The sequence below is a fragment of the Promicromonospora sp. NPDC057138 genome (assembly GCF_042670845.1).
Lineage (GTDB): Bacteria > Actinomycetota > Actinomycetes > Actinomycetales > Cellulomonadaceae > Promicromonospora.
This window is the reverse complement of record NZ_JBHUUX010000033.1, coordinates 1-56,071: the sequence shown is the minus strand read 5'-3', so window position 1 is coordinate 56,071 and position 56,071 is coordinate 1. Positions and strand designations below refer to the sequence as shown.

At 72.1% G+C, this 56,071-nt stretch carries 52 protein-coding genes (1 of these 52 cut by a window edge); 35 read left to right on the top strand and 17 right to left on the bottom strand.

Annotated features, from left to right (window positions below):
* Positions 1–867: the end of an autotransporter-associated beta strand repeat-containing protein gene (locus tag ACFT2C_RS17895; RefSeq protein ID WP_377208418.1), read on the top strand. 1,506 nt of this gene lie to the left of the window's left edge; 867 of the gene's 2,373 nt are visible here — the last part of the coding sequence; its start codon lies beyond the left edge, outside the window; it ends in the stop codon at positions 865–867.
* Here the strand turns inward: ACFT2C_RS17895 and ACFT2C_RS17890 are convergent.
* Both ACFT2C_RS17890 and ACFT2C_RS17885 read right to left on the bottom strand, forming a co-directional pair.
* Positions 864–1,304, bottom strand: coding sequence for a CBS domain-containing protein (locus ACFT2C_RS17890; protein WP_377208417.1), 441 nt, complete (start codon positions 1,302–1,304; stop codon positions 864–866). The two genes, ACFT2C_RS17895 and ACFT2C_RS17890, sit on opposite strands and share 4 nt — an antisense overlap.
* Before the next feature lie 168 nt (positions 1,305–1,472).
* Positions 1,473–2,453: a glycoside hydrolase family 11 protein gene (locus ACFT2C_RS17885; RefSeq protein ID WP_377208416.1), complete on the bottom strand. Its 981-nt coding sequence runs from the start codon at positions 2,451–2,453 to the stop codon at positions 1,473–1,475.
* A 295-nt stretch (positions 2,454–2,748) separates the two neighbouring features.
* Here ACFT2C_RS17885 and ilvD point away from each other — a divergent pair, with 295 nt between their 5' ends.
* The 16 genes from ilvD to ilvC all read left to right on the top strand — a co-directional run bounded on the left by ilvD (position 2,749) and on the right by ilvC (position 22,188).
* Positions 2,749–4,605 carry a dihydroxy-acid dehydratase gene (ilvD, locus tag ACFT2C_RS17880; protein ID WP_377208415.1) on the top strand — a complete coding sequence of 619 codons (1,857 nt, stop codon included), beginning with the start codon at positions 2,749–2,751 and terminating at the stop codon, positions 4,603–4,605.
* A gap of 97 nt (positions 4,606–4,702) precedes the next feature.
* Positions 4,703–6,082 carry a VOC family protein gene (locus ACFT2C_RS17875; protein WP_377208414.1) on the top strand — a complete coding sequence of 460 codons (1,380 nt, stop codon included), beginning with the start codon at positions 4,703–4,705 and terminating at the stop codon, positions 6,080–6,082.
* Positions 6,075–6,389 (top strand): 4a-hydroxytetrahydrobiopterin dehydratase, encoded by a 315-nt coding sequence (locus tag ACFT2C_RS17870; protein WP_377208413.1) that lies wholly within the window; start codon positions 6,075–6,077, stop codon positions 6,387–6,389. The genes ACFT2C_RS17875 and ACFT2C_RS17870 overlap by 8 nt, the downstream gene beginning before the upstream one ends.
* Before the next feature lie 112 nt (positions 6,390–6,501).
* Positions 6,502–7,320: an ABC transporter permease gene (locus ACFT2C_RS17865; RefSeq protein WP_377208412.1), complete on the top strand. Its 819-nt coding sequence runs from the start codon at positions 6,502–6,504 to the stop codon at positions 7,318–7,320.
* Positions 7,313–8,125 (top strand): ABC transporter permease, encoded by an 813-nt coding sequence (locus tag ACFT2C_RS17860; RefSeq protein ID WP_377208411.1) that lies wholly within the window; start codon positions 7,313–7,315, stop codon positions 8,123–8,125. The genes ACFT2C_RS17865 and ACFT2C_RS17860 overlap by 8 nt, the downstream gene beginning before the upstream one ends.
* Complete coding sequence (locus ACFT2C_RS17855; RefSeq protein WP_377208410.1) at positions 8,122–9,087, top strand: ATP-binding cassette domain-containing protein; 966 nt, start codon at positions 8,122–8,124, stop codon at positions 9,085–9,087. Before ACFT2C_RS17860 ends, ACFT2C_RS17855 begins: the two co-directional genes overlap by 4 nt.
* A 113-nt stretch (positions 9,088–9,200) precedes the next feature.
* On the top strand, positions 9,201–10,397 hold the full coding sequence (locus tag ACFT2C_RS17850; RefSeq protein ID WP_377208409.1) for a 3-oxoacyl-ACP synthase III family protein: 1,197 nt from the start codon (positions 9,201–9,203) through the stop codon (positions 10,395–10,397).
* Entirely contained in the window at positions 10,394–11,203 is an 810-nt protein-coding gene (locus ACFT2C_RS17845; RefSeq protein WP_377208408.1) for a glycosyltransferase, read from the top strand. The genes ACFT2C_RS17850 and ACFT2C_RS17845 overlap by 4 nt, the downstream gene beginning before the upstream one ends.
* Positions 11,204–11,301: 98 nt before the next feature.
* Positions 11,302–12,591, top strand: coding sequence for a cytochrome P450 (locus ACFT2C_RS17840; protein ID WP_377208407.1), 1,290 nt, complete (start codon positions 11,302–11,304; stop codon positions 12,589–12,591).
* Positions 12,588–14,363, top strand: coding sequence for an AMP-binding protein (locus ACFT2C_RS17835; RefSeq protein ID WP_377208406.1), 1,776 nt, complete (start codon positions 12,588–12,590; stop codon positions 14,361–14,363). The genes ACFT2C_RS17840 and ACFT2C_RS17835 overlap by 4 nt, the downstream gene beginning before the upstream one ends.
* A complete protein-coding gene (locus tag ACFT2C_RS17830) occupies positions 14,360–15,334 on the top strand; it encodes an NAD-dependent epimerase/dehydratase family protein (protein WP_377208405.1) in 975 nt (324 codons plus the stop codon). The genes ACFT2C_RS17835 and ACFT2C_RS17830 overlap by 4 nt, the downstream gene beginning before the upstream one ends.
* A gap of 43 nt (positions 15,335–15,377) precedes the next feature.
* On the top strand, positions 15,378–17,660 hold the full coding sequence (locus ACFT2C_RS17825) for an ATP-binding cassette domain-containing protein (RefSeq protein WP_377208404.1): 2,283 nt from the start codon (positions 15,378–15,380) through the stop codon (positions 17,658–17,660).
* Positions 17,657–18,421 carry a hypothetical protein gene (locus ACFT2C_RS17820; protein ID WP_377208403.1) on the top strand — a complete coding sequence of 255 codons (765 nt, stop codon included), beginning with the start codon at positions 17,657–17,659 and terminating at the stop codon, positions 18,419–18,421. Before ACFT2C_RS17825 ends, ACFT2C_RS17820 begins: the two co-directional genes overlap by 4 nt.
* Before the next feature lie 268 nt (positions 18,422–18,689).
* The gene (locus ACFT2C_RS17815; RefSeq protein ID WP_377208402.1) at positions 18,690–20,570 is read left to right on the top strand and encodes an acetolactate synthase large subunit; all 1,881 of its coding nucleotides are present in this window, start codon (positions 18,690–18,692) and stop codon (positions 20,568–20,570) included.
* A 16-nt stretch (positions 20,571–20,586) separates the two neighbouring features.
* Positions 20,587–21,111 carry an acetolactate synthase small subunit gene (gene ilvN / locus ACFT2C_RS17810; protein ID WP_377208401.1) on the top strand — a complete coding sequence of 175 codons (525 nt, stop codon included), beginning with the start codon at positions 20,587–20,589 and terminating at the stop codon, positions 21,109–21,111.
* Positions 21,112–21,159: 48 nt separating this feature from the next.
* Positions 21,160–22,188, top strand: a complete 1,029-nt coding sequence (gene ilvC / locus ACFT2C_RS17805) for a ketol-acid reductoisomerase (protein WP_377208400.1) — start codon at positions 21,160–21,162, stop codon at positions 22,186–22,188.
* A gap of 159 nt (positions 22,189–22,347) precedes the next feature.
* Here the strand turns inward: ilvC and ACFT2C_RS17800 are convergent, their stop codons facing one another.
* The 3 genes from ACFT2C_RS17800 to ACFT2C_RS17790 all read right to left on the bottom strand — a co-directional run bounded on the left by ACFT2C_RS17800 (position 22,348) and on the right by ACFT2C_RS17790 (position 25,571).
* Positions 22,348–23,244, bottom strand: a complete 897-nt coding sequence (locus ACFT2C_RS17800) for a glycine betaine ABC transporter substrate-binding protein (RefSeq protein WP_377208399.1) — start codon at positions 23,242–23,244, stop codon at positions 22,348–22,350.
* 160 nt (positions 23,245–23,404) lie between these two features.
* Positions 23,405–24,322, bottom strand: a complete 918-nt coding sequence (locus ACFT2C_RS17795) for an ABC transporter permease (protein WP_377208398.1) — start codon at positions 24,320–24,322, stop codon at positions 23,405–23,407.
* Positions 24,315–25,571, bottom strand: a complete 1,257-nt coding sequence (locus ACFT2C_RS17790; protein WP_377208397.1) for a glycine betaine/L-proline ABC transporter ATP-binding protein — start codon at positions 25,569–25,571, stop codon at positions 24,315–24,317. Before ACFT2C_RS17790 ends, ACFT2C_RS17795 begins: the two co-directional genes overlap by 8 nt.
* A gap of 182 nt (positions 25,572–25,753) precedes the next feature.
* Between ACFT2C_RS17790 and ACFT2C_RS17785 the strand changes: the two genes are divergently transcribed.
* Positions 25,754–26,368, top strand: coding sequence for an ASCH domain-containing protein (locus ACFT2C_RS17785; protein ID WP_377208396.1), 615 nt, complete (start codon positions 25,754–25,756; stop codon positions 26,366–26,368).
* An 80-nt stretch (positions 26,369–26,448) separates the two neighbouring features.
* On the opposite strand, the gene ACFT2C_RS17780 is transcribed toward ACFT2C_RS17785, so the two are convergent.
* Positions 26,449–27,657, bottom strand: coding sequence for a M20 family metallopeptidase (locus ACFT2C_RS17780; RefSeq protein ID WP_377208395.1), 1,209 nt, complete (start codon positions 27,655–27,657; stop codon positions 26,449–26,451).
* 184 nt (positions 27,658–27,841) lie between these two features.
* Here ACFT2C_RS17780 and ACFT2C_RS17775 point away from each other — a divergent pair, with 184 nt between their 5' ends.
* The 4 genes from ACFT2C_RS17775 to ACFT2C_RS17760 all read left to right on the top strand — a co-directional run bounded on the left by ACFT2C_RS17775 (position 27,842) and on the right by ACFT2C_RS17760 (position 31,254).
* On the top strand, positions 27,842–28,240 hold the full coding sequence (locus tag ACFT2C_RS17775) for a VOC family protein (RefSeq protein WP_377208425.1): 399 nt from the start codon (positions 27,842–27,844) through the stop codon (positions 28,238–28,240).
* A 41-nt stretch (positions 28,241–28,281) separates the two neighbouring features.
* Positions 28,282–28,827 carry a pyridoxamine 5'-phosphate oxidase family protein gene (locus ACFT2C_RS17770; RefSeq protein WP_377208394.1) on the top strand — a complete coding sequence of 182 codons (546 nt, stop codon included), beginning with the start codon at positions 28,282–28,284 and terminating at the stop codon, positions 28,825–28,827.
* Between the two features lie 80 nt (positions 28,828–28,907).
* Positions 28,908–29,966, top strand: coding sequence for a 3-isopropylmalate dehydrogenase (locus ACFT2C_RS17765; RefSeq protein ID WP_377208393.1), 1,059 nt, complete (start codon positions 28,908–28,910; stop codon positions 29,964–29,966).
* A 157-nt stretch (positions 29,967–30,123) separates the two neighbouring features.
* Positions 30,124–31,254, top strand: a complete 1,131-nt coding sequence (locus ACFT2C_RS17760; protein WP_377208392.1) for a branched-chain amino acid aminotransferase — start codon at positions 30,124–30,126, stop codon at positions 31,252–31,254.
* A gap of 52 nt (positions 31,255–31,306) precedes the next feature.
* Here ACFT2C_RS17760 and ACFT2C_RS17755 read toward each other — a convergent pair whose 3' ends face one another.
* Positions 31,307–32,041 (bottom strand): GAP family protein, encoded by a 735-nt coding sequence (locus ACFT2C_RS17755; RefSeq protein WP_377208391.1) that lies wholly within the window; start codon positions 32,039–32,041, stop codon positions 31,307–31,309.
* Between the two features lie 109 nt (positions 32,042–32,150).
* Between ACFT2C_RS17755 and ACFT2C_RS17750 the strand changes: the two genes are divergently transcribed.
* From ACFT2C_RS17750 to ACFT2C_RS17740, 3 genes are all read left to right on the top strand, one after another.
* Positions 32,151–33,542, top strand: a complete 1,392-nt coding sequence (locus ACFT2C_RS17750) for a sensor histidine kinase (RefSeq protein WP_377208390.1) — start codon at positions 32,151–32,153, stop codon at positions 33,540–33,542.
* On the top strand, positions 33,539–34,195 hold the full coding sequence (locus ACFT2C_RS17745; RefSeq protein ID WP_377208389.1) for a response regulator: 657 nt from the start codon (positions 33,539–33,541) through the stop codon (positions 34,193–34,195). Before ACFT2C_RS17750 ends, ACFT2C_RS17745 begins: the two co-directional genes overlap by 4 nt.
* Before the next feature lie 348 nt (positions 34,196–34,543).
* Entirely contained in the window at positions 34,544–36,148 is a 1,605-nt protein-coding gene (locus ACFT2C_RS17740) for a cellulase family glycosylhydrolase (RefSeq protein ID WP_377208388.1), read from the top strand.
* A gap of 89 nt (positions 36,149–36,237) precedes the next feature.
* On the opposite strand, the gene ACFT2C_RS17735 is transcribed toward ACFT2C_RS17740, so the two are convergent.
* Positions 36,238–36,816, bottom strand: a complete 579-nt coding sequence (locus tag ACFT2C_RS17735) for a hypothetical protein (RefSeq protein ID WP_377208387.1) — start codon at positions 36,814–36,816, stop codon at positions 36,238–36,240.
* A 163-nt stretch (positions 36,817–36,979) separates the two neighbouring features.
* Between ACFT2C_RS17735 and ACFT2C_RS17730 the strand changes: the two genes are divergently transcribed.
* The 3 genes from ACFT2C_RS17730 to ACFT2C_RS17720 are packed head-to-tail and all read left to right on the top strand — an operon-like array spanning position 36,980 to position 39,587.
* Positions 36,980–37,909, top strand: coding sequence for an ABC transporter ATP-binding protein (locus ACFT2C_RS17730; protein WP_377208386.1), 930 nt, complete (start codon positions 36,980–36,982; stop codon positions 37,907–37,909).
* Complete coding sequence (locus ACFT2C_RS17725; protein WP_377208385.1) at positions 37,909–38,751, top strand: ABC transporter permease; 843 nt, start codon at positions 37,909–37,911, stop codon at positions 38,749–38,751. The genes ACFT2C_RS17730 and ACFT2C_RS17725 overlap by 1 nt, the downstream gene beginning before the upstream one ends.
* A complete protein-coding gene (locus tag ACFT2C_RS17720) occupies positions 38,748–39,587 on the top strand; it encodes an ABC transporter permease (RefSeq protein WP_377208384.1) in 840 nt (279 codons plus the stop codon). The genes ACFT2C_RS17725 and ACFT2C_RS17720 overlap by 4 nt, the downstream gene beginning before the upstream one ends.
* A 33-nt stretch (positions 39,588–39,620) precedes the next feature.
* Here the strand turns inward: ACFT2C_RS17720 and ACFT2C_RS17715 are convergent, their stop codons facing one another.
* Positions 39,621–40,106, bottom strand: a complete 486-nt coding sequence (locus tag ACFT2C_RS17715) for a MarR family winged helix-turn-helix transcriptional regulator (RefSeq protein WP_377208383.1) — start codon at positions 40,104–40,106, stop codon at positions 39,621–39,623.
* A gap of 260 nt (positions 40,107–40,366) precedes the next feature.
* Here ACFT2C_RS17715 and ACFT2C_RS17710 point away from each other — a divergent pair, with 260 nt between their 5' ends.
* From ACFT2C_RS17710 to ACFT2C_RS17690, 5 genes are read left to right on the top strand one after another with little or no spacing between them, the layout of a single operon-like run.
* Positions 40,367–41,557, top strand: a complete 1,191-nt coding sequence (locus ACFT2C_RS17710; protein ID WP_377208424.1) for an ABC transporter substrate-binding protein — start codon at positions 40,367–40,369, stop codon at positions 41,555–41,557.
* Positions 41,558–41,583: 26 nt separating this feature from the next.
* Positions 41,584–42,357 carry an ABC transporter ATP-binding protein gene (locus tag ACFT2C_RS17705; RefSeq protein WP_377208382.1) on the top strand — a complete coding sequence of 258 codons (774 nt, stop codon included), beginning with the start codon at positions 41,584–41,586 and terminating at the stop codon, positions 42,355–42,357.
* Positions 42,341–43,051, top strand: coding sequence for an ABC transporter ATP-binding protein (locus ACFT2C_RS17700; RefSeq protein ID WP_377208381.1), 711 nt, complete (start codon positions 42,341–42,343; stop codon positions 43,049–43,051). The genes ACFT2C_RS17705 and ACFT2C_RS17700 overlap by 17 nt, the downstream gene beginning before the upstream one ends.
* On the top strand, positions 43,048–43,902 hold the full coding sequence (locus ACFT2C_RS17695; protein WP_377208380.1) for a branched-chain amino acid ABC transporter permease: 855 nt from the start codon (positions 43,048–43,050) through the stop codon (positions 43,900–43,902). The genes ACFT2C_RS17700 and ACFT2C_RS17695 overlap by 4 nt, the downstream gene beginning before the upstream one ends.
* Positions 43,902–44,909, top strand: coding sequence for a branched-chain amino acid ABC transporter permease (locus tag ACFT2C_RS17690; protein WP_377208379.1), 1,008 nt, complete (start codon positions 43,902–43,904; stop codon positions 44,907–44,909). Before ACFT2C_RS17695 ends, ACFT2C_RS17690 begins: the two co-directional genes overlap by 1 nt.
* On the opposite strand, the gene ACFT2C_RS17685 is transcribed toward ACFT2C_RS17690, so the two are convergent.
* The 8 genes from ACFT2C_RS17685 to ACFT2C_RS17650 form a co-directional block, all read right to left on the bottom strand.
* A complete protein-coding gene (locus tag ACFT2C_RS17685) occupies positions 44,848–46,272 on the bottom strand; it encodes an alkaline phosphatase family protein (RefSeq protein ID WP_377208378.1) in 1,425 nt (474 codons plus the stop codon). The genes ACFT2C_RS17690 and ACFT2C_RS17685 overlap by 62 nt on opposite strands.
* Entirely contained in the window at positions 46,269–47,513 is a 1,245-nt protein-coding gene (gene eboE, locus ACFT2C_RS17680) for a metabolite traffic protein EboE (RefSeq protein WP_377208377.1), read from the bottom strand. The genes ACFT2C_RS17685 and eboE overlap by 4 nt, the downstream gene beginning before the upstream one ends.
* An 11-nt stretch (positions 47,514–47,524) precedes the next feature.
* On the bottom strand, positions 47,525–48,403 hold the full coding sequence (locus ACFT2C_RS17675) for a TatD family hydrolase (protein ID WP_377208376.1): 879 nt from the start codon (positions 48,401–48,403) through the stop codon (positions 47,525–47,527).
* Positions 48,404–48,405: 2 nt separating this feature from the next.
* Positions 48,406–49,110: an EboA domain-containing protein gene (locus tag ACFT2C_RS17670; protein WP_377208375.1), complete on the bottom strand. Its 705-nt coding sequence runs from the start codon at positions 49,108–49,110 to the stop codon at positions 48,406–48,408.
* Positions 49,107–49,994: a sugar phosphate isomerase/epimerase family protein gene (locus ACFT2C_RS17665; protein ID WP_377208374.1), complete on the bottom strand. Its 888-nt coding sequence runs from the start codon at positions 49,992–49,994 to the stop codon at positions 49,107–49,109. The genes ACFT2C_RS17670 and ACFT2C_RS17665 overlap by 4 nt, the downstream gene beginning before the upstream one ends.
* The gene (locus tag ACFT2C_RS17660) at positions 49,991–50,863 is read right to left on the bottom strand and encodes an SCO3242 family prenyltransferase (protein ID WP_377208423.1); all 873 of its coding nucleotides are present in this window, start codon (positions 50,861–50,863) and stop codon (positions 49,991–49,993) included. The genes ACFT2C_RS17665 and ACFT2C_RS17660 overlap by 4 nt, the downstream gene beginning before the upstream one ends.
* A 170-nt stretch (positions 50,864–51,033) precedes the next feature.
* Positions 51,034–52,263, bottom strand: coding sequence for an inositol-3-phosphate synthase (locus ACFT2C_RS17655; RefSeq protein ID WP_377208373.1), 1,230 nt, complete (start codon positions 52,261–52,263; stop codon positions 51,034–51,036).
* Positions 52,264–52,460: 197 nt separating this feature from the next.
* A complete protein-coding gene (locus ACFT2C_RS17650) occupies positions 52,461–53,465 on the bottom strand; it encodes an aldo/keto reductase (RefSeq protein WP_377208372.1) in 1,005 nt (334 codons plus the stop codon).
* Between the two features lie 83 nt (positions 53,466–53,548).
* Between ACFT2C_RS17650 and ACFT2C_RS17645 the strand changes: the two genes are divergently transcribed.
* Positions 53,549–54,118 (top strand): TetR/AcrR family transcriptional regulator, encoded by a 570-nt coding sequence (locus ACFT2C_RS17645; protein WP_377208371.1) that lies wholly within the window; start codon positions 53,549–53,551, stop codon positions 54,116–54,118.
* Between the two features lie 247 nt (positions 54,119–54,365).
* Complete coding sequence (gene cimA / locus ACFT2C_RS17640) at positions 54,366–55,997, top strand: citramalate synthase (RefSeq protein WP_377208370.1); 1,632 nt, start codon at positions 54,366–54,368, stop codon at positions 55,995–55,997.
* Positions 55,998–56,071 lie beyond the last annotated feature (74 nt).

Below are 56,071 nucleotides of genomic sequence, written 5' to 3'. Positions count from 1 at the left end.
AAGCCTGGCGCGACGCTCGACCTGACCGCCGCGGGCGACCAGACCGTGCAGGACCTGAGCGGCGTCGGCCGCAGCATGCTCCGCCTCGGCGCAGGCACGGTGACCGTCGCGGGCAGCGAGGACACCACGTACGCCGGCGGCGTCGAGGGTGCCGGCGGCCTCGTGAAGTCCGGGGCAGGGACGCTCACCTACTCCGGCAAGAGCACCGCCAAGGGTCCCTGGGCCGTGACCCAGGGGACGCTCTCGCTCGCCCGCGCCGAGCTCGGCGGGAACCTCGTCGTCGACACCTCGCTCGGAGTCACCGGGACGACCGCCGTGGGCGGCGACCTGACGCTCCGGAGAAAGTCCACCCTCCAGGTGGGCACGGACGCCGAGCTGAAGGTCACCGGCGATGTCGCCCTGGACGGCGCCACGCTCAAGATCCGCCGCAAGGACGGCGCCCCGCTCCCGCGCGAGGTCCCGGTCATCACCGCCGGCGGCGAGATCAGCGGAACGTTCAAGGGCCTCGACGAGGGGGCCCGGCTCGACGTCGGCGGCAAGGCTTACGAGATCAGCTATGCCGACGGCCGGGTGATGCTCTCCGTCCCCGCGGCCGCCGTCGTCCCGAGCTCGGGCGCGGCGCCTGAAGCAAGTATCGGAATGTCCGTTCCGCGGAGCAGCGCCTCGCCGGTCGTCGTGGCCGCTCTCGTCTCGGTCGCGGTGCTCGGCCTCGGCGCGCTGGTCTTCTTCCTCCGCCGGCGGCGCGGCATCGCGGCACCACGGCATGTCCGACGCCGCATCGCGGGGCCGGTCGACGGCACCGCAGTGCCGGTCGAGGGTGGCCCGGCCCCAGCGGCTGGCTCCGCGGCCGGGCCACCGGGGACCTAGACCGCAGTCCCGCCCGTGATGTAAGCCGTCAGCTGGTCGCGCTCGGCCTGCACCTCGGCGATCCGGTGCTTGACCACGTCCCCGATGCTCACGATCCCGGTCAGCCGTGCGTCGACGAGCACGGGCACGTGCCGCACCCGGTGCTCCGTCATGATGGGCATCAGCTCGTCGAGCGTGGCGTCGGGCCCGCAGGTGTGCACGGCGGCGGTCATGATCGCCTCCACCGTGCCGTCCAGGATGCCGTCGCCGTCCGAGTGCAGCCGCCGGACGACGTCGCGCTCGCTGACTATGCCGTCGACACCGACGCCGTCCTCGGACACCACGACGGCTCCGATGCCGTGCTGGGCGAGAAGGGCGAGCAGGTCACGCACGCTCCGGTCCCGGGAGATGGTGACCACTGAACCGCCCTTGCGCCGCAATGCCTCTGTTACCCGCATTCGAGCACCCCCTCGCGTGGACGCCGGAAACCGCGTCATTGCGGGTTCCTGGTACGACCGTACGGCACACGGCAGGGTTGAGGTAGTGGTCCGGTCGCCCCGGGGCGGGGGGAGGGACGGGATGCGCCGCCGCTGACGCATCCCGCCCCGGTCAACGGGGCACGCGCGTCATGAGCACGTGGCCGTCGGCAGCGTGCTGCTGCCGTTCTTGTACACGGTGATGCCGAAGTTGTTGCCGGACCCGTTCGGTGTCGCGGTCAGCGTCCCGGTACTGCCGGTGACGTTGGCGTTCCAGCTGTTCTGCAGCGACTGGCCGCCGGACAGGCTGATCCTGGTGGTCCAGCTGTTGGCCCCGCTGACCGAGAAGTTCACGTTGAACCGGTCGCTCCACTCCTGCCCCCTGGTCACGCTGACGGTGCAGGACGTGCCGCCGCCGGTCGCGCCGATGGTGATGTTCGAGCTGCCGCTGCTCTGGTACCCCTCGGTGGCCAGGATCTGGTAGTCGTGGTTGCCCAGGTTCATGCCGTGCGCGGCCCAGGCGTCGAAGTGGTTGCCGGCGGAGATGGTGCCGCCGGTGCGCTTCTGCTGGCGGACGCTCCAGTACTGCGGGAACGTCCGGATACCCTCGATCGAGGGCTGGTTGTAGCGCATGGTCTTGTAGATGTCGTAGGTGCCGCCGTCGCTGGTGACGGTGCCTTGATACTCGCCGGTGGGCCGGTAGGTGCCCCAGTTGTCGACCACGTAGTACTCGACGAGCGGGCTCCTGGTCCAGCCGTACAGCGTGAGATAGGCGTTCCCGGAGGGATTGAACGTGCCCGAGTAGGTCACGTTGCGCCGGGCGCCGGTGGCCCAGCCCTTGCCGGCGACGAAGTTGCCGGTGTTGCTCCACTGGGTGGAGTAGTTGCCGCCCGACCCGAGGTTCATGGAGACGGTCCCCGGGGCGTCGGTCCAGAACGAGTAGAAGTACCCGTCGTGGGTGCCGGTCTCGTTGCGGTCCACCGCCGCCGCGGGGACGGCGGCGGCCACCAATCCGGCCGCGAGCAGGGTCACGGTGGCGCCGATGCTCGCGAGCATCTGGAGCAGGCGGCCGCGGCGCGGCGGGCCTGATCGCGCAGCAAACGATTTCGCAGTGGTAAACGTTTTCGCCATGTCGCACCTCGTTGTACGTAGCAGTGAGCGGATACGTGCGTCGACGCCTGCGGGACCCGAACAGCGGCGTCCAGGTGACCGGGCATCCTTGCAGGCAGGGCCGATAGTTTCGACGTCGGCGGCCCGCCGGTAGCAAGTGTGCACACGCCGCATGGCCGGGTCAAGGGTGACGGGGTCACCCTGTGGACGCCGGTGTCCGCATGCGCGGACCGGAGGTAGCGTGCGGAGGCCGCCTGCCCCGCACAGTGCGCGGACACCCAGCGCGGCCACCCAGCATCGAAGGAGCTGAACCGTCATGAGTCGTCCCCTGCGCTCCCGGACGTCCACCCACGGCCGCAACATGGCCGGAGCCCGCGCGCTCTGGCGTGCCACGGGCATGGGTTCCGAGGACTTCGGGAAGCCGATCATCGCGATCGCGAACTCGTACACGCAGTTCGTGCCGGGGCACGTACACCTCAAGGACATGGGCGACCTCGTGGCCTCGGCGATCCGGGAGGCCGGCGGCGTCGCCAAGGAGTTCAACACGATCGCCGTCGACGACGGCATCGCGATGGGCCACGCCGGGATGCTCTACTCCCTGCCGAGCCGCGACCTGATCGCGGACTCCGTGGAGTACATGGTGCAGGCGCACACGGCGGACGCCCTCGTCTGCATCTCGAACTGCGACAAGATCACGCCCGGCATGCTCAACGCCGCGCTGCGGCTGAACATCCCGGTGATCTTCGTGTCGGGCGGGCCGATGGAGGCCGGCAAGGCCGTGGTCGCCGACGGCGTCGCCAAGACGCCGCTGAACCTGATCAACGCGATCAACTACTCCGCCGACGAAGGTGTGGACGACGCGGCCCTCGGCCTGGTCGAGGAGAACGCGTGCCCCACGTGCGGGTCCTGCTCCGGCATGTTCACCGCGAACTCGATGAACTGCCTCACGGAGGCCCTGGGCCTGTCGCTGCCGGGCAACGGCTCGACGCTCGCGACGCACGCCGCCCGCAAGGAGCTGTTCCTGGAGGCCGGCCGCACCATCGTCGACCTGGCCCGTCGCTACTACGACGACGAGGACGACACCGCCGCGCCGCGCGGGATCGCCACCAAGGCGGCGTTCGCGAACGCGATGACGCTCGACGTCGCCATGGGCGGGTCCACCAACACCGTGCTGCACATCCTCGCGGCGGCCCAGGAGGCCGAGGTCGACTTCACGCTCTCCGACATCGAGGGCATCAGCCGCCGGGTGCCGTGCCTGTCGAAGGTCGCGCCGAACCACCCGGACTACCACATGGAGGACGTCCACCGGGCGGGCGGCATCCCCGCGCTGCTGGGCGAGCTCGACCGGGGCGGCCTGCTGGACCACGACGTCACCTCGGTGCACACGCCCACCCTGCGCGCGTGGCTCGACGACTGGGACATCCGCGGTGGCAAGGCCACCGAGCGGGCGCTCGGCCTGTTCCACGCGGCGCCCGGCGGGGTGCGCACCACCCAGGCGTTCTCCACGAACAACCAGTGGGAGTCGCTCGACACGGACGGCGCGGGCGGCTGCATCCGCGACGTCGAGCACGCCTACACCGTCGAGGGCGGGCTCGCCGTGCTGCGCGGCAACCTCGCCGAGGACGGCGCCGTCTTCAAGACGGCGGGCGTCGACCCCGACGTGTTCCACTTCGTCGGCAAGGCGCTCGTCTGCGAGTCGCAGGACGAGGCCGTCGAGAAGATCCTGACCAAGCAGGTCGAGCCGGGCCACGTCGTGGTCGTGCGCTACGAGGGTCCCGCCGGCGGGCCGGGCATGCAGGAGATGCTCTACCCGACGTCGTACATCAAGGGGCGCGGGCTCGGGAAGGTGGTCGCCCTGATCACGGACGGCCGGTTCTCCGGCGGCTCCAGCGGCATCTCCGTGGGGCACGTCTCCCCGGAGGCGGCCGCGGGCGGCGCGATCGGCCTGGTCGAGGACGGCGACGAGATCGAGATCGACGTCGACACCCGCATGATCCGGATCAACGTGCCGGACGAGGTGCTCGCCGAGCGGCGCGCGAAGATGGAGTCCTCGGAGCGACCGTGGGAGCCGGTGGCCCGCGACCGGTACGTGTCGCCGGCGCTGCGCGCGTATGCCGCCCTCGCGACCAGCGCCGACAGGGGCGCGGTCCGCGACGTCTCGAAGCTGGGCTGAGATCGTCCCGCGGGGTGGTGGTTCCACCCCGCGGGCGTGTCAGTGGGTCGTGGCAGGGTGGTTCCCGTGACGTGATCGAGACGGATCGGGAGACGACATGGCCGGCGACGGCGGGATGACCGGGAAGCAGTTCCAGGAGCGGGAGGGCACCGAGGACTGGCGGGTGCTCGGGTGGGGCGTGAGCGCGTGGTTCTCCGCGCCGTCGCACGCCGCAGGGGCCGTGCTCGTCCGGCGGGTCGTCGAGTCCGGTGCCGGTCTCGGGATCGTGCCCGACGTCGACCTGCGGGACTCGGGCGTGCACGTCCGGATCCACGTGGCGGAGCTCGGGAGCCTCACCGACCGGGACGTCGCCCTGGCCGCCCAGGTCTCCGGGGTCGCGCGGGAGCTCGGGCTCGTCGCAGACCCGACAGCGGTGCAGCACGTCAACCTGACGCTGGACGCGCTCGACGCGTCGGCGGTGATGTCCTTCTGGGCGACAGCGCTGGGGTACGACGTCGACGGCGAGGACGTGATCGACCCGCGGCGGCTGCACCCCGGCATCTGGTTCCAGGACATGGATGCGCCCCGGCCGCTGCGCAACCGCATCCACCTCGACGCGGGGACGCCCTACGACCTGGCCGCTGCGCGGGTAGCGGCGGTCGTGGGTGACGGCGGGACGATCGTCCGTTCGGGCATGTGGCGGACGCTCGCCGACCCCGAGGGCAACGAGGTCGACGTCTTCCCGCTCACGCCCGGCGACGACCTGAGCGGTCTTGCCGGGGCCGAGGACTGGCGGGCCATGCTCTCTGCGATGGTGCGGTACCGGGTCAGGCCCGGGACCGAGGAGCCGTCGGGGTCGGACGCTGCGCTGGCGCTCGCCGAGGCGGCGGCGCGGGTCGCCGACGAGGCCGGGGTCGCCCTGCTGATCTCGCTGAGGCCGGACGCGGTGACGATCTCGACGGGCAAGGACCGGTGGACGGTGCCCGCGTACACGCCGGTGTTCCCCCAGGTCCAGGCGGCGGCGCGGGAGCTAGGGCTGATCGCGGACCCGGCCGGGGTGCTCGACCTCCAGATCGCGATCGACGCCGTCGACCTGCCAGCGGTACGGAACTTCTGGGCTGCGACGCTGGGGTACCGGCCGCTCACCGACGTCGTGCCCGGCGGGGCGCCGTACGACCTGTACGACCCGCGCGGGCTGAACCCGCCGATCATGTTGCAGCCGGCAGACCCGTCGGAGACCGAGCGGCTGGCCCAGCGCAACCGGATCCACGTGGACGTGTACGTCCCGGACGACCAGGCCGCGGCGAGGATCGCGGCGGCCGTCGCTGCGGGCGGGCGCATCGTGTACGACGCGGAAGCGCCGGAGTGGTGGACCCTCGCCGACCCGGAGGGCAACGAGGTCGACGTCGCCGTGGTCCCGGGGCGGGAGGAGATCTGGCTCGCGGCGCAGGGCACCGGACGGCAGGATGCCGAGAAGGAGGAGGCAACTCATGACTGACGCGATCACCGCTGCCGAGTTCACCGCGGACGGGGGCACACGCCACTGGCGGGTGCAGGGCGATTCCGCCGTCGCGCGGTTCACCACCGGCTCGTTCGCCACGGGCCTGAGGCTGATCACGCGTATCGGCGCACTCGCTGAGTCCGCCAACCATCACCCGGACGTCGACCTGCGCTACGGAACGGTGACCGTGCGGACCTCGTCGCACGACATCGGCGGGCTGTCCCGGCGGGACCTCGCGCTCGCGCGGGAGATCTCGGCAGCGGCTCGCGAGCTCAGCATCGAGGCGGACCAGGGCGAGCTCTGACGGGCGGTCGCAGCCTGAGGCCGGGTGCTTCGAACGGCCTAGCAGACAGCAGGTCGGGCGGCGTGAAAAAGATCGCGCGCTCCGGACCGGAGTCGGGTAGTGTCTCGCGTTTGTGCGCTCGCTCCCGCCCCCCGCTCGGAACCCCTACTGGCGGTTCCTGGTAGCGGGTATCCGCGGGCAGTCTGCCTACCCCCTGGCGACGCTGGCGGGCCTGGTGGCGAACGCGACGTTCGGCCTGCTCAAGGGCGGGATCATGGGCGCTGCGGTCGAGAGCTCCGGCGGCGAGCTGGCCGGGTACTCGGCGGCCACCATGGCGGCGTTCGTCTGGCTGGGGCAGGGGATGCTCGGCTCGGTGAACTTCTGGGGCGGCAGCGACCTGCAGGCCCGGATCAAGTCGGGCGACGTCGCCGTCGACTTCCTGCGGCCGGTCGGTGTGCAGGCGGCGCACGTCCTGACCGACGTCGGCAAGGGGCTGTTCGCCCTGCTGCCGCGCGGGCTGCCGAGCGTCGTCATCGGGGTGCTGGTGTCGAGCATGGCCCTGCCGCCCGACGCCGCCGCCTACACGCTGGGGCTGGTCAGCCTGCTGATCGGCATCACGGTCTCGCACGCCACCGTGTACGTGGTGGCGACCGCAGGGTTCTGGCTCGTGGAGACACGCGGCGTCAGCGTGTTCTACATGGCCGCCTCCGGCTTCTTCGCCGGCCTCTACACGCCGATCTACCTGTTCCCGGACTGGCTGCTGACCCTCGCGTTGCTGACGCCCTTCCCGTCGATGATGCAGTTCCCGATCGACCTGCTCTCCGGGCAGGTCACCGGGCCGGGCGCGTGGCAGCACCTCGGGGTGCAGCTGGTGTGGCTGGCGGTGGTGCTCGGCGTCGGGCACCTGACCACGCGGGCCGGGCGCCGCAGGCTGGAGGTGCAGGGTGGCTGACATACGGCGCTCGCTGCGCGCCTACCGGGCGGTTCTCGGCAGCCGCGGGCGCTCGCAGGCGAGCCACCGGGTCAGCTTCCGCATGGACCTGGCCGGCGCGGTGCTCGTGGGGATGATCGAGTTCACCGAGATCTGGGTGCTGTACACCGCCACCGACCAGATCGGCGGGTTCACGCTCGCGCAGATCATGCTCGTGTTCGGCCTGTCCGACCTCGCCTTCTCGCTGGCCGACCTCGTGGCAGGCCACTGCGACAACCTTCCGCAGTACGTCCGAGCGGGCACCCTCGATGTGTTCTTCCTGCGGCCGCAGCCGGTGCTGGCGCAGCTCGTCACGAGCGACCTCAGCCTGCGGCGGATCGGGCGCTGCCTGGTGGGCGCGACGGCGCTGGGCGCGGGGCTGGTGCTCAACGACCTCGACTGGAGCGCCGGCACGCTCGGGCTGCTCGTCCTGGCTCTGGTCTGCGGGTTCGTCATCTTCACCGCGCAGTTCGTCACTGCTGCCGGACTGCAGTTCTTCCTGATCAACGGCTCCGAGATGACCAACGCGTTCGTCTACGGCGGCCGGTACGCGGCAACCCAGCCTGCAAACGTGTGGCCGCGTGGCCTGCTGGTCGTCTTCGGCGCCGTCTTTCCGGTCGCCTTCGCCGCCTACCTGCCGGTGTCCACCCTGCTCGGCGCGCCCGGCCCCGCCGGCCTGCCGGCCTGGCTGGGCTGGTGCGCACCGATTGCGGCACTGTGGGCTGTCGCCTGCGCGGGGCTGTGCTGGCGCTGGGGCCTTCGTCACTACCGAGGAGCGGGCGGATGAACGTCATCGAGACCGAGGGCCTGACCCGGGTGTTCACGGGCCGGCCGAACCGGAAGGACAGGTTCCGGCGGCCCCGGCACGTCGCCGTGGACGACCTGAGCCTGACGATCGAGGCCGGCGAGTCGGTGGGCTACATCGGCGCGAACGGCGCCGGGAAGTCGACCACCATCAAGATGCTGGTCGGCATCCTGGTGCCCACGAGCGGCGCGGTGACCACGGTGGGGCTGCACCCGTTGAAGCAGCGTCGCGCGCTCGCGCGCCGGGTCGGCGTGGTCTTCGGGCAGCGTTCGCAGCTCTGGTGGGACCTGCCAGTGCGGGAGTCGTTCTCGATCCTCTCCGCGATCCACTCCCTGTCCGCAGCCGACGAGCGCTCCCGCACCGCCGAGCTCGTCGACATGCTCGAGATGGGCGAGTTCCTGGGCACGCCCGTGCGGCAGCTTTCCCTGGGGCAGCGCATGCGGGCCGAGGTGGCGGCCGCGCTGCTGCACCGGCCGGAGCTGGTGATCCTCGACGAGCCGACGATCGGCCTGGACGTGCTGTCCAAGCAGCGCCTGCGTGAGTTCCTCGTGGCACAGCGCCGCGAGCACGGTACGACGCTGCTGCTCACCACCCACGACATGGGCGACGTCGAGCGGCTCTGCGACCGGATCCTCGTCGTCGACCACGGCCGGCTCGCGTTCGACGGCACTCTGGACGGGCTGGCCCGCACGGTGGGCGCGCGGCGCGAGCTCGTGGTGGACCTCGCTACCGCGAGCGGTGACCTGGTCGACCTCGACGGCGCCGAGCACGTCCGGAGCGAGTCGGGCGGCCTGCGGCAGCGCCTCGCGTTCGACCCGGAGCGGACGACGGCGGCGCGGGTGCTCGCCGCCGTCTCCGAGCGGGCGGAGGTGCTGGACCTGTCGATCACCGAGCCCGACATCGAGGACGTGGTGCGCGAGATCTACCGCGCCGCCCGGCGTTGACCCTCCCGTTGCCCGGGTGGTCGGCAGAATGTCAGGTGATCGGTAGTCCGAGGTGCCGATGATCTGACATTCTGCCGACCATCCGGCTCCCACTGACCGCTACCCTGTGCCGAGTGCTTCCCGAACCAGCCGCCGTGCTGAACGCGGTCACCGCCCGATCCACCGAGCCGTCCCAGCAGCCCCGGCAGTCCCGGCACCCCGTCGCCCGCATCGCTCAGGTCGCCGTTCACCTGCCCGAGCGCACGCGAGACGTGGCCGACGCCGAGCGCGAGCTGCACCGCAGGAACCCGAAGGTCGCGCCCCGCCTCCCGATGGTGGCGCGCCTGACGGGCGTGCGCCGCGTCCACGTGGCCGACGACGACCAGCAGGCCTCCGACCTCGCCGTCGCCGCCTCGCGCATCGTCCTGGACCGCGCGGGGCTGGGCCCCGAGGACGTCGACCTGCTGATCTTTGCCTCTGCGACCCAGGACATGATCGAGCCCGCGACCAGCCACATCACCGCCGCCAAGCTCGGCGTCCGCGCGCCGGTGATGGACGTCAAGAACGCCTGCAACTCCGTGCTCAACGGCATCGAGGTGGCCGAGGCGCTCATCGGCACCGGCCGGTACCGCCGGGTGCTCGTCGCGTGCGGCGAGATGCCCACGCGCGGGGTCCGGTGGGACGTGCCGGACCGCCGCACCTACGCGATGTCCGCGGCGGGCTACACGATGTCCGACGCCGGGGCCGCGGTGCTCGTCGAGGCGACGGGCGCCGGAGCGGGCGCGGGAGTGGTCGTCGGGGCGGGACCCGGGTCGGGGTACGGCGACGGCTTCGAGGACGACCTCGCCGCCGAGCTCGCGGTGCTCGTCGAGCCCAGCCGGCCGTCGGGCATCCTCGGCTCGGCTTTCGCCGCCGAGTCGCGGCACTGGGACGTCGGCATGCTCCCGGGCGGCGGCACGGTCAACCCGCGAGACCCCGAACGGAGCTACTTCGAGATCGACGGCTCGCGGCTGCGGGAGGCGTTCGACGCGTTCGGGTCCGGCCCCGTGGACGAGGCCCTGGACGCCGCGGGCGTGACCATGGACGACGTCGCGCTCGTCGCGGTGCACCAGGTGGCGGTGACGTACCTCGCGGACGTGCACCGGACGCTCGGCGTGCCGGCCGACCGCACCATCGTGACCGTGGCCGACCACGGCAACATCGCCTCGGCGACGCTGCCGCTGCAGCTCGCCACCGCGCTGGAGTCCGGCCGGCTGCAGCGGGGCGACGTCGTGCTCCTTCTCGGGCTGGCCGGCGGGATCAGCATGGGGGCGATGGTGGTCCGGTGGTGAGCGACGCTTTCGGTATGCCGGAGGGCGCGGGAGAAGCAGCAGAGCGCCCGCGCCTCGCCGTCGTCGTGCCCGCGCTGAACGAGGCGCACGAGCACGGGATCCTGCGCACGCTCGAGGCGCTGCACGCGCAGGAGGACGACGACTTCGACCTGGTGGTCGTGGACAACGGGTCCACCGACGGCACGCCCGACATCGTCCGCAAGGCGATAGCGGACTGGGGGCGGCTGCGCTGGCGAGTCGTCGAGGAGGCCCAGAAGGGGACCGGCGCCGCCGCCGACACGGGTATGCGAGCCGCCATCGGGCTCGGTGCCGACCTGCTGGCCCGGACCGATGCCGACTGCCTGCCACCGCCGACCTGGACCCGCGCGGTGCGGGAGGCGTTCGCGTCGGGCGACGAGCTGGTCGCGGGGCGGCTCGTGCCGCGCACCGACGACCTGCCGGTGTCGCGGTTCCAGCAGGGCGTGCTGTCGTTCGCGCTGTGGGCGTCGAGCACGTTCGGCAAGGTCCGCCCCGGCAACCAGGACGACGGCTACCTCGGGCCGTACGTGATGACGCCCGGCTGCAACATGGCGATCACCGCGTCCCTGTACGAGCGCGCGGGCGGGTTCCCGCGGACCCGGATCGAGGACCTGCACGAGGACCGCGCCCTGGTCAACGCTGTGCGGCGGCTGACGACGCGGTACGCCGAGCATCCCGAGGTGTGGGTGCGCGCGTCGACGCGCCGCGTGCACGCCTGGGGCCTGGTGCGCACGCTCGGCTGGTACGCGGACCACCGCTACCGGCCCGAGGTCGTGGACATCCGATGAGGCGGAGCCTGTCCGCGCGCCGCGCGACGGCCGTCGCGGCGCCGCCGCCCGCCGGGCGCCGGTCGACCACAGCAGCTTCTGCCAGGACGAGGCTGGCCTTGGCAGCAACTGCTGTGGTCAACCGCCGGCCCGTGGCGGCCGACGCACCGGGCGACGGCGCATCGGCCGAGGTGGTCTGGGAGGAGCACGTGCAGCGGGCCGCGCATCCGCTGGCCTACCCGGCGCTCCGGTCCGCGCGCGACCGGCCGGTGGTGCGCGTGCCACGCATCGGTGTGGTGGTGAGCGACGCCGCGATCGCGCGCGAGGTGCTGCTCGACCAGGACCACTTCTCGAAGGTGGGCCCGGGGGCGCCGTCGGACCTGTGGACGCCGGTGCTCGGGCCGTCCGTCCTGCTGAACATGGAGGGCGCCGAGCACGCGGCGCTGCGGCGCGCGCTCGGGCCGCTGTTCTCGCCCCGGGCGGTGCGCGAGCTCGTGACGGCGGACGGCGCGGGTGGCGCTGGCGGGTCCGACGGCGCGGGCGTGCTTCCGGACCTCACGCGGCGGCTCGCCGCGGGGGAGACCGTCGACCTCGCGGCGGCCGTCACCGCGCAGGCCGGGGCGGTGATCTGCGGGATGGTCGGACTGCCGCCGACGGACGACGCCGTGCGCTCGTCCATGGCTGCTGCCCAGACGATCACGGGGATGGTGCGGCTGCACCGGCACGGGCTCACCCGGTCCCAGGTGGCGCAGGCGCGGGCCGTGCTGGAGCGGCTGACCGCGCCCGCGCGCGCCGCGTACCGGGCTGGCGATGCGGCGACGGTGCCCGGGCGGATGCGCGACCTGGGGCTGTCGGAGCGCGAGGCGATGGGGGCGGTGGGGGCGTTCGTGCTCACCGGGACCGAGACCATCCAGTCGTTCGTGCCCCGGCTCGTCGCGATCGCGCACGACACCGGATGGACCGCGCGCCTGCTGGCGGACGACCCGCAGCTACGGCGCCGGGCCGTCGAGGAGGGGCTGCGCGTCACCGTGCCGACGCCGGCGATGCTGCGCTCGGTCCGCGCCGACGCTTCGGTGGGCGGCCTGCCGGTCGCCGCGGGCGACCGCGTGGTGATCGCCACCGTGAACTGCTGCCGGGCATCCGGCGGCTTCGACCCCGAGCGGCCGGTCGACCCCGCCGTGCGGCACCTCTGGTTCGGCGCGGGCCCGCACTTCTGCCTCGGCATGCCGCTGGCGATCGCGCAGGTGGACGCGGTCCTGGACGCGCTGGCGGCCGCCGCGTCGGACGGCCAGGTCCCGGTCGTGGGGCGGCGCCGCGCCGCGCGTGGCGTGCTGGTCCCGGGATACCGCTCGCTGGAGCTGAACCTGCGGGCCGCCGGCCAGGACCCGACCTCGGAGACGGTGGCATGACGCACTTCCTGGACGACCTGCTGGCCGTCGCAAGGGACGCGCCCGACGTCGTCGCGCTGCGCTGGTTCGGCGACAGAAGGTTCGGGGACGGCCGGTTCCGCGGCTCGTTCGGTCGCGGCCCGTTCGATCGCCGGGACGGGACGCGCGTGCGCGAGGAGGTGACGTTCGGCGACCTGGCCGACCGGATCGAGCGGACGGCGGCGGGCCTGGTCGCGCAGGGTCTGGCGCCGGGGGACCGCGTGCTGTTCAGCATCCGGCCCCGACCGGAGGGCGTGCTCCTGTGTCTCGCGGTCCTGCGCGCGGGTGGCGCCGTCGTCTTCGTGGATCCGGGCTCGACGCCGGAGCTGTTCGCCGCGCGGATCGCGGCGGCGAAGCCCCGCTGGGCCGCGACGGAGGCGTTGCTGTACGCGGCGTCGTCCGGCCCGCTGCGGGGGATCGCCCGGTCGCGCGGGCTGCTCCTCCCGGACTACGGGCGGCTGCCCGTGCGGCACCTGTACACCGGTCCGTGGCTCCCGGGCGTGCCGCGGGGCGCCCGGCGGGTGGCGGGCCTGGCGGCGCGGGGTGCGGCGTCCGCTCCTGGCACGGGTCCGGCTCGGGGCCTGGCTTCCTCGTCGGGGAGAGCGTCGGACGACGCCGACCGGGAGGCGCTCGTCGTCTTCACGTCGGGGACGACGTCGGACCCCAAGGCAGTGGTGCACACGGCCCGCACGCTCGGCGGGATGCTGGGCCTGTTCGCCCAGGTCGGCGACCTGAAGCCCGGTCAGCGGGCGCACACAGACCAGATGTTCCTCGGGCTCCCGGCGATCCTCGCCGGCGGCACGTGGGAGATCCCGGCGCGGTCGCCCAAGGACGCGCCGGAGGCGTTCGCGCGCGGCGTCGCGGGGGCCGACTCGTCGTTCCTGGTCCCGGCCGACGTGACGGCGCTGCTCGACGTCCTGGAGGCCCGGGGCGGCGCGGATCCTGCGGCGGGCCCGGCCGTGCTGGCCGTCGGCGCCGCGCCCGTCACGGTCGCGCTGCTCGAACGGGGCAGCCGCGTCCTGCCGGATACGCGGTGGCTCGCCGTCTACGGCGCGACGGAGATCCTGCCGGCCGCGGTGACGGACGCGGAGGAGAAGATCGCCGCGGCGGCGTCCGGCGACCTGGTCGGACGTCCGCTCGACGGCATCGGCGTGCGGATCGACGCGGACGCCGTCGACGCGGACGCCGTCGACGCGGACGACGCCGCGGCGGGCCTGCCGCCGTCGGACGGCGAACCGCGGGTGGGCGAACTCGTGCTGACCGGGCCGTCCCTGATGACGGGGTACCTGTCGGACCTCGACGCAGGGCTTGCGCGCGCGACCGAGCATCGCACGGGCGACCTCGCCTACCAGGACGCCGACGGGCGGATCGTGCTGGTCGGCCGCAACCGCGACATGATCATCCGCGGCACGGTGAACATCTATCCGGGCCTGTTCGAGCCCCGCCTGCGGGAGCTGCCCGGCGTGGCGGACGCCGTCCTGGTGGGCGTTCCCGTGCCCGACGGCGACGAGCGGGTGGTCCTCGTGGTGACCGCGGAGGGCGGGCCCGGGGGGTCCGGCGCGCCGGAGATCCGGGCCGGTACGGACCTGGCCCGGTCGGTGGCGGACCAGGTCGCGGGGGTGCTGGACCACGGCGCGCTGCCCGATCTGGTGGTCGAGGCGTCGCACCTGCCGGTCGCGGGCCGCTCCCGGAAGCCTGACCGTCGCCTGCTGGTCAACCTGGTGTCACCCCTGACGGGTACAGTGCGCGCATGAGGGTGGCTGTGACCGGTTCGTCAGGTTTTGTCGGGGGTGCTGTGGTCCGCGACCTCGCGGCGCACGGCCACGAGATCGTGGCGTTCTCGCGCCGCGTACCTCGTCTGCCCAACGAGATCCTGCACCAGGTCTCGCACCAGTTCTGGGACCTGCGGGACGGGCCGCTGGCCAAGGAGGACCGGCCCCAGGACATCGACGCCGTCGTGCACTGCGGGGCGGCCGTGGGCGACGGCGGCAACCACGCCCGCGCGTGGGTGGTCAACGTCGAGGGCACGCGCGCCGTGCGCGAGACGTTCCCGGAGGCGCGGTTTGTGCACGTGTCCTCGGGCAGCGTGTACGACCCCCGCACGCCGAGCGTCGCCGTGACCGAGGCGGAGGCGCCCGCGCTTGGATACGTCAACGCGTACGGCTCCACCAAGGCGGCCGCCGAGCGCTACCTGGCGGCCGACGCCGCGCACGAGGACCGCGGGCCCGTCGTGGTGCTGCGGCCGCACGCCGTGTACGGACCCGGCGACACCACCCTGCTGCCGCGCCTCGAGGCCGCGGCTGTCGGCACCTGGTTGCCGATCCCGGGCGGCGGGAACGTGCGCCAGCACCTCACGCACATCGAGACGCTGGCCCGCGCGGTGCGGGCGGCCCTGGACGCCGACGTCGAGCCGGAGATCGCTGCCGGCCGGCCGCTCGTGGCCAACGTCGCCGACGCCCGGCCCGTGGACCTGAACGAGACCCTCGAGCTGCTGATGTTCGCCAGGTTCCGGCCGGTGCAGGTGGTGGGGATCCCGATCCGGCTGGCGAACGCGCTGGCCTGGGCCGGGGAGCGGCTGTCCCGGTGGACCGGCCGGGAGCCGCGCCTGTCGCGGTACGCGATCAGCCACCTCGCGATGGAGCGCACCTACGACCTCACGGTCCTGCGCGAGCGCCTCGGCGTCGACCCGGCCCCGACGTCGCTGCACGGCGCGATGAGCTGGTAGCCGTCGAAACAGGGGGCTGTCTGGAATGCCCTACCCTGTGCGGGTGATCCCGGAGAGCGACGTCGCGATCGAGACGCTCGGGCTGCGCAAGGCGTACCGCTCGGTGCGCGGGCGCGCCGTGGCCGTCGACGGGCTGGACCTGCGGGTGCCGGCCGGCGGCGTGCACGCGCTCCTCGGGCTCGCGGGCTCGGGCAAGACCACCACGCTGCGTCTGCTCACCGGCCTCGCTCGCGCGGACGGGGGCGCAATGAAGATCTTCGGCACCCACGTCCCGGACGGCCTGCCCGACCTCGCCGGCCGCATCGGCGCCGTCGTCGGCGAACCCGGGTTCCAGGCCAGGCTGAGCGGCCGCCGCAACCTGGCCCTCCTCGCGAGCGCGGCAGGCGTGCCGCGTGCCCGCGTCGACGAGGTGCTCACGCGCGTGGTCCTCGCCGACCGTGCGAAGGCCGCCTACGGCACCTACTCGGCCGACGAGGAGCGCCGGCTGGCGCTCGCGGCCGCCCTGCTACGCGATCCCGACCTGCTCGTCGTCGACGACCCGAGCGCAGGGCTCGACGCCGTCGGCGCCCGCGAGATCCGCCACGCGCTGCGTCGTCTCGCGGACCAGGGCAAGACCGTCCTGGTCGCGACCGGCGTCCTCACCGAGGCGCAGCAGATCGCGGACACGGTAACGGTGCTCGACGGCGGCCGTGTCCTCGTGCAGGGCACCGTCGCCGATCTCCTGGGCGACGCCAAGGTCAGCGTCCGGGTGGGTATCGACGAGCCGGGCAAGGCGGCCGCGACCCTGCGCGCGGCGGGTTTCAAGGTCCGGGCCGACGGCGACGCGCTGCACGTCGACGACGTCGCCGAGCCCGCCGACATCGGGCGGGCGCTCGCCAAGCAGAAGCTCTTCGCGAGCGAGCTGGTGCCGCAGCGGGAGGATCTCGCGGCCGTCGTCGGGCGGCTGCGCCCGGTCGTCGCGCCGACCCCGGAGCCGCCCAGCCGCGCCGAGGAACGGGCCGCTCGCAAGGCGGCCGAACGGAAGGCCGCGGACCGGAAGAAGGCCGCCGACCAGCGCAAGGCCGACAAGGAAGCGGCCGCGAAGCAGGCCGCGGCCGAGGAAAAGGCGGCCGAGGACGCCGCGGCGAAGCAGGCGGCGACCGACGCCCGGGCCGCTGCGAAGGCGGCGGCCCTCGCCGAGCGGGCCGCCGCGAAGGAAGCCCGGAGGTCGACGGGGAAGCCCGCCGTGAGCGGCATCGCGTCGGCCGGGGAGCGGGCCGCCGCGGCTGCCGTGCCGGGGCCGGCCCCGAAGCCCGCCGCGAAGCCCGCTCCGAGCGCGGTCTCGAAGCCTGCCCCCAAGCTGGTGCCGAACCCGGCCGGCAGTGCGGCGTCGCCGAAGGTAACTCCGAAGGCTCTGCCGAAGTCGGCCCCGAAACCGGCGACCGCGGGGAAGGCCGCGGCCGCCGCGGAGACCGATCCTCCGCCGAAGCAGTCGAAGCTCGCGCAGCGGCGGGCCGCGTTCGACGCCAAGGTCGCGGAGAAGCAGGAGGCCGCCGAGGCGCGGCTCGCCGAGCGGAAGGCGGCCGCTGACGCGAAGGCGGCGGCGAAACAGGCGGCTGCGGATGCCAAGGCGGCGGCGAAACAGGCGGCCGCGGATGCCAAGGCGGCCGCGATGCAGGCCAAGGTCGATGCCAGGCAGGCCAGGATCGACGACAAGCAAGCCAAGGTCGACGACAAGGCCGCGCAGAAGCAGGCGGCGATCGACGCGAAGGAGTCGGCGGCCGCGGAGAGGGCGGCCACGAAGGCTGCCGCCGAGCAGGCGAAGGCGGAGGCAAGACAGGCCGCGATCGACGACAGGGCCGCCAAGAAACAGGGGGCCGCCGACGCGCGTGCCGCCAGGCTGTCGGCCCAGAAGGAGGGCGCCAAGGCGCTCCTGAGCCGGCGCGCAGCGGAGACTTCGGGCGGGCAGGTCGAGCCGGGCGGTCGCGACCAGGGCACGACGACGAAGGCGGCACCGGCCGGAGACTCGAAGCCGGCAGCCGACAAAGCCTCGTCGAGGTCGGGCGACGGCGAACCGGAGGAGGTCGAGCTGGACGACCTCGAGCCGGACGAATCCGAGCTGGACGAGCTTGAGTCGGCCGGCGAAGAGCTGGACGATCTTGAACCGGACGACCTCGAACCGGACGAGTGGGAGTCCGAGGACTTGGACCCGGGCACTCCAGATCCGGGCACTCCGAAGCCGGGCCCCCAGGACCAGGCCCGGCGCCAGGGTCAGGGACGACAGAACCCGGGGCAGCAGCGGCCGGGCCAGGGCCGGGGCAAGAAGCGCTCCAAGGGGAGACGATGATGGGTCTGCTGTGGGCCGAGCTGCGCCGGTTCGGCGTGCGGCCGGCGATCCGGTGGATCGCGGTGGCGATGCTGGCGCACGTGGCGCTGGCGGTCGTGCTGACGGCGTTCGCGCCGGAGGTGTCGACGCTCGCGGCGATGCTCGAACAGGGGCAGATCTCGTTCTATGCAATGACGTCGGTGTTCCTCGCCTACGTGGCGGGCGTGCTGCTGGTGACGGGGGAGGCGGCGTCGGGCGGGACGCGGGCGCTGCTGACCGTCGAACCGCGCCGCGGCCGCGTGTACTGGAGCAAGCTGGCGGCCGCCGGGCTAGCGGTGGTGCCGGGGATCGCGGCGGCCTACACGCTGCTGGCGTCCGGCATGTACTGGGTGCACGCGCGCGCCGACGTGCTCGGCGGTCCGCCGTCGGACCTGGTGTACGCGATGACGTGGGGCGGCGTCCGGGTGCTCGCCCTGGCGGTGTGCGCGGCGGTCGGCGGAGCAGCGCTCGGCGTGCTGGTGCGGCGCTGGTGGGTGGCGGTCGCGCTCGCGGTGGCGTGGTTCCTGTTCGAGGAGCAGGTGGCGGCGAGCGCGCCGTCCAGTGTTCGGGACTGGTTCCCGTTCACGAGCGCGGACGCATGGGTCCGGGGTACGCGGACGGTCTTGTCCGGCGACGGGCTCCTGGCAGTCCCGCTGGTGCACAGCGCGCTCCTGCTGCTGGGCCTCACGGTGGTGCTGACCGTGCTCGGCTCGGTAGTGTTCCGGCACCGGGATGTGCGCTGAGGCTCGGAATCCCGGGGCTGGACCGCCGTCGCGTCTCGGATCGTGGGACCTTCGGCCCGCTGGGTGACATCGCCGAAAATTCGGCGTAACGTGCGTGACGTGCAGACGATCATTCTCGTAGTACTTCCTGAGCGCGCGGCCTAAGCCCAGCACAGGCATCGTCCGCGCGCTCACCCTGGCAGTCCTTCTCACCAAGGACCCGGGGTTTTTTTGTTGTCACGAACGCTCGCTTTCGCCCCAAGACGGGGCGCGACGGCAGGAGATCCGTATGACCGGCACACCGACACCCGCACAGATCGCCGCGCGCGCCGAGGCGCGTGACCAGGTGCGCACCGAGCTTCGGTCCCGCGGGGTAGGTGGTAAGGCCGAGCCCGAGGCGGCCGCGCCTCGCGTCGGGCCGGAAGAAGTCACGGGCGCGCAGTCCATCGTCCGCTCGCTCGAGGAGGTCGGTGTCGACACCGTCTTCGGCATCCCGGGCGGGGCGATCCTGCCCCTCTACGACCCGCTCATGGACTCCGCCAAGCTCCGCCACATCCTGGTGCGGCACGAGCAGGGCGGCGGGCACGCGGCGTCGGGCTATGCCCACGCGACCGGCAGGGTCGGGGTGACCATGGCGACGTCGGGCCCGGGCGCGACGAACCTGGTGACGCCGATAGCGGACGCGCACATGGACTCGATCCCGCTCGTGGCGATCACCGGTCAGGTGGCCTCGTCCGCGATCGGCACGGACGCGTTCCAGGAGGCCGACATCGTCGGCATCACGCTGCCGATCACCAAGCACAACTTCCTGGTCACGGACCCGGCCGAGATCCCGCGCACCATCGCGGAGGCGTTCCACATCGCCTCCACGGGGCGGCCCGGTCCGGTGCTCGTGGACATCTCGAAGTCGGCCATGCAGTCGCGCACCACGTTCTCGTGGCCGCAGGAGCTGAACCTGCCCGGCTACCACCCGGTGACGAAGCCGCACTCGAAGCAGATCCGCGAGGCGGCGAAGCTGCTGGCCACCGCCCGGCGGCCGGTGCTGTACGTGGGCGGCGGCGTCATCCGGTCGGGCGCGGCGGACCTGCTGCGCAAGCTCGTCGACCTGTCCGGCGCGCCCGTCGTGACCACGCTGATGGCCCGCGGCGCTGTGCCGGACAGCCACCCGCAGCACCTCGGCATGCCCGGCATGCACGGCACGGTGCCCGCGGTGGCGGCGCTGCAGAAGGCGGACCTGGTCTTCGCGCTCGGCGCCCGGTTCGACGACCGCGTGACGGGCAAGCTCTCGAGCTTCGCCCCGCTGGCGGCGATCATCCACGCGGACATCGACCCGGCGGAGATCGGCAAGAACCGCGAGGCGGACGTCCCGATCGTGGGCGACCTCCGCGAGGTCATCGGCGACCTGCTGCCCGAGCTGGCCAGGGAGCACGAGGAGCACGGCAAGCCGGACATCGAGGGCTGGTGGCGCCAGCTCGACGAGTGGCGCCACACCTACCCCCGCGGCTACACCCAGCCGGAGGACGGCCACCTCGCGCCGCAGCACGTGATCCAGCGCATCGGCGAGCTGACCGGGCCGGACGGGATCTACGTCGGGGGCGTGGGGCAGCACCAGATGTGGGCCGCGCAGTTCATCAGCTACGAGCGCCCGAACACCTGGATCAACTCCGGCGGCCTCGGCACCATGGGCTACTCCGTGCCCGCCGCGATGGGCGCGAAGGTGGGCATGCCCGACCGGACCGTGTGGGCGATCGACGGCGACGGCTGCTTCCAGATGACCAACCAGGAGCTCGCCACCTGCACGATCAACGACATCCCCATCAAGGTGGCGGTGATCAACAACAGCTCGCTGGGCATGGTGCGGCAGTGGCAGACGCTCTTCTACGAGTCGCGCTACTCCAACACCGACCTGCATACCGGGCACGGCACGATGCGGGTGCCCGACTTCGTGAAGCTCGCCGACGCGTACGGCTGCGAGGGCATCCGCGTGGAGCACGCCTCCGAGGTCGACGCCGCGATCAAGCGGGCCAACGAGATCGACGACCGGCCCGTCGTCGTGGACTTCACCGTCTCGCGGGACGCGATGGTGTGGCCCATGGTCGCCGCCGGCGTGAGCAACGACGACATCCAGTACGCACGCGGCATCTCGCCGGCGTGGGACCGAGAAGACTGAGCGAGGACTGAATCCCATGTCGAGGCACACCCTGTCCGTGCTCGTGGAGAACAAGCCCGGCGTGCTCACGCGCGTCGCCGGTCTGTTCGCCCGTCGCGCGTTCAACATCCACTCCCTGGCGGTCGGCCCCACGGAGCACGAGGAGATCTCGCGCATCACCGTGGTGGTCGACGTCGAGGAGCACCCCCTGGAACAGGTCACGAAGCAGCTCAACAAGCTCATCCACGTGATCAAGATCGTCGAGCTCGAACCCGAGTCGTCAGTGCACCGCGAGCTCCTGCTCGTCAAGGTGCGGGCCGACGCCGCCACCCGTACCGGGGTGCTGGAAGTCGTCGAGATGTTCCGGGCGCGCGTCGTCGACGTCGTGCCGGAGGCCGTGGTCATCGAGGCCACGGGACCCGCCGCGAAGCTCGACGCTCTTCTCTCAGCGCTGGAACCGTACGGCGTCCGTGAGATCGTGAAGTCCGGGACACTGGCCATCGGCCGGGGGGCCCGGTCCATCACCGACCGCGCGTTCGAGCGTGCGGTGCGGTCCGCGTGACCTGAAGAATTGTGTTCACCCGAGATATCAACTCAAGGAGCAAGAACCGTGGCTGAGCTGTTCTACGACGACGACGCCGACCTGTCGGTCATCCAGCAGAAGAAGGTTGCTGTGATCGGCTACGGCAGCCAGGGCCACGCGCACGCCCTGAACCTGCGCGACTCCGGCGTGCAGGTCACCGTGGGCCTGCGCGAGGGCTCGGCGTCCCGCCAGAAGGCCGAGAACGAGGGCTTCACCATCGCCACCGTGCCCGACGCCGTCCGGGATGCCGACGTCGTCGTCATCCTCGCGCCCGACCAGGTGCAGCGGCACCTGTACGCCGAGGACATCGCGCCGAACCTCAAGGAGGGCGCGGCGCTGGTCTTCGGGCACGGCTTCAACATCCGCTACGGGTACATCAAGCCCGAGGCCGGGCACGACGTCCTCATGGTCGCCCCCAAGGGCCCGGGGCACATCGTGCGCCGCGAGTTCGCCGACGGCCGCGGCGTGCCCGTGATCGTCGCGGTGGAGCAGGACGCGTCCGGCACCGCCTGGGACCTCGCCCTCTCGTACGCCAAGGGCATCGGCGGCCTGCGTGCCGCCGGTATCAAGACGACGTTCACCGAGGAGACCGAGACCGACCTGTTCGGTGAGCAGGCCGTGCTGTGCGGCGGCGCCTCGCAGCTCGTCCAGTACGGCTTCGAGACGCTGACCGAGGCCGGCTACCAGCCGGAGGTCGCGTACTTCGAGGTGCTGCACGAGCTCAAGCTGATCGTCGACCTGATGATCGAGGGCGGCATCGCCAAGCAGCGCTGGTCCGTCTCCGACACGGCCGAGTACGGCGACTACGTCTCCGGCCCGCGGGTCATCGACCCGCACGTGAAGGAGAACATGAAGGCCGTGCTGGCCGACATCCAGAACGGCGCCTTCGCGGCGCGGTTCATCGCCGACCAGGACGCCGGCGCCCCCGAGTTCAAGGAGCTGCGCGCCAAGGGCGAGCAGCACCCGATCGAGGCCACGGGCCGCGACCTGCGCAAGATGTTCGCGTGGATCAAGCCGTCCGACTCGGACTACGTCGAGGGCTCCGCGGCCCGCTGACGCGACAGAGCAGCGCCCCACTCCCCGGACGGGGGTGGGGCGCTGTTCTGTCTGCGAGACCGATGTGGTCGGCAATCCGTCAGGCAATCGGCAGTCCGTCAGGTAGTCGGCATTCCGGGGTACCGATCATGTGACGGATTGCCGACCACTCGGGCTGGGTCAGCCCTTCAGCGTGTCCACCCAGTCCTGGTTGTCCGCCAGCCAGGCCTCGACGCCGGCGGCCGGGTCGTCCGGGTTCTGGTTGACGACCTGGTCCTCCAGGGTGCCGTACTGCTCGTCGTCCAGCTTGGCGTTCGCCATCATCTCGGCGACCTCGGGAAACTCCTCGCTGAACCCTGCGGTCGCGAGCTCGTGCAGCCCCTCCGGCTCACCGAGCGCACCCTTGGGGTCCTCGAGGTCGCGGACGGGGAACGCGTTGTTCGCCCAGAAGGGGCGCCACAGCGTGACGACGATGTCCTCCTTCGCGTCGACGGCCTCCTCCAGGGCGTTCAGCATGGCCGGCGTCGAGGAGGTCTGGAGCTCCCAGCCGTCCGCGTCCAGGCCGTACTCCGGGATGACCTGCTCCTGGACGGCCTTGGTGAGGCCGGCGCCCGCCTCGATGCCGACGATCTTGCCGTCGTAGTCGGCAGACTTGCCGACGAGGTCCTCGATCGACTTCAGGTCCGAGTCCTCCGGGACGGCCATGGTCAGCTTGGCGTCGTCGTAGTAGGCGCCGAGGTCCTCGATGTCGTCGCCGTACTCGTCCATGTAGGACTTGTGCGTGACCTCGGGCCACGCGGACGGGTACACGTCGATGTCGCCCTCGGCGAGCCCGGTGTACAGCGGCGCGGCGTCGTTGATCTCCTCGATCTCCACCGTGTAGCCGTCCTCCTCGAGGATGTTCTTCCACAGGTAGGCGGTGCTCAGGCCGTCGGTCCACGAGGGGATGATGCCCAGCGTGATGGTCTCGCCGCCGCTGTCGCCGCCCTCCTCGCTCGAGCCGCAGGCCGTGAGGCCGAGGGTCAGGGTGAGAACCGCCGTGGCGGCTCCGATCCGCTTGCCGGTCGTGCCGATCATCTTTCAGGCCTTTCGTTTCGTATATGCGTAGTCGCGTATGTGAATCGTTGGGTGGGGAGTCGTTGGGTAACGAGTCGTGCGGGTAGGGAGTCGTGCGGGTAGTGAACCGTTCGGTTGGGGTGCCGTTCGGTGGGGGAGACGTTCAGCTGGCGGACGGCGCTCAGGCCGCGGTCCTGGCCGGCGTCCGGACGAACCGGCTGCGCAGCTCGCGGAGCCGGCCGTGCCCCGGACGGCGGGAGCCGATCGACGCCGTCAGCCGGTCCAGGAAGATCGCCAGGATCACCACGGAGATGCCGGCGTCGAACCCGAGCGCGAGGTCGAGCGTCGAGATGGCGCTGACCACCTCGTTGCCGAGGCCGCCGCCGCCGACCAGGCCGGCGATCACGGCCATCGACAGCGCGAGCATGATCACCTGGTTGACTCCGGCCATCAGGGTCGGCAGGGCCAGGGGCAGCTGGATGTCCTTGAGGATCTGCCGCGGGCCGGCGCCGAAGGCCTGCCCGGCCTCGACCACCTCGCTGTCGACCTGGCGGATACCGAGCTCGGTGAGCCGGACGGCGGGGGGAAGCGCGAAGATCACGGTGGCGACCATGGCGCCGGCCACGCCGATGCCGAACAGGATGACCACCGGCACCAGCCAGACGAAGCCGGGCATGGTCTGCATGAAGTCCATGACCGGCTTGAGGATGCGGCTGACGGCGGGTGAACGAGCCGCCCAGATGCCCAGCGGGATCCCGATCAGCAACGCGAACAGCGTTGCCACCACCACGAGGGCCAGGGTCTCCATGGCGGGGTCCCACATGTCCATGCCGATGATCACGACCATGCCCACCAGCGACCCGACCGCGAGCTTCCAGTCGCGCACGAGCCAGGCGAGCAGGGCGAAGGCGATCGCGAGGACGAGCGGCTCCGGGCCCTGGAGGAGCCCGGAGAACCCGTCGATGACGCCGTTGATGAAGTCGCCGATGGCGTCGAAGACGGCGTCGAAGGTGTCCTTGAACCAGTCGAACCCCGTCTCGAAGAGCTCGCCGACCGGAAGCGGGGGCACGATCGTCAGGGGAGTGGCGCCCTCAATCACGGACGGCCTCCTTCAGCATGTCGAAATCGGGCGTCGGCGCGGCCTCGGCCTCGCGGGAGGTCGCGGCCTCGGGCTCGGCGTAGGCCGCGAGCGCCGAGAGCAGCGTGATGCGCGGGACGACGCCGCTGAGCCGGCCGGCGTCGTCCACCACCGCGATGGCGGGGGTCTCGGCGGCCGGGCCGAACAGGTCGGCGAGCGCGGTGTCGGGGGTGACCCGGGCGAAGTCGGGTACCGGCTTCATGAGGTTGGTGATGTCCTTGTGGTCGAGGTGCCTGCCGACCTCGTCCTCGGTGACGTAGCCCTTGAGGGTGCGATCGCGTCCGGTGACGAACATCGCCGGGAGCTGGTGCTCGCGCATCAGCTTGTGCGCGGCGCGCGGCCCTTGCTCGGAGCCGAGGACGGCGGCGGGGGGCTCCATGACGGAGGAGGCCGTCAGGACCCGGGTGCGGTCGACGTCGGCGACGAACTGGGCGACGTAGTCGTTGGCGGGGTCGGTGAGGATCTCCTCGGCCGTCCCGACCTGGACTATCCGCCCGTTGCGCATCATGGCGATCCGGTCGCCGATCCGCATGGCCTCGTTGAGGTCGTGGGTGATGAACAGGATCGTCTTGCCGAGCTTCTGCTGCAGCTCGATGAGCTGGTCCTGCATGTCGCGCCGGATCAGCGGGTCGAGGGCGCTGAACGCCTCGTCCATCAGCAGGATGTCGGTGTCGGCGGCGAGCGCGCGGGCGAGGCCGACGCGCTGCTGCATGCCGCCGGACAGCTCGCTGGGCAGGTGCTCGTCCCAGCCGGTCAGGCCGCACAGCTCCAGCGCGTCGTGGGCGCGGCTGCGCCGTTCCTCCTTGCCGACGCCCTGGGTCTCCAGCCCGTAGGCCGCGTTGTCGATGACGGAGCGGTGCGGGAACAGCGCGAAGTGCTGGAACACCATGCTGATCCGCTCGCGGCGCAGCCGGCGCAGGTCCTTGCCGGTCGCGGCGGTGATGTTCTCGCCGTAGAGCTCCACATGCCCGGCGGTCGGTGGGTGGAGCCCGTTGATCATGCGGATCAGCGTCGACTTGCCGGACCCGGACAGGCCCATGACGACGAAGATCTCGCCCTCCTCGACGGTGAACGACGCGTCGATGACCGCCGGCGTCAGCCCCTCTCGCTTCAGCTCGTCGGCGTCGGCGCCGGCCTCGAGGCGCCTGACGCCCTCGCGGCCCTTGCGGCCGAACACCTTGTACAGATGATGTGCCTCGATGGCTGGCACAGAGTCCCCTTGCCTTGGCAGAAAATTGTCGAAAACACGTCGATAAGACGCGAACCGTCGTCCACCCGACCACGATCAGTCACGAATATGCAAACCCGGTAAGCGTCCGTTACCTGATCGTTTAGCGCTTGTAACGTGTCCCGGCCCTCGTCCGGCGTCGGTGGTTAGGGCAGGATGTCCCCGTGACTCACGACGTGAACCCGCAGGCCGCGGACGACGACAGGCCGACCGACGCCGAGTCCGGGGTCGAGCCGTTCGACCCCGCGACGTTCGACCCTGAGGCGGTGCCCGTCGAGGACGCGGAGCTGGCCGCCGAGGTCCTCGACTTCTGGGGTGCCGCGCGCCAGTACGCGGGCATGGCGAAGGCGAGCATCGTCGTCGGCCAGACCGTGAGCGAGACCGTGCCGCCGCAGGCGTGGTCGTTCGGCGACGAGCCGGAGCTCGCGGAGAAGCTGCTCGGCGCGGTCCTGGCGGGCGACAAGACGGCGACGACGTCGGCCCTGTGGGACTACGACGACGAGGGCGCGCCCCTTCCGGTGGTCGGCGAGCTGTCGATCCTGCTCGACGGCGAGGGCCACCCGCGGGCTCTGATCCGCACGACGAGTGTCGAGACGACGACGTTCGAGGAGGTCGAGGAGGACTTCGCGGCGGCGGAGGGCGAGGGCGACGGCACGCTCGAGTCGTGGCGCGCGGACCACGAGGCGTACTTCCGCCGGAACCTCGGCGAGGGCCGCGAGTTCACGCAGGACATGCCGGTCGTGTGCGAGCGGTTCGAGCTGCTCTACCCGAAGTCCTGACTGGTCCGGCCTGCCGGCCTGCCGGCCTGGCCGGGCCGGGCTGGGCCGGCTGAGGCCGCGGTGCCGGCCCGTCGTGTCGCTCAGCGCGCCGCGAACTCCGCCTGTGCGCGCTCGACGATCGTGGTGTCCCGGAACGCCGCGAGCGCCACGGCCGCGAGCATCGCGGCACCGTCCGTGATCGCGGCCGCCGCGTGCGGCCCGGCGGCCGCGGCGGCGAACTCGCGCGTGTGCGGGGTCAGCTCCGGTTCGAGCTCGATCATCGGGTGGATCGCCGGCACGACCTGGCTGACGTTGCCCATGTCGGTCGACCCGCCGGCCGGCGCGCCGGTCTGCGGCTCGCGGCCGAGCGCCCGGTAGGCGTCCGCGGCGAGGCCGACGAGTGTCGGGTTCTGCACGAGCGAGAAGTACGGTGGCGTGTTCTCGACCGCGCGGACCGACGCACCGGTCGCGACGGCGGCGCCCTCGAAGCAGGCGCGGACCCGCGGCACGACGTTCTCGAGCAGGTGGTCCCGGTTCTGGGCGCGGATGAAGGCGCGGAGCGAGGCGTGCTCCGGGATGATGTTCGGCGCCTGTCCGCCGTCGACGATGATCGCGTGCACGCGGACGTCGTCGGTCAGCTGCTGGCGCAGCAGGCCGATCGCCGTGAGCGACAGCGTCGCGGCGTCGAGCGCGTTGATGCCGAGCTCAGGGCTCGCGGCGGCGTGGCTCGCCCGGCCGTCGAAGTCGACGTCGAGCGCGATCCGGGACAGGCTCGATCCGTCGATCGCGTTCCTGCCCGAGGGGTGCACCATGATCGCGAGGTCGACGCCGTCGAGCACGCCGGCCTCGATCATCGGGACTTTGCCCGCCGCGCCCTCCTCGCCGGGACTGCCGATGACGACGAGGTTCGCCGCGACGGGCGTCTGCTCGAGCGCGTCCTTGACGAGCAGGCCGGCGCCGAGCCCGGCGGCCGCGATGATGTTGTGGCCGCAGGCGTGGCCGATCCCCTCGAGCGCGTCGTACTCGCAGAACACGGCGATCGTCGGCGCCCCGTCGGCGTCCGGCGTCGACCAGCGTGCGACGAACGCAGTGTCGAGTCCGGCGTAGCCGCGGGTCACGGCGAAGCCGGCCTGGTCGAGCTCGGCCGTGAGCCGGGCGGCCGCGTGCACCTCGGTGAACCGGATCTCGGGGTGCGCGTGGAGGTCTGCGGCGACGTCGACGAGCGTGGCCCGGCGGGCGTCGAGGAGCGGGCGCAGCTCCTCGACGATCGCGGCGACCGGCGTGGTGGCCAGGGGCTCGGTGGTGGTCACGGGGATCCTTCCGGTCCGACGGGCACGAGGCGACTGCCCGCCGAGTCTGCTGACTCGGGATTTCGGATCTGTTTCCTGAGGCGATCAACTGCGCTTCAAGCGCGGGGCGAACAGGGAAGTCATCGGGAGTGTCAGTGGCTCGTCCTACCGTGTGTGCATCAGGACCCAAGGAGAGGTGAAGGCGATGGCGCTGCGCTGGTACTCGACGGTGGTGGAGTCCACCGACCACAAGAAGCTGGCCCGCTGGTGGGCCGAGGCACTGGGCTGGGAGGTCATCTTCGAGCTGGACTCGGAGTCGGTCGTGGCGCCGCCGTGGGCGCTCGACCTCTCGGAGAAGCTCGACTTCCACCAGGTGCCGCCGGGCATGGTGTTCGTCCTGGTCGAGCACGAGAAGACCGGCAAGAACCGGCTGCACTGGGACTTCGCGCCGCACACGAGCGACGACCGGGACGCCGAGATCGCCCGGCTGGTGGAGCTGGGCGCGAGGGTGATCGACGTCGGGCAGCCGGACGACGCGTCCTGGACCGTCCTGGCGGACCCGGACGGCAACGAGTTCTGCGTGCTCTCGGCCAGGGAGCAGTAGCGCTGTCGATGAGTTTCCGGCCTGACGGCGGTCGGTTCACCATGAGCACACAGGTGAAGACCAAGAATCTCGGCGACCTCTACGATCTCCCGCCGCTGCAGTGGGAACCCGTGGCCGCGGCGCTCGCCGACGTCGGGGACCAGGCGCCGGGCGGCCGGGGCCCGGACCGCCACTCGCACTGGCTCACGACGGTCAACGCCGACGGCAGCCCGCACACCACCGGCGTCGGGGCGTTCTGGGACGACGGCCGTTTCTACATCGTGTCCGGCCGAGGTGCCCGCAAGGGGCGGAACATGGAGCGCGAGCCGCGGTGCACCGTCGCGGTAGCGGCGGACGACTACGACATCGTGGTGGACGGGACGGCCGAGCTGGTGACCGACCCTGCCACGGTCGCGCACATTGCCGAGGTCGCGGCCGCAGGCGGCTGGCCCGCGCGTGTGGACGAGTCCGGCACGGCGCTGACCGCGCCGTACAGCGCGCCGTCGGCGGGTCCGCCCCCGTGGCACGTGTACCGCGTGACGCCGACGAAGGCCAACGCTCTGTTCGTGCGGGACCCCGGCGGGGCGACGTCGTGGACTTTCGACTGAGCCACTCGCGGTCAATATCTCGACGTCCATCACGTGAGACCCGCGTCTCAGGCAACCGGTCGCGCGCGTAGGCTCCGGACATGGCACAGGTGGGTACGACAGGCGGCATCGACCTCGCAGTGGTCGCAGGTGACGGCATAGGGACCGAGGTCGTGGAGCAAGGCCTCGCGGTGCTGGAGGCGGCGCTGGCGCCGTCGGGCACCAAGCTCTCCACCACCGAGTTCGACCTCGGTGCGCGCCGCTGGCACGCGACCGGCGAGACCCTCACCGACGAGGACCTCGAGAAGATCAAGGGCCACGACGCGATCCTGCTGGGCGCCATCGGCGACCCATCGGTTCCGAGCGGCGTGCTGGAGCGCGGCCTGCTGCTCAAGCTGCGCTTCGCGCTGGACCACTACGTGAACCTGCGCCCGACCAAGCTGTACGAGGGCGTCTCGAGCCCGCTGGCCAACCCGGGCGAGATCGACTTCGTCGTCGTCCGCGAGGGCACCGAGGGCCCCTACGTCGGCAACGGCGGCGCGCTGCGCGTCGGCACGCCCCACGAGATCGCCACCGAGGTCAGCGTCAACACCGCGTTCGGCGTCGAGCGCGTGGTCCGGGACGCGTTCACCCGGGCGAACGCCCGCACGCGCAAGCACCTCACGCTGGTGCACAAGCACAACGTGCTGGTGCACGCCGGTCACCTGTGGCGCCGCACCGTCGAAAAGGTGAACGCCGAGTTCCCCGATGTCACCACCGACTACGCGCACGTCGACGCCGCGACCATCTACCTCACGACCAACCCGAGCCGGTTCGACGTGATCGTCACCGACAACCTCTTCGGTGACATCCTCACCGACCAGGCCGCGGCGATCACGGGCGGCATCGGGCTGGCGGCGTCGGCCAACATCAATCCGGACCGCACCACGCCGTCGATGTTCGAGCCGGTGCACGGCTCGGCGCCCGACATCGCGGGCCAGGGCAAGGCCGACCCCACGGCGACCATCCTCTCGGTCGCCCTCCTGCTGGACCACCTGGGCTTCGCGGCCGAGTCCGCGCGGGTCCAGGATGCCGTTGCGGCGGACCTCGCGGCCCGCGGCGACGCTGTACGCACCACCGACCAGGTAGGCCGCGACATCGCGGCCCGCGTGACCGAGTAACCCGCTGCACGACGGCGGCGCCCGGGTCACGCAGACCGCACCCGGGCGCCGCCGTCGTACGTCGAAGGCCGTCCGGGCACGCGCCCGGCTCGGAATGCTCCTCCTGCCGTGCCGGGCGTGGAAGACTGACAACAGCATTCCGGTGAAAGGCATCGACATGACAACAACGACGGACCCCATCCTCCCGACCCGGCTCGAAAACCTCGTCGCGCTCTTCGACGTGCGGCCCACGGACGTGCCGACGCCGGACGAGGTGCGCGTCGACGCGCTCCGCGCGCCGAAGTTCGGGACGGTGTTCACGGATCACATGGCGCGGATCTCCTGGACCAGCGCCGACGGCTGGCGGGACCGGCGGATCGAGAAGTACGGTCCGCTGCAGCTCGACCCCGCGACGGCCGTGCTGCACTACGCGCAGGAGATCTTCGAGGGCCTCAAGGCCTACAAGCACGCCGACGGCTCCATCTGGACGTTCCGCCCGGACCAGAACGCGGCGCGCTTCGCCCGGTCGGCGCACCGCCTCGCGCTGCCCGCGCTCAGCGTGGACGACTTCATCGGGTCGCTGGCCGCCCTGGTCCGCACGGACATCGACTGGGTGCCCGACGGCGAGGACTCGTCCCTGTACCTGCGGCCCTTCATGTACGCGTCGGAGGTGTTCCTCGGCGTGCGCCCCGCGCTCGAGGCCGAGTACCTGGTGATCGCCTCGCCGGTCGGGCCGTACTTCCCGGGCGGCGTCCAGCCGGTGTCGATCTACGTGTCCGAGCAGTACCACCGGGCAGGGCCGCCCGGAGGCACCGGCGACGCGAAGTTCGGCGGCAACTACGCCGCGAGCCTCCTCCCGCAGCTCCAGGCGCAGCAGGAAGGCTTCGACCAGGTCTGCTTCCTCGACGCGGCCACCAGCACCTACCTCGAGGAGCTCGGCGGCATGAACGTGTTCCTCGTGCAGGACGACGGGACCCTCCACACGCCCGAGCTCGGCTCGATCCTGGAGGGGATCACCCGCGCCTCCGTCCTCCAGCTCGCCGCGGACCGCGGGTACGAGGTGGTGGAGCGGCGGATCCCGCTCGCGGAGGTCGCGGCAGGGCTCAAGTCCGGCAAGGTCAAGGAGTTCTTCGCGTGCGGCACGGCCGCCGTCGTGACGCCGGTCGGGCGCCTCGCCGGGGCGACGTTCAACCACGAGGTCAACGGCGGGGAGCCGGGCGAGCTGACGCTGGCGATCCGCCAGGAGCTCACCGACATCCAGTACGGCCGCGCCGAGGACCGCCACAACTGGATGCGCCGCCTGGCCTGAGTTCCGCGCGGTAGAGCGCCTGTCCGGACAGGCGCTCTACTTCGCGGACCCGTCAGGGCCAGAGGCGGGATATGGCGTCGCGGGCGACCAGGAAGCCCACGATGCCCACCACCCAGGCGGTGGTGCTCGCGGCGTTCCGGGTGAGCCAGCCGTCCAGCCGGCCCAGCGGACGCTCCACGAGCCGCGCCGCGAGCACCCGGGCGGCGGTCAGCCCGAGCGCGGGCGCGACCATGACCACGCAGTACCCCAGGATCCAGAGGCCCGACGCCGGCCAGCCCGGACCTTGCGTCCCGATCAGGCCGAGCGCCGCGAGGTAGGGGAGCATCGTCGCGACCTCGACCAGCCCGGCCCCGACCGCGAGCCCGGCCAGCGCCGCACCGCTTCCCGACTCGCTGCCGAGCACCCGCTCGCGCCAGCGGCTCACCCGGCCCGTCCGCGCCGGCCGGTCGGGCTTTCGGCCGCCGGCGGGCTCCAGCTTGAAGCTCCACGCGAACAGCCCGACGCCCAGGAGGAGCTGCGCGATCAGGAACGGGCGGGTGCCGGACAGGGCAGTGAGCGTGTCGCTCAGCGCGCCCGCCCCGAGCAGGATCGACAGCCCGACCAGCGCGTAGAACCCGGCGATGGACCCGAGGTACAGCAGCATCCGCCCCACGCGGACCCGACCCGGCGCCATCAGCAGCCACACCGGGATGAGCAGGGTGCCGAAGCTCGTCGAGTCGATGAGCGCGAGCACGGCCAGGGCACCGACCAGCGCGGCGCCCGTGAGCTCGGCGGAGAGGAAGTCCATGCGGCACAGCCTGGCGCGGGCCCCGCGCGGACACATCGGCCGAAGTGCCGAGAGCCGCATACATCCTTCGGATGATCCGCCGCACGCCTCCCCGTGCTGAGATGGTGGCATGTTCCGCCTGCCCGGCCCGATCGCGCCCGTCGCCAGGATGGTCATGGCCGAGGACCGGCGCGGAGACGTCATCACGGCGGCAGGCCTCCTGGTCATAGCGCTGACGCTCGACGCACTGGGCCTGGTCCGGACCTCCTGGAGCGGGCCTGGGAACGTGCCGTCCTGGTGGTTCGCCGTCCTGGCCGTCGTCGGCTGCACCGCGCTGGTCTGGCGCCGGAGCCACCCGCTCGGCGCGCTGGGAGTGGCCACCGCCGCGTTCGCGGCCGACGTCGCGCTCGGTGGCAGCGTCGGCCTCTTCGTGATCCTGTGGGAGGCGCTCTACGCCGTCCACCTGCACGGTCGCCCGGCGGCGCGGCGCGTCACCGCCGTCGGCGTCGCAGTCGTCTCGCTCGCCTTCATGATCGTGGTCGGCCAGGAGACGAACGACGTCAGGGCGGCGGTGCTCGCCGGGATCCAGGCGGTCACGCTGCTGGTCATGCCGATGTGGTGGGGCGCCAACGTGCGCCAGGGCCGCGAGCTGACCGCCGCCGCGCACGAGCGGGGGCGGCTCGAGCGCGATCGCAGCACCGCGCTCCTCCGGCTCGCCGAGGCCGCGCGGCACGACGCCGTCCGCACCGAGCGCACCGCCGTCGCCCGCGACCTGCACGACGTCGTCGCCTCGCACCTCTCCGCGATCACCATCACCTCGGGCGCCGCGCTCGCCGGCCCGTCCGAGCCCGAGCGCGACCGCGCGGCGCTGCGCAGCATCCGCGCGGAGAGCCTCGCCTCGCTGCGGGACATGCAGGCGATGATCCGGGTGCTGCGCGCCGAGACGGGTCAGGACGGTCCAGGGGCGGACGGCGGGGCCGGGGCCGCGGAGGGCACGGGCTCGGTCCGGGCGTCGGGCGCCTCCGACCTCCTGGCCGCGCCGCGGGTGGCGCAGCTCGCACCCGTGCTGGAGCAGGTGCGGCTCGGCGGGCTGGACCTCACGGTGACCGATCCCGACGGCGTGCTGACCGGTGGTGCCGTCCTGCCCGCGGCGGTGGACCACTCGGTGTACCGGGTGGTGCGGGAGTCGCTGACGAACGTGCTCAAGCACGGCGGCGCCCGCGCGGAGCTTCGTGTCGCCGCGGGTGACCGGCTGGAGATCGAGGTGCACGACACCGGCCTGCGCCCCGGCGACACGCTTCGCGACCCGGCCGACGTCGGCGTCGGGACCGGCCTCGGGCTGGTCTCCATGCAGGAGCGCGTCGAGTCCATCGGCGGGACCTTCGAGGCGGGGCCGGGCGGGAGGCCCGACGGCGCGGGGTGGCGGGTCCGGGCCGTCCTGCCCCTGCCTGATCGCGAGCCCGCCGAGCCCGCCGAGCTGTCGCCCGACGCGCCAACCCCCGCGCCGGGACTTCGCGCATGATCCGCGTCCTGCTCGCCGACGACCACGCGGCGATCCGCGCGGGCCTGCGGATGCTGCTCGCGACGGCCGGCGACATCGAGGTGGTCGGCGAGGCCGGCGACGGCGCGGTGGCGGTGGCGAACGCGCGGGCGCTGCGCCCCGACGTCGTGCTCATGGACGTCCGGATGCCGGGGACCGACGGCGTGACCGCGACCCGGCAGATCGTCGAGGAGGGGTTGTCCGAGGTTCTGGTGCTCACGACCTTCGACCTGGACGAGTACGTGTTCGGCGCGCTGCGGGCGGGAGCCGCGGGCTTTCTCCTGAAGACGGCGGAGGCGACGGCGCTGGTGGACGCCGTGCGGCACGTCGCGGCGGGCGACGGCGTGGTCGCGCCGGAGGTCACGCGCCGCCTCATCGCGGAGCTGTCCGCGCCGCGCGAGGGGAACGGCGTCCGCCATCGCGGCCCGGCGAAGGAGCTGCCCGCGGACCTGACGCCGCGCGAGCGCGACGTGCTGGCGGGCCTCGGGAGCGGACTGTCGAACGCGGAGCTGGCCGGCGAGCTGATGATCAGCGAGGCCACCGCCAAGACCCATGTGTCCAGGGTGCTCGCCAAGCTCGGCGTCACCTCGCGTGTCCAGGCGGCGATCGCCGCGCGGGATGCGGGTCTCGCGTAGGCACTCAGGGGGTGCGGGCTGTCGTGCGGCTCCGGGTGCACGCGAGGCGAACCAAACCTTGACGCCATCGCGTCCCGCCCCCAGCATTGGGGCGTTCCCGCAGGTACCTCCCCCAGAAGGGCCTTCTTGTCCATGCAGAGAACTGCGCGCAGCCTGGCTGGCATAGCCGCCGGCTTCGCACTCATTCTCACCTCGGTCGCACCAGCGGCCGGGACCGAGACGACCAACAGTCCACAGCCTGAAAGCATCGCCAGGCAAGGGGCTCGTGCCCCAGCGAAGGCACCTGCCACTGCGGAAGTACGTGCCGCGACGGACGGGCAGGCCGCGCCGCTGCAGGTCAACAACACGGTGGGGGCGGAGCCCCAGGCAACGATCACGGACATCGCTGCCGCCATGCAGCCCGGCTGGAACCTGGGCAACGCCCTCGACTCGACCGGTAGCGACGAGACGTCGTGGGGCAACCCGCGCATCACCGAGGAGTTCCTGAACCAGATTCGTGCTCAGGGGTTCAACAGCATCCGCATCCCCGTGACGTGGAGCCAGCACCAGGGCGGCGCTCCGGACCACACGATCGACCCGGCCTACCTCGACCGGGTCCAGGAGGTGGTGGACTGGGCACTCGATGACGGTTTCTACGTGATGATCAACGTCCACCACGACTCCTGGCAGTGGGTGAACGCGATGCCCACCGACCATGACGCCGTGCTCGACCGCTACAGCGACACGTGGACGCAGATCGCCGAGCGATTCAAGAACGAGAGCCCCCGGCTCACGTTCGAGAGCGTCAACGAGCCGCAGTTCGCGGGCAGCTCGGGCGAGGCCCAGGAGCTCGAGCTGCTGGCCGAGCTCAACAGGGTGTTCCACGAGATCGTGCGTGGTTCGGGCGGCGTGAACGCGACGCGGCCGCTGGTGCTGCCGACGCTGCACACGGGGTCCGATCCGGCCCTGCTCGACGCCCTGGCCGCGGAGATCGCCGCCCTGGACGACCCGAACCTCATCGCCACCGTGCACAACTACGGGCCCTGGCACTTCAGCGTGAACATCGCCGGTTACACCCGGTTCAACGCCGAGTCGCGGCAGAGCCTGATCGACCAGCTCGACCTGGTGAGCTCCGCGTTCACCGCACGTGGCGTGCCGGTGATCATCGGGGAGTACGGTCTGCTCGGGTTCGACAACAACATCGGGACCATCGAGCAGGGCGAGAAGCTGAAGTACTTCGAGTACTTCGGCTATGCCGCCCGGCAGCGCGGCTTCACGACGATGCTCTGGGACAACGGGCAGCACTTCGACCGCACCGCGAACAGGTGGCGAGACCGGGCACTGTTCGCCCAGATCTCGTCGAGCTGGACGCAGCGGTCGGGGACGGCGACGTCGGACCTGGTGTTCGTGCCCGCCTCGGGCGGCATCTCCGCCCGGCGTCTCAGCCTCAACCCGAACGGGACCAGCTTCCAGGCCCTCCTGCACGACGGCGCGAAGCTGAAGGCGGGGACCGACTACATCCGGGTGGGCAACAAGCTCACGCTGTCGGCCGCGCTGCTGAAGCGGCTCGCGGGCGATCGGAAGCCGGGTCCGGCCGCCAAGCTCGTGGTCCGGTACTCGAGTGGTGTGCCGTGGACGCTGCGGATCATCAACCAGGCGACGTCTGTGCTCCGGGCCGCCTCGGGCACGACGGCGTCGTTCAAGATCCCGACGTCGTTCAACGGCGACCAGCTCGCGACCATGGAGGCGACGTACGCGGACGGTTCCAACGCGGGGCCGGCGAGCTGGACGTCGTACAAGCAGTTCGACGTGACGTTCAGCCCGGACTACGCGGCACGGACCATCACCCTCACCCCGGACTTCTTCGCCGAGGTGAACGACGGCAGGGTCGACCTGACGTTCCACTTCTGGAGCGGCGACACGGTCACCTACACCCTGACCAAGACGGGAACCACGGTAACCGGCATCCCCTGACCCGCGTGATCCTCACTTGTTGTGGGCGCGATCGTTGCGGCTAAGACGGGCGTCTAGTCGCAACGATCCCGCTCACAACACAGTGAGGATCAGGGCGTGCGCTGCACGACCGTTCGGCTCAGCGTGCCGGTCAGGAGCGAGTAGGTCGCGGAGCCGATGACTATCCAGACGAGCGCGGCGAGGATGGCCGGCACGAGCTCGAAGTCGCCGGCGAACGGCAGGGCGGCGAGGATCGCGGTGGCGAGACCGACCACCCAGCCGAAGAACGTCCTCGGGCGCGGCGTGCTCAGCACGAGAACATAGAGCAGGACGGCGGCCACCAGGGCGAAGAGCGCTCCCGCGACGACCCAGGCCATCATGTCGGATCCGGTGCTGAGCAGGTCGGCCTGAGAGCTGATCTCGAGGTGCAAGACCTCCTCGAGGATGAAGTCCGCGGCGAGCCCGATGAGGCCGGCCACGAGCATCGTCGCCAGCGCCCCGGCCCAGAAGCGGCCCACCTCGAGTCCGAGGCGCGGGTCCTCCGTTCCGGCCGTGACGGGCTGGACCGTCTCGTCGGGTGTCTGCCCCACCGGCCGGGTCGGCGTCCCCGGTGCCTGCGCCGGCGGCGGATAGGCCGGAGGAGGCTGTTCCCCGTAGTCGGGGTCGTAGGGGCGGTTCGGGTCACTCATCGCGGTACCTCCCGGTTGTCAGCCCTATGTCCACTCCAGCACATATCGGCCGACGTCGCACGGCACGGAGCCGAAGGGCCGGCGTCACACGACCGGGAGCTTCCCCGCCGTGTCGCTCGCCGCCCCGCTCGCCGTGTCGGTGGCCCGTCCTAGGGTGTGAGGCATGGCCGAAGAGATCCTCCTCAGCGCGCGCGGTCTGACCAAGAGGTTCGGCGACCTCACCGCGGTCGACGGCGTCGACTTCGCCGTGCACAAGGGGGAGTCGTTCGGATTCCTGGGACCCAACGGGGCCGGCAAGTCGTCGACCATGCGCATGGTCGGGGCAGTGTCGCCGGTGACGAGCGGCGAGCTGCGGATCTTCGGTCAGGACCCGGCCACCCACGGGCCGCAGATCCGCGCCCGGCTCGGCGTCGTTCCCCAGCAGGACCAGCTGGACCAGGAGCTCACGGTCGAGGAGAACATGTGGGTGTACGGCAGGTACTTCGGCCTGTCGCGCGCCCAGGTGCGCGAGCGTGCGGTCGAGCTCCTGGAGTTCGCACAGCTGACGGAGCGCGCCAAGGATCGGGTGGAGCCGCTGTCGGGCGGCATGAAACGTCGCCTGACGATCGCCCGGGCGCTGATCAGCACCCCGGAGATGCTGCTGCTCGACGAGCCGACCACCGGCCTCGACCCGCAGGCTCGCCACCTGCTCTGGGACCGGCTGTTCCGGCTCAAGCGGCAGGGCGTCACCCTGATCCTGACCACGCACTACATGGACGAGGCGGAGCAGCTGTGCGACCGGCTCGTCGTCATGGACCACGGGCGCATCGTCGCCGAGGGGTCGCCGCAGGCGCTGATCCGGCGGCACTCCACGCGCGAGGTGCTCGAGCTGCGGTTCGACGCCGACGACCACGCCGAGTTCGGCGCCAAGATCGCGGGCATCGGCGAGCGCATCGAGGTGCTGCCGGACCGCCTGCTGGTCTACGCGGAGGACGGCGACGCGGCGGCGGCCGGCGTCCACGAACGCGGTGTCCAGCCCTTGTCGTCGCTGGTGCGCCGTTCCACCCTGGAAGACGTGTTCCTGCACCTGACCGGCCGGACGCTGGTGGACTGATGACCAGCGGGCTGATGAGCACCGACACGTTCACCGCACGCGGCGAGCACGGCCCGCGCCCGCCGCTGGCGGCGCGGGAGCGGATCGGCGCCGTGACGGGGTACCTGCTGCTCGTCTACCGGCGGACGCTGCGCGGCACCATCATCAGCACGTTCGTGTCGCCGCTGTTCTTCCTGCTGGCCATGGGTATCGGCCTCGGCTCGCTGATCGACGAGCGCACCGGCGGCCTCGGCGGCGTGCCCTACCTGCAGTTCGTGGCGCCGGCGATCGTGGTCATGCAGACCATGTGGCTCGCCATGTTCGAGGCGACCTATCCGGTGATGGACTACATCAAGTGGAGCAGGCTCTACGACTCCATGCTCGCCACTCCGCTGCGCGTACGGGACATCCTGGTCGGGCACCTCGGCTCGATCGCCGGCCGGCTGGTCGTCTCCACCGCCGTGTTCATGCTGGTCGCGTCCCTGTTCAACGGGTTCACCACGTGGGGCGCGCTGTGGTGCCTCCCGATCGCCGTGCTCACCGGCCTCGCCTTCACGGTCCCCATCTTCGCTTTCACCGCGACCCAGGAGACCGAGGACGGGTTCACCATCCTGTTCCGCCTCATCGCGACCCCGCTCATGCTGTTCAGCGGCACCTTCTTCCCGATCGACCAGCTCCCGGCCTGGATGCAGCCGCTCGCCTGGGTGACCCCCCTGTGGCACGGCGTCGAGTCCGCGCGCATGGTCGCCCTGGGCGCCGTCGACCCGCCCTGGCTGGCACTGCACGTGGGTGTGCTCCTGGTGTTCGTCCTGGTCGGCTGGGTGCTGTGCGAGCGAGCCCTGACCAGGAGGCTGGTCAAGTGAGCACGACGACAGCGCCGGTCGACCGACGCGGCCTCGCCTCCCGCATCGCCCGGGCCGTGCCCATCCCCGCCGGCGCCGGGATGGCGCGCATGCTCGTGGAGCGCAACATCCGCGCCTACCGGCACCTGTGGATAGCGCTGGTCACAGGCTTCGCCGAGCCCGTGTTCTACCTGTTCTCCATGGGGATCGGCATCGGCAGCCTGGTCCGGACCGTGACCACCGACTCCGGCGCCGTGGTGCCGTACGCGGCGTTCGTGGCGCCCGCCCTGCTCGCGGCGTCCGCCATGAACGGGGCAGTCTTCGACTCCACGTTCAACGTGTTCTTCAAGCTCAAGTACGCCAAGCTGTACGACGCCGTGCTGGCGACCCCGCTCGGGCCACGAGACATCGCGGTGGGCGAGATCTGCTGGTCGCTCATCCGCGGCGCCATCTACTCCGGCCTGTTCCTGGTCGTCGCGGCGCTCGCGGGCGCCGTCACGTCGTGGTGGGCGCTGCTCGCCCTGCCTGCAGCCGTGCTCATCGGGTTCGCGTTCGCGGCGATCGGCATGTTCGCCACCACGTTCATGCGGTCCTGGGTCGACTTCGACTACGTGACCCTCGCGATCCAGCCCATGTTCCTGTTCAGCGCCACGTTCTTTCCCCTGGCGACGTACCCGCCGGCGCTCCAGTGGCTGGTGCAGGCCACCCCGCTGTACCACGGCGTGGCGCTCGAACGAGCGCTCATGCTGGGCCAGGTCGACGCGGGGATCTGGGTCCACGTGGCGTACCTCGTGGGGCTCGGCCTGGTGGGCGCGGTCGCGGCGTCGGCCCGCCTGGAGAAGCTCCTGCTGTCCTGAGCCGGGACGCGTCCGAACCTCAGGCCACCCCGCTCAGCGGTGTGGCTGCCCGGCCAGCGAGTGCCGGCACCGGGACAGGTACGTGCGGAGGATCTCCGTCTGGCCCAGGTCGAAGCCCTCGAGCATCCGGGCCTCGACGTCGGCCACGTCGTCGTGGAGGTCGTCCAGGACCTGTTGGCCCTCGCGGCTCAGCGCGAGGAGGTACTGCTTGCGGTTGCCCGGGTCCCGCTCTCGGGTGACGAGCCCGCGGCCGAGCAGGTAGGTCACCATCTCGGCCATCGTCTGGGCCCGGACGAACGAGTTCCTGGCCAGCTCCGCCGAGGTCATCCCGGGATGCCGTTCCAGCACGGTGAGGGCGGTGTACTGCAGCGCGGTCAGGTCGGCGGTCGCGACGACGTCGTCGAGCGCCTGTCGCACGGCGAGCTCGACCTGCTTGATGATGTACAGCAGGGTCACGTCCCGGTCATGGGCCGGCACCGCCTCCGAACCGGTCATGAGCGCCCCGCCCCACCTCTCCATCGCCCGATCATCGTTGCCACCTTTTCATCAGGCTCCCTGACGACAGGCCAGTCTGTGGTGGTGGCTGTCGCAGTGTCAAACGGGCGGCGTCGAAGAATCTGCCGAACCGAGGCCTGGGCGGAGTATTGCCCGTTTCGAGCGCAGATCCGGCAGATTCTACGGACCCTTGACGAGCCGTGTGACCCCGGCCATACTCCATCATCAGGATCCCTGATAACAGGGAACCTGATAACTCGGCCGTCTCAATGAAGAGAGTGACCATGTTCAAGTCCCGGCTTGCTGTTGTCGCCGTGGTCGGAGTGCTCAGCCTGTCGGCGTGCAGCTCCTCCGGCGGCACCTCCACAGAGGGCTCCGGCCCGATCAAGATCGGCGTAGTCATCCCGCTGACCGGCTTCCTGTCGCCACTGGGCGCGGGAGACAAGGCGGCCATCGAGCAGGAGGTCGACGCGATCAACGAGGCAGGAGGTGTCCTCGGCCGCGACCTGGAGGTCACCATCAAGGACGACAAGTCCGATGTCCCGCAGTCGGTCACGGAGTACAACCAGCTGGCCGCGGATCCCAGCTACAGCGCCATCCTGTCCTCGTCGTTCGTGTCGGCGTCGACAGCCGTGGGGCCGAGCGCGGAGTCCAGCAAGCTCCCGACGCTGGCGCTGGGACCGGTCAGTGCGTTCGCGGACGGCAGCAACCCCTACGCCTTCACGGGTGTCGCCATTCCCGAGGTCTACGCCCAGGCGATGGTCGACTACATGGCCGACCAGGGCTACGAGACGCTGGCGATCGGCTACACCGGTGACGACCTCTACGGCGAGACCGGCAACGAGGCGACCGTCGCCGCGGCGAAGGAGGCCGGCATCGACGTCGTCGTCGACGAGGCCTACGACCAGACCGGGACGGACTTCAGCCCTCTCGTCTCCAAGGTGAAGGCTGCCGCTCCCGACGGGTTCCTGGTCTGGGGCGCCGGTCCGGCGCCGGTGATCATCACCAAGCAGATGGAAGGCAGTGGCATCCCGCTGCTGATGACCGGGGCCCAGGCGTCGCAGCTGTACGCCGAGCCCGCCGGCGCCGCGGCCGAGGGCGTCACGATGACCAGCAGCATCGCAGTGCCGGGACGTGAGCTCCCCGCCGGCCCGCTCAAGGACCTCGTCGACGGCTTCGCCGACCCGTGGGTCGAGGCCAACGGCTCCTACCCGCCCCAGTTCGCCTTCGACGGCGCCACCGGCGTCCAGCTGCTCGTCGCCGCCATCGAGAAGGCGGGATCGGCGGACCGGGAGAAGGTGCGCGACGCCCTGGAGGGCCTCGACGAGCTCACGCCCACCGGCCGGTTCACGTTCTCGTCCGACGACCACGCCGGCCTGGACACCGACGCGGTCGCGATCGTCACGATCACCGATGGCGACTTCAAGACCACGGAGTACTCGCTGGCACGGTTCGAGACCGATCTGCCGAAGTGACCGCAGGCAAGACGACCGGAGAGACCATGCTCACGATCGACCGGGTGTCGCGCCGCTTCGGTGGCGTCTACGCCAACCAGGACGTCACGCTGACCGTGGCGGAGGGCGAGCTGCGCGGCATCATCGGCCCCAACGGAGCCGGCAAGTCGACACTGTTCAACCTCATCGCCGGCCACATCCGGGCGGAGAGCGGCACGATCAGCCTCGCCGGACGGCGGATCGATCGGCTGCCTGCGCACGCGCGGGCACGCCGGGGTGTCGGGATCGTGTTCCAGGGCGCTCGGGTCTTCCCCGGGATGAGCCTGCTGGCCAACGTGATGGTCGGCGCGCACGCGCACACCCGGGCCGGCGTCGTCGCGGCGGCGCTGCGCCCGCCGTCACAGCGGCGGGAGGAGCGGGCGATCCGGGCCCAGGCCGAGGAATGCCTGAGCCGGGTGGGGCTCCTCGACTGGGCCTCGCGCCCGGCCGAGGGGCTCCCGCTCGGCCAGCAGCGCCGGCTCCAGGTCGCCCGCGCGCTCGCGGGGCTGCCGCGGGTGCTCCTCCTCGACGAGCCCGCATCGGGGCTGCGCGCCGCAGAGCGGCAGGAGCTCGCCGAGCTGATCGGTGAGCTGCGCCGCGACGGCACCACGATCCTGCTGGTCGAGCACGACGTCGGCCTGGTCACCTCGCTCGCCGAGCGCATCACTGTGCTGGACCTCGGGCGGGTGATCGCCGACGGCACACCCTCCGAGGTCACCTCCGACCCGGCGGTGATCAAGGCCTATCTCGGAACAGGAGCCACGCATGCTGCGAATCGATGACCTCGTGGTCCGCTACGGGTCCGCGGTCGCCGTCGACGGCGTCTCGTTCGAGGTCGGTGCGGGTGAGATGGTTGCCCTCGTCGGTCCCAACGGCGCCGGGAAGTCGACCCTCATCAACGCGATCAGTGGGCTGGTCCCGCCGCACTCCGGCACCGTGGCCTGCGAAGGCCGGATCGCCCAGGTGCCCGAGGGCCGGCAGATGTTCGCCGACATGAGCGTCGAGGACAACCTGCTGCTCGGCGGCTGGTCGATCCGCAACCGGGACCTGGGCGAGGTGTACGACCTGCTGCCGGACCTCGCCGGCATGCGCAAGCGCAAGGCGGGGCGGCTCTCCGGCGGCCAGCAGCAGATGGTGGCCGTCGGGCGCGCCCTGATGGCCCGTCCGGACCTCCTGGCGATCGACGAGCTGTCACTGGGGCTGGCGCCCCTCGTGGTGGCCGAGCTGGCCGAGCATCTCCGCTTCCTCAATCGCGAGCGCGGCACTGCCGTCCTCCTGGTCGAGCAGGAGGTCACTCTCGCCTTCGGCGTCTGCCCGCGTGCCCTGGTGCTGGAGGCCGGCCGGATCATCGCGACCGGACCGTCGGCTGAGCTGGCGCAGAGCGAGACAGTACGCAAGGCCTACTTCGGCGACCTCGGCGTCGCTGAAGCGATGACGGGTCCGACCGCCCAGACAACAACGGAGGTGTCCACGTGACCGAGCTCGTCGCCTACCTGATCTCGGGGATCGCCCTGGGCTCCTCGTTTGCTCTGATCGGCAGCGGCTTCGTCGTGGTGCACCGGGTCACACGCGTGGTCAGCTTCGCCCAGGGGTCGGTCGCCATCGTCGGCGGCATGGCGTCCGCCACCCTGCTGGACGGACTGCTGCCGCACGGCCTGGGCGAGATCGTTTCCGTCGTGTTGTGCGGGGGGCTGGGGCTCGTCATCGGTCTGCTGGCGATCGGACGTCGCGGCACTCCGCCCCTGATCTCGCTGATCGTGACGCTCGGAGCGTCCATGCTGATCTCCGCGGCGATCATCTGGCTGTGGGGTCAGGACCCTGTCGCCCCGCCGGGCCTCGGCGGTTCGGTGACAATTCTCGGCGCCGAGGTGGAACGTCAGCGACTGCTCGTGGTTGCTGCGACCGGGGTGGCGTTCACGGCTCTGGCCCTGTTCTTCTCGCGCTCCTACCTCGGCAAGGGGCTGACGGCCAGCGCGTCGAACCCCTTCGCGGCGAGGATGGTCGGCATCGACGTCCGCAAGATGGGCTTGCTCGCGTTCGGCCTGGCCGGGATCCTCGGTGGCCTCGCCGGCGTCCTCATCGCTCCGAGCAACCCGCTCTCGTTCTACTCGGACCTGCCGCTGGTCCTCAGCGGCTTCGCGGCCGCCGTCTTCGGCGGCCTGACCAGCCCCCTGCGCACCTTGCTCGGCGGCCTGTGTCTCGGCGTCGCCGGCCAGCTGACCGCCGGCTACCTGAACGGGTCATACCAAACCGAGATGGCGCTCCTCCTCATGCTGGTCATCATGATCATCCGGAGCCGCGCCTTCGTGCAGGAGGAGGTCAAGTGATGAACCGTGTCAACCTCAGGAGCGTCGTGGTGGTCGTCGCGGCGGTCGCCGGGTGCGTCGCGCCGTTCGTGATGGGCGACCTCACCTTCCTGATGCGCATGCTTCTCGCGGCCATCGTCGTGACGGGGCTGTCCCTCCTGATGGGGTACGCCGGCCAGGCCTCCCTGGGCCAGGGCGCGTTTGTCGCGGCCGGCGCAGTCACGGTCGCGGTCGGGACCACGCGCCTGGGGCTGCCGCCGCTGGTCGCGCTCGTCGCGGCACCCCTCGTCGCCGGCGCCTTCGCCGCCCTGGTCGGCGTGCCACTGCTGCGGCTGAGGGGCCACTACCTGGCGTTCGGGACGTTGGCCCTGTTGCTCATGGTGCAGACCGCGATGAGCACCTTCGACATCCTCGGCGGCGCGTTCGGCATCAGCGGCATCCCCGCGTTCGGGGTCGGCGGGTTCGTGTTCGCGGACCAGCGCCCCTACGTGCTGCTCACCCTCGGGCTGCTGGCGCTGGTCCTGTTCGTCACCCACCGCATCGTGGACAGCCGGTTCGGTCGTGGTATCCGCGCACTCGCGGGCAGCGAGACCGCGGCGGAGTCGGCGGGCGTTCCGGTCATGCGCGACAAGCTCGTCATCTTCGCGCTGTCGGCGATGTACGCCGGCCTGGCCGGCGGGCTCTCGGCGTTCTTCACGCCCTACGTGAGCCCGGACTCGTTCCCGGCGCTCGAGTCGTTCACCTACGTGATCATGGCCGTGGTGGGAGGCCTGGGGACCCTGTGGGGAGGGGTCGTCGGTGCCGTGCTCGTCTCGACCCTCCTCCAGGTCCTCAACCTGGTGAGCAGCCAGCCCCAGCTGCCGCCAACACTGGGGCCGATCCTGCAGTATGCGACCTACGGCGGACTGCTGGTCGTCGCCCTCCTGTTCATGCCCCGAGGTATCGTCCCCGCTGTGGAGAGCGCGGTCAGCCGTGCCGGGTCGCGGCGGCATAGGGCACGCCCTGCAGGTCCAGCACCAGCCCCTTGACCGCGGTCGCCGGCACCTGGCCGGCGTCGTCCTCGACCCAGCGCGCGACGGACGACGGCACCCGGTCGTCCGAGCACAGCACGAGCGGCGTGTCCGCCGACGAGTCGGGCAGGCGGCCGTGCGTGCCGCGCACGTACGACGCGTCGAGCGGGGTCGTGCTCATCGCGTACCGCAGGCCGAGCTTCTTGCGCACCAGGTTCAGGCCCGCCTTCGCCTTGGCCAGCGGGTCGGCCGGGTCGAAGAACAGCTCTGCGGGGTCGTAGCCGGGCTTGCGGTGGATGTCGACGCCGCGCGCGAACTCGGGCGCCCGGTCGTCGTCCAGCCAGTAGTAGTAGGTGAACCACGCGCGCGGCTCGGCGACGACGACCAGCTCGCCCGCCCGCTCGTGGTCCAGCCCGTACCTGGCCTGCGCCTCGCGGTCCAGCACCTCGTCGACGCCGGGCACTCCGCGCAGCAGGCCCGCGACCCGGGTCACATCCGACGGGTCGGCGACGTAGACATGCGCCACCTGGTGGTCGGCGACGGCGAAGGCGCGCGACGTCCACGGGTCGAGCTGTTCGCGGCCGTCCTGCGTGTAGACCTCCAGGAAGCCCTCGCGCCGAAGGATCCGGTTGATGTCCACCGGCTGGTTCGCGGGCCCGATGCCGTACTCCGAGACCGCGACGACGGTGACGCCCGCCGCCTCGGCGTCGTCGAGCAGCGGCGTCAGGGCGACGTCGAGGTCGGCCGCCGCTCGGTCGGCCTCGGGCGAGGTCGGCCCGAAGCGCTGCAGGTCGTAGTCGAGGTGCGGCACGTACGCCGTCGTGAGCTGGGACTTCCGCGTGCGCAGCAGGTGCCGGGTCACGTCGACGATCCACCGCGTCGAGGCGATGGACGCCGTCGGGCCCCAGTACGTGAACAGCGGGAAGTCGCCGAACCGGCCGGTCAGCTCGTCATGCATCGACTCCGGCCGGACGTAGGCGTCGGCCGACTTGCGCCCGTCGGCGTGGTAGATCGGGCGCGGCGTGACCGTGACGTCGGTGGTCATGCCCATCGCGTACCACCAGCACACGTTGTCGGCGGTGTACATCGCGTCGTGCCGGCGTGCGGTCTCCCACAGCTTCTCGCCCGCGACGAGCCGGTTGTGCTGGCGCCAGAGGTACACGTCGCCCAGCTCGCGGAAGTACCAGCCGTTGCCGACGATCCCGTGCTCGGCAGGCATCAGCCCGGTCAGCATCGTCGACTGCACGCTGCACGTCACGGCGGGCAGCACGGTCGCGAGCTCGGACTGCCAGCCCGACCCCGCGAGCCGCCGCAGGCGCGGCATGTGGGCCAGGGCGCGGGCAGTGAGCCCGACGACGTCGAGCAGCAGGACGGGCTTCATGCGTCGATTCCTTCCATGGCGGGGGAGACGGCGGTGGTGGCGGTTGTGCTTGCGATGGCAGGTGCAGAAAGGTGCTGTCGGGCCCAGCGGAGCTCCGCGGCAATCCCTGTCACGAGCTCGTCGGCGCCGTCCGGCAGCACGTCGGGCGGCAGCACCGACCACGTGTACGTCTCGACGTCGAGGTGCGCCTCGGCGCCGTGCGGTGCGGCCAGGACCGCGGCGACGGCGTCGCGCAGCACCTCGGTCGTCGCCGCGAGCGGCGGCGCCGGCTCGTGGTGCAGCGGCACGTGGAAGTGCACGCGCCACGGCCCGTCGCCCGGCAGGGCCGGTCGGCGGTCCGCGTCGCCGAGCGCCGCGGGCAGGTCGTCGGAGGCCAGCACGTCGCCCGACGCCGCCAGCTCGCGCACCTGGTGCAGGTAGCGCTGCTCCACGAACCGCCCGACGGCGTCCCGCGCGCCCGGCGCCGCCGGGTCGGCGACCTCCAGGGCGGCGGATGCCTGCACCTTGACCACGCGCAGGCCCGCGTCGGTGATCCGGCGGACGGCGCCCGCCGGGTCGGCGAACGACACCGCCAGGTGGCACGTGTCCAGGCAGACGCCGACGTACTCGGGATCGATGCGCCGGTCCTCGGGCCACTCGGGGCCGGTGCGCGCGGCGAGCCACGAGACCACGTCCTCCACCGTGTCGAGCACGCAGCCCGGCTCGGGCTCGACGGCGACGCGCACGGTCTTGCCGGTGCGCCGCGCCAGCTCGCGCAGCTCGGCGGACAGCGTGGCGAAGGCCTTGGTCGCCTCGTCGTCGTCGGCGCGCGTCCAGGGCGCGCGCCACGCCAGGGGTAGGGTCGAGATCGACCCGGGGACGCCGTCGGGCAGCAGGTCGGCCAGGACCCGCGCGCACGCGAGCACGTAGTCGAGGCGGGCGCGCTCGGCCCAGGTGGGGGAGTAGACGGCGAGCTTGACCACCTCGCGGTGGAACCCGCCGTACGGAAAGGCGTTCAGGGTGTGCACCTGGAGCCGGTGCTCCGCGAGCGCCGCGCGCAGCCGGGCGCGGTCGGCGGCGGACCGGTCCAGGCGGTGCGCGAGCTCGGCGGGCAGCCACAGCCCGACGCCGAGGGTGTCGAGGCCCGCGGCCTCCCGCACGGGGCCGGAGTAGCGGGCGAGCTGGTCGATGACGCCGTCGAGGTCCTCGGCGGGGTGCACGTTGGTGCAGTAGGAGAGCAGCATGCCCGGTCCCGTTGCCATCTCAGGTCCCCTCAGGCCCGGGCGCCGCGCAGTACGGACGAGCCCTCGAACTCGACGCCGGGGGTGGGTGGCGCGCCCTCGGTGAACCCGGGGACGGGATCGAGCACGAGGTTGCCCGACTGCCCGTAGAACGCGACGGGGCTGCGCCACAGCACCTGGTCGACGTCGTCCGCGGAGAAGCCGGCCGCGAGCATGGCGTGCCCGGTGCGTGCGGTCTTGAGCGGGTCGGAGCGGCCCCAGTCCGCGGCGGAGTTCACGATCATCCGCTCGGTCCCGTACTGCTTCAGCAGGGCGACCATGCGGTCCTCGTCCATCTTGGTGTCGGGGTAGATGGAGAACCCGGCCCACGCCCCGGCGTCGCGCACGAGGGCGACATTGGTCTCGTTGAGGTGGTCCACGAGCACCCGTTCCGGCGCCAGCCCGGACTCGCGCACGACGTCGAGGGTGCGGCGGGTCCCCGCGAGCTTGTCGCGGTGCGGGGTGTGCACCAGGACGGGGAGCTCGGCCTCGCGCGCCATCTGGAGCTGGGCGGCGAACACCTCGTCCTCCTCGGGTGTCATCGAGTCGTAGCCGACCTCGCCCACGGCGGCGACGCCGTCCTTGAGCAGGTAGCGGGGGATCTCTGCGAGCACCTCGCGGCAGCGCGGGTCGTTCGCCTCCTTGGGGTTGAGCGCGATGGTCGCGTGGTGCCGGACGCCGAACTGCGCCGCCCGGAACCGCTCCCAGCCGAGCAGGGAGTCGAAGTAGTCGGTGAACGAGCCCACGCTGGTGCGGGGCTGGCCCAGCCAGAACGCTGGCTCGACGACGGCGCGCACCCCAGCGGCGTACATGGCCTCGTAGTCGTCGGTGGTGCGGCTCGTCATGTGGATGTGCGGGTCGAGGATGCGCATCGTCACTCCTTCGTGCTGCTGAGCCGGGTGTTCCTGGGGTGGCCGCCGGTGGGCGGGGTGTTCGTGGGCCGGGTGGTGGTGAGCCGGTCGAGGTCGGCGGGCACGGGGCGTCCCGCCGCCCGGCGCTCGGCCGCGAAGTCGCGGGCCATGCGGTCGAGCTCGTCGTCGACGCGGGCCTCGAGGCCGCTCACGGCGTCGAGGCTCACGCCCTGGAAGACGAGCTTGAGGACCGCGTGCCGCCACGTGTGCTGGTCCAGGTGCTGGGACCCGAACGGGCCGACGGCGGCCGCGACGAGGCTCGGGTCGTTGGTGCGCAGGGCGTCGGCGGCGAGGTCGAGGCCGGCGGCGACGAGCTCGGTTGCCTCAGCACCGTCGAGGTTCCCGCGCTCCTCCAGCGCGTCCAGGCCCCACAGGACGCCGCGCCGCTCGGCCCCGTCACCCTTTCGGTACAGGGTGACCAGCCGCTCGGTGCAGTCCGGGCCGGTGCCCACGGCGTCGGCCAGCGCGACGACGAGGGCCGCCCGAGCGGCGTCGTCGACCGTGCCGTGGACGACGCCGGCCGGATCGACGTCGGGACGTCGCGGCCCGCGCCCGACCCGGCGGGCGGCCAGCGCGAACGCGCGGGTGACAGTGTCCGGGTCGCGGGCGATCTCCGCGCGCGCCTCGGTGAGCCAGCCCGTCGCGGGGGAGGCGTCAGCAGCGTTCATGACCCAGTCCTTTCGCGGGTGGGCGCGCCGCCGGCCGCCGCCCACGCCCGCAGCAGGGCGGCGCGGCTGTCGAGGGCCAGCCGGGGCGCGTCGTGGGAGTGACGGGGCAGCTCGACGGCGGCGACGCCCCTGTAGCCGATGTCGGCGAGCGTGGCGAGCACCAGCGGCAGGTCGAGGTCGCCCTCGCCGAACGGCCGGTGCTCGTGGTGCGTGCGGGGCATGTCGTCGAGCTGCACGTTGCTCAGGTACGGCGCGGCGGCCCGCAGCGCGCCCTCGACGCCGTCGGGCTCGACGACGAGGCAGTGCCCGACGTCGACGGTGATGCCCAGCTCGGGCGGCGCGCCCACCTCGGAGTGGAGCCGCAGGGCGTCGTCGACGGTCTCGACGAGCATGCCCGGCTCGGGCTCCAGCGCGAGCCGCACCCCTCGCTCCCCGGCGTGCTCGACCAACGCCGTGACGCGGTCGCGGAGCCTGGCCCAGCCGTCGGCGGGCGTGGCGTCGGCGGGCAGGATCCCGGAGAAGAACGAGACGCAGCGGGCGTCGAGGTCGGCGGCGATCTCGACGGCGCGTTCGAGGTAGCGCATCCGCAGCGTGGCGTCCCGGTCGACGAGCGTGGGCCGGTGCTTGTGCAGCGGGTCGAGCAGGTACCGCGTGCCCGTCTCCACGACCACCGCGGCGCCCGCGCCCCCGCGCATTCGCAGGAGGTGGGCGCGCAGCGCGGTGACGTCGTCGCGGGCGAGCGGAGCGAACGGGTCGAGGTGCGGGAACCCGAGCGTGACCGCCACGGCGTCGTACCCGACGTCGTCGAGCACGTCGAGCGCCGCGTGCAGGGAATGGTCGCCGAACCCGTTGGTGCCGTAGCCCAACAGGAACGGGGGCCTCATGTGATGCTCACCCCCGCGCGCCCGCGGGCGCGGCCCAGCAGCCGCAGCCCGTATCCGACGGCGGCGACGCCGGCCAGGAGCGCCGTCGTGCCCAGGCTCCCGGAGCGGGCCGCCCACGTGGCCTGCAGCGGGACCATCGCCTGGATCCCGGACCGGGTGGCGCTGCGGGCGTTGGCCGCCGTCGGCCGGGCCGCCGCGCGGACCTGCGCCGGCAGGCAGGCAGCCGCGTAGGCGCCGGCCGCCGCGACGGTGGTCCAGCGAGCGGACGGCGCCGTGGCCGCCGCCACCACGGCGCCCGCCACGGTCCCGGCGGCGACTCCCGCGGCGACCGGCGTCGTGGTGCCGTGCACCTCGCCGCGGGAGAGCACGGTCACGCCGAGCGTGTGGGCGGCGAGGCCCGCGGCAGCCGGGAGCGCGGGCCGCAGACGGCCGGGCGTGGCGCCGAGCAGCACGTCCAGCCCGCGGCACGCGGCCATGACGAACGGTCCTGACGGGTGGTCCTTGGCCGCCAGGTCGTAGGTCCAGACGCAGGCCGCGAGCGGGACGGCGACGCCGAGCGCCCGCCATCCGCCCGCGAGGCCCGCCGCCGCGACGCCGCCCGCGGTCAGCGCGGTGCCGACCGCGAGCGCGCCGCGCGGCGTCACCCGGCCCGACGGGATGGGCCGCTCGGGCCGCTCGGTGGCGTCGACGAACTGGTCGGCGTAGTCGTTCAGTGCCATGCCGCCGAGGTAGAGGCAGGCCGACGCGACGGGGAGCAGGGCGTGGCGCGCGCGGAGGGGCGTCGGCGTGCTGGCCCGGGCGGCGGCCAGGCCGGCGAGGGAGTCGCCGATCACGGACAGGGCGGCGGGCGCCCGCACCAGCTCGGCCAGATCCCTGAGGCTGGCCCGGCCAGAAGGCGGGCGTCGACCACAGCAGTTGCTGCCAGGACCGGCGTCCGCCTGGCAGGAGCTGCTGTGCTCAACGCCCGGACAGTCGGCGGCAGCCGGGTCGGGGAGCGGGGGGTCGAAGTTGGGGCGGAAGCGGGGGTTCGGCCGGGACGTCATGCGCTGACCTGGGCCGAGGTGCGGCGGACCCAGTCCTCGAGGGCGGCGGCCTGCGCGGCGGCGTCGTGCACGTCGGAGTCCCACGGGTCCTTGAAGAAGAAGCCCAGCTCCGGGACCGGTCCGGCGACCCCGGCGGCGTGTGCGAGCGCGAGCAGCCGGGCCAGGTCGAGGACGAGCGGCGCGGCGAGCATCGAGTCGTGGGCGCTCCAGGTGGTCTGCAGCGTGATCCGGGAGCCGAGGAATCCCTCGACGTGCACGTGGTCCCAGGCGACCTTGATGTCGCCGAGGTCCGGCACGTTGTCGATGTGCAGCGGCGTCGTGTCGCTCCCCGTCAGCGCTGTCAGTCCTCGGGCCTTCGAGGCGAGCTTGCTGCGCACGGCGTCGGGGTCGGCGAGGGTGGCGCCGTCACCACCGCCCAGGAGGTTGGTGCCCGACCACGACAGCACCTTCAGCCCGCGCGCGGCGAACGCCGGGGCGAGCACGGTGCGCAGCCAGGTCTGCCCGGTCTTGCCGTCCTGCCCGGCCACGGGGATGCCGCGGTCGCGCGCGAGCTGGGCCAGGGCGGGCAGGCCCATGCCCGCCGACGGCGTGAAGGCGGCGTACGCGGCGCCGGCAAGGATCGCCGCGTACGCGGACACGGACGACGCCGGGAGCACCGCGCGGGCCGGGTCCGCGAGGGCGGCGAGCAGGGCCTTCGGGTCGTCGTGCTCGCGCACCGGCACGACCGGCGGCTCGGTGGAGGAGAGGTCGATCACCACGACCCGCGCCAGGCCGTGCCGCTCCTGGAACGACGTGATGTCGGCGGCGAGGCGCTCGGCGGCGGCCTGCTGGGAGGTACCGCCGCCGTCCGCTCCGCCGTGGTCGGCTGCATGGTCGGCAGCGCGCGGGTCGTACCCGGGGCGCACCTCGGCGTCGGCCCGTTCCAGGGCGTCGTGGGTGGCGGCGAACAGCCGCGGCGGGAGCATCCCGGTCTCGACCAGGCACTCCGCGCGCTTCGTCATGGTGACGGGGGAGATGTCGTGCCCGCCCACGACCAGGTCGGCGTACCCGGGCAGGCCCGCGGAGGCGAACGGCTCCCGTGCGGTGACGCAGCCCGTCGGCGGTGACTGACCGTCGGCGATGGCCGCGAGGCCGACCGTCGCGGTGCTGGCCACGGAGCCCCGGGCTCCGACGAACCAGATCCCAGTGCGTTCAGCGGCGGTGTGGCGTGCAGAGGCGTAGTGCATCATCGCTCCCCGGGTCGACGTCGTCGTCCCGAGCAACCTATCTCGCACTTATGACGATAAGCAAACAAAAGTTCAAAGATTCCCGCAAGAAGCGAGATGCCTGACATCGACCGAAGTTTCTCCGCTCCCGGCCGGCGGGAAGCGGAGAAGCTCAGGGCCCTTGACAGCGGGAGCGCGGCAGTGCAACAGGTATTCGGTCAGGCCAGCGACACGTCCGCCGAGCGCGACGGGACCGCGTCGAGCGTGGCGAGCACGGCGTCGTCGAGCGCGCCGTCCAGCGCCAGGGCGCCGGCGGCGACGTTCTCCGCCAGGTGGCCGGCGTCGCCGGTGCCCGGGATGAGGAGCGTGTTCGGGGCGTGCCGGAGCTGCCAGGCCAGCCCGACCTGCGACGGCGTGGCCCCGACCGCCGCGGCGGCCGCCAGCAACGCCGGCTCGTCGGTCACCTTCGGCATGCCGGGGAACGCGCCGCCCAGCGGGAAGAACGGCACCCAGGCGATGCCCTCTGCGACGCAGAGGTCGAGCATCTCCTCGTCCTTGCGTGAGACGAGGCTGTACGAGTTCTGCACGCACACGATGCCGGCGGGGAGCGCCCGGCGCAGCACGTCGAGCGTCACGCTGCTCAGCCCGATCGCGCCGATCTTGCCCTCGTCGCGCAGAGCGGTCATCACGGCGAGCTGGTCGTCGACGTCGACCGCCTGGTCGCCCTCGGCCAGGAGGCCGGGCCGGGTGTCCATGCGGCGCAGGTTCACCACCGGGACCTGCTCGATGCCGAGGCCGCGGAGGTTGTCCTCGACGCTTGCCCGCAGCTCGTCCGGCCGCTGGGCGGGGCGGAGCGGGATGCGGCCGCCCGGGTCGGGGTCGGCGCCGACCTTGCTCGAGACGACCACGCCGTCCTCGGGCCGGATCGCCTCGCGGATCAGGTCGTTGACCAGGCCGTCGCCGTAGAACTGCGCGGTGTCGACGTGGTCGACGCCGAGCTCGACCGCCCGGCGCAGGAGCGCCACCGCGGCGGCGCGGTCGCCGTGCAGCCGCTCGAGCTGCATGGCGCCGTACCCGATGCGGGAGACGGTGTGCCCGGCGAGCTGCCCCGCGCCTCCGGGGCGGGGGACGCCGGCGGCCGTGCGCTCGGGGGACGGGTGTGCGGGGGACGAGGCGGAAGACGGGGTCGACGCGGAGCCGGACGAAGTGCTGTCGTGTGTCATATGAGCCAGTCCTCATGGGATGATGGGGGAAGCGGAGGGGCCTCCGCTCTTTCGACGGTAGCACTACCGGAGGTGCCTCCGTTTTGAGTTCGTCCGAACCAGACCGTCCCGCGCGCGCCGACGCGCGCCGCAACCGCGAGAAGCTCCTCGCCGCCGCCCAGCACGCGTTCGTGGCCGACGGCGACGCCGCCCCGCTCGAGCGCATCGCCCGCGCGGCCGGGGTGGGCATCGGCACGCTCTACCGCCACTTCCCGACCCGCGAGGCGCTGGTGGAGGCCGTCTACGGCGCGGAGCTCGACGACGTCATCGCGAGCGCGCCGGCACTGCTCGACCAGCACGCGCCCGACGCCGCCCTCCGCGCCTGGATGGATCGTTACGCGGACTTCTTCGCGACGAAGCGGGGGATGCTCGACACGCTCCGTCCCGGCTGGGCCTCTGGCCGCATCACGACGCCCCGGGGGCGCGTCACGGCAGCGCTCGGGTCGATCCTCGACGCGGGCGCTCGTGCGGGCGTGCTGCGTGCCGACGTCGACCCGGAGGACGTCACGATGCTGGTGCTCGGGGTGCTCCTGTCCACGGGCGTCGAGGACGACCCGGAGCGGACCGGCCGGCTGCTCGATCTCGTCGTCGACGCGCTGCGGCCGCGGCCGTAGCGGGAGCTCCAAGGGTGCCGGCGGACGGCTCGGTTCTGGACACCACTACCGCCACCCTCGCCACTGTGGCACTATGACCCGCATGACGACTCCGCGCTCCACCCCGCGACTGGTGATCATCATTTCGTAGCGCGTCCGGCCAGAACCCCACCGGACGCGCAGACCTTCCACATCCGGAGGGTCTTTTTTTGTTGGCCCGAAGACCCGATCTCAGGCCACATCGCCAGACACATCGTTGGGAGCATCGATGACCACCGCCTCGTTCCAGGTGTACGACACGACGTTGCGCGACGGCGCGCAGCAGGAGGGCATGAGTCTCTCCGTCTCCGACAAGCTCGCCATCGCGGCTCTCCTCGACGAGCTCGGCGTCGGCTACATCGAGGGCGGCTGGCCCGGTGCGGTACCCAAGGACACCGACTTCTTCGCCCGCGCGGCCACCGAGCTGACGCTGAAGAACGCCGTGCTGGCCGCGTTCGGGGCGACCCGCCGTGCGGGCGTCCGGGCGGGCGACGACCCGCAGGTCCGCGCCCTGCTCGACGCCGCAACGCCCGTGGTGACGCTCGTGGCCAAGTCGGACGTGCGGCACGTGGAGCGCGCGCTGAAGACCACCCGCGCCGAGAACCTCGCGATGATCAGCGACACCGTCGCCTTCCTCGTCGCCGAGGGCCGCAGGGTCGTCCTGGACGCCGAGCACTTCTTCGACGGCTACCGGTACGACGCCGAGTACGCGACGAGCGCCGTCACCACCGCCTTCGACGCCGGCGCCGAGGTGGTCACGCTCTGCGACACCAACGGCGGCATGCTGCCGGCGTGGGTCGGCGAGATCGTGCACGAGCTGCGCGCCGCGACCGGCGTCGGGCCCGAGCAGCGGCTCGGTGTGCACGCGCACAACGACAGCGGCTGCGCCGTCGCGAACTCGCTCGCCGCCGTCGAGGCGGGGGCCACGCACGTGCAGGGGACGGTCAACGGCTACGGCGAGCGCACCGGCAACGCCGACCTCGTCACCGTCGTCGCCAACCTCGAGCTGAAGGACGGCATGTCCCTCCTGGCCGACGGCGGCCTGCGCGAGGCCACCCGCATCTCGCACGCCATCAGCGAGATCACGAACATCTCGCCGTTCGCGCGCCAGCCGTACGTCGGGGCGAGCGCGTTCGCGCACAAGGGCGGCCTGCACGCCAGCGCCATCCGCGTGGACCCGGACATGTACCAGCACACCGACCCCACTCTGGTGGGCAACGACATGCGCATGCTCGTCTCCGACATGGCGGGCCGGGCCTCGATCGAGCTCAAGGGCCGCGAGCTGGGCTTCGACCTCGCGGGCCAGGGCGAGCTGCTCTCCCGGGTCACCAGCCGCGTGAAGGACGACGAGGCGGCCGGCTACACCTACGAGGCGGCCGACGCGTCGTTCGAGCTGCTCCTGCGGTCCGAGCTGGGGCAGCGGCCGGACTTCTTCACCGTCGAGTCGTGGCGCACCATCGTGGAGACCGTCCCGGCGGGCGCGGCGCCGCCGTCGGTCCACGCGCCCGACGCCGACGCGGTCGCCGAGGCGACCGTCAAGATCTGGGCCGGCGGCGAGCGGATCGTGACGACCGGTGAGGGCAACGGGCCGGTCAACGCGCTCGACCAGGCCCTGCGCACCGCGCTGTCCCGGGTCTACCCGGAGCTCGGCCGGTTCGAGCTGATCGACTTCAAGGTCCGCATCCTCGACACGGAGCTCGGCACGGGAGCGATCACCCGGGTGCTGATCGACACCACCGACGGCGAGCACTCCTGGTCCACGGTCGGCGTGGGCCCCAACGTGATCGAGGCGGCCTGGGAGGCGGTGACAGAGGCATACGTCTACGGCCTCCTGAAGTCGGACGTAGCACCCCGCCCCTGACATGGGTTCCGCGAAGTAGAGCGCCTGTCCGAGTCCCCCTGGTGTCGCCAGAGAGACTCGGACAGGCGCTCTAC

Bases quoted from the DNA above. Each gene is read 5' to 3' on its own strand.
- ACFT2C_RS17890 (WP_377208417.1), bottom strand. From the start codon at position 1,304: ATGCGGGTAACAGAGGCATTGCGGCGCAAGGGCGGTTCAGTGGTCACC.
- ACFT2C_RS17875 (WP_377208414.1), top strand. From the start codon at position 4,703: ATGGCCGGCGACGGCGGGATGACCGGGAAGCAGTTCCAGGAGCGGGAG.
- cimA (WP_377208370.1), top strand. From the start codon at position 54,366: ATGACCACCGCCTCGTTCCAGGTGTACGACACGACGTTGCGCGACGGC.
- ACFT2C_RS17750 (WP_377208390.1), top strand. From the start codon at position 32,151: ATGTTCCGCCTGCCCGGCCCGATCGCGCCCGTCGCCAGGATGGTCATG.
- ACFT2C_RS17675 (WP_377208376.1), bottom strand. From the start codon at position 48,403: ATGCGCATCCTCGACCCGCACATCCACATGACGAGCCGCACCACCGAC.
- ACFT2C_RS17745 (WP_377208389.1), top strand. From the start codon at position 33,539: ATGATCCGCGTCCTGCTCGCCGACGACCACGCGGCGATCCGCGCGGGC.
- ACFT2C_RS17690 (WP_377208379.1), top strand. From the start codon at position 43,902: ATGAACCGTGTCAACCTCAGGAGCGTCGTGGTGGTCGTCGCGGCGGTC.
- ACFT2C_RS17725 (WP_377208385.1), top strand. From the start codon at position 37,909: ATGACCAGCGGGCTGATGAGCACCGACACGTTCACCGCACGCGGCGAG.
- ACFT2C_RS17755 (WP_377208391.1), bottom strand. From the start codon at position 32,041: ATGGACTTCCTCTCCGCCGAGCTCACGGGCGCCGCGCTGGTCGGTGCC.
- ACFT2C_RS17730 (WP_377208386.1), top strand. From the start codon at position 36,980: ATGGCCGAAGAGATCCTCCTCAGCGCGCGCGGTCTGACCAAGAGGTTC.
- ACFT2C_RS17735 (WP_377208387.1), bottom strand. From the start codon at position 36,816: ATGAGTGACCCGAACCGCCCCTACGACCCCGACTACGGGGAACAGCCT.
- ilvN (WP_377208401.1), top strand. From the start codon at position 20,587: ATGTCGAGGCACACCCTGTCCGTGCTCGTGGAGAACAAGCCCGGCGTG.
- ACFT2C_RS17815 (WP_377208402.1), top strand. From the start codon at position 18,690: ATGACCGGCACACCGACACCCGCACAGATCGCCGCGCGCGCCGAGGCG.
- ACFT2C_RS17705 (WP_377208382.1), top strand. From the start codon at position 41,584: ATGCTCACGATCGACCGGGTGTCGCGCCGCTTCGGTGGCGTCTACGCC.
- ACFT2C_RS17855 (WP_377208410.1), top strand. From the start codon at position 8,122: ATGAACGTCATCGAGACCGAGGGCCTGACCCGGGTGTTCACGGGCCGG.
- ACFT2C_RS17655 (WP_377208373.1), bottom strand. From the start codon at position 52,263: ATGCACTACGCCTCTGCACGCCACACCGCCGCTGAACGCACTGGGATC.
- ACFT2C_RS17670 (WP_377208375.1), bottom strand. From the start codon at position 49,110: ATGAACGCTGCTGACGCCTCCCCCGCGACGGGCTGGCTCACCGAGGCG.
- ACFT2C_RS17835 (WP_377208406.1), top strand. From the start codon at position 12,588: ATGACGCACTTCCTGGACGACCTGCTGGCCGTCGCAAGGGACGCGCCC.
- ACFT2C_RS17700 (WP_377208381.1), top strand. From the start codon at position 42,341: ATGCTGCGAATCGATGACCTCGTGGTCCGCTACGGGTCCGCGGTCGCC.
- ACFT2C_RS17830 (WP_377208405.1), top strand. From the start codon at position 14,360: ATGAGGGTGGCTGTGACCGGTTCGTCAGGTTTTGTCGGGGGTGCTGTG.
- ACFT2C_RS17710 (WP_377208424.1), top strand. From the start codon at position 40,367: ATGTTCAAGTCCCGGCTTGCTGTTGTCGCCGTGGTCGGAGTGCTCAGC.
- ACFT2C_RS17665 (WP_377208374.1), bottom strand. From the start codon at position 49,994: ATGAGGCCCCCGTTCCTGTTGGGCTACGGCACCAACGGGTTCGGCGAC.
- ACFT2C_RS17650 (WP_377208372.1), bottom strand. From the start codon at position 53,465: ATGACACACGACAGCACTTCGTCCGGCTCCGCGTCGACCCCGTCTTCC.
- ACFT2C_RS17685 (WP_377208378.1), bottom strand. From the start codon at position 46,272: ATGAAGCCCGTCCTGCTGCTCGACGTCGTCGGGCTCACTGCCCGCGCC.
- ACFT2C_RS17800 (WP_377208399.1), bottom strand. From the start codon at position 23,244: ATGATCGGCACGACCGGCAAGCGGATCGGAGCCGCCACGGCGGTTCTC.
- ilvD (WP_377208415.1), top strand. From the start codon at position 2,749: ATGAGTCGTCCCCTGCGCTCCCGGACGTCCACCCACGGCCGCAACATG.
- ACFT2C_RS17885 (WP_377208416.1), bottom strand. From the start codon at position 2,453: ATGGCGAAAACGTTTACCACTGCGAAATCGTTTGCTGCGCGATCAGGC.
- ACFT2C_RS17820 (WP_377208403.1), top strand. From the start codon at position 17,657: ATGATGGGTCTGCTGTGGGCCGAGCTGCGCCGGTTCGGCGTGCGGCCG.
- ACFT2C_RS17770 (WP_377208394.1), top strand. From the start codon at position 28,282: ATGAGCACACAGGTGAAGACCAAGAATCTCGGCGACCTCTACGATCTC.
- ACFT2C_RS17870 (WP_377208413.1), top strand. From the start codon at position 6,075: ATGACTGACGCGATCACCGCTGCCGAGTTCACCGCGGACGGGGGCACA.
- ACFT2C_RS17715 (WP_377208383.1), bottom strand. From the start codon at position 40,106: ATGGAGAGGTGGGGCGGGGCGCTCATGACCGGTTCGGAGGCGGTGCCG.
- ACFT2C_RS17775 (WP_377208425.1), top strand. From the start codon at position 27,842: ATGGCGCTGCGCTGGTACTCGACGGTGGTGGAGTCCACCGACCACAAG.
- ACFT2C_RS17765 (WP_377208393.1), top strand. From the start codon at position 28,908: ATGGCACAGGTGGGTACGACAGGCGGCATCGACCTCGCAGTGGTCGCA.
- ACFT2C_RS17760 (WP_377208392.1), top strand. From the start codon at position 30,124: ATGACAACAACGACGGACCCCATCCTCCCGACCCGGCTCGAAAACCTC.
- eboE (WP_377208377.1), bottom strand. From the start codon at position 47,513: ATGGCAACGGGACCGGGCATGCTGCTCTCCTACTGCACCAACGTGCAC.